The 57,671-nt window shown below is 44.8% G+C and carries 49 protein-coding genes, 1 pseudogene and 2 other annotated features (1 of these 52 running past the window's edge); of the genes and pseudogenes, 11 read left to right on the top strand and 39 right to left on the bottom strand.

The window, feature by feature from the left end; translation table 11 throughout:
- The 3 genes in view from BBA02S_RS10765 to BBA02S_RS10755 are tightly spaced (at most 25 nt apart) and all read left to right on the top strand, a layout consistent with a single transcriptional unit that may run on beyond the window.
- A protein-coding gene (locus tag BBA02S_RS10765; RefSeq protein ID WP_041114232.1) for a TetR/AcrR family transcriptional regulator crosses the window boundary here: on the top strand, nucleotides 1–435 show its 3' portion. It extends 162 nt beyond the left edge of the window; 435 of the gene's 597 nt are visible here — the last part of the coding sequence; the start codon falls outside the window, past its left edge; it ends in the stop codon at nucleotides 433–435.
- A gap of 3 nt (nucleotides 436–438) precedes the next feature.
- Nucleotides 439–645: a hypothetical protein gene (locus tag BBA02S_RS10760; protein WP_041114233.1), complete on the top strand. Its 207-nt coding sequence runs from the start codon at nucleotides 439–441 to the stop codon at nucleotides 643–645.
- A 25-nt stretch (nucleotides 646–670) separates the two neighbouring features.
- Nucleotides 671–904: a hypothetical protein gene (locus tag BBA02S_RS10755; RefSeq protein ID WP_041114234.1), complete on the top strand. Its 234-nt coding sequence runs from the start codon at nucleotides 671–673 to the stop codon at nucleotides 902–904.
- Between the two features lie 172 nt (nucleotides 905–1,076).
- Here BBA02S_RS10755 and BBA02S_RS10750 read toward each other — a convergent pair whose 3' ends face one another.
- On the bottom strand, nucleotides 1,077–1,925 hold the full coding sequence (locus BBA02S_RS10750) for a PhzF family phenazine biosynthesis protein (protein ID WP_041114235.1): 849 nt from the start codon (nucleotides 1,923–1,925) through the stop codon (nucleotides 1,077–1,079).
- Nucleotides 1,926–2,213: 288 nt separating this feature from the next.
- Entirely contained in the window at nucleotides 2,214–2,504 is a 291-nt protein-coding gene (locus BBA02S_RS10745) for a hypothetical protein (RefSeq protein WP_041114236.1), read from the bottom strand.
- Between the two features lie 537 nt (nucleotides 2,505–3,041).
- Here BBA02S_RS10745 and BBA02S_RS20650 point away from each other — a divergent pair.
- The gene (locus tag BBA02S_RS20650) at nucleotides 3,042–3,341 is read left to right on the top strand and encodes a hypothetical protein (RefSeq protein WP_125474328.1); all 300 of its coding nucleotides are present in this window, start codon (nucleotides 3,042–3,044) and stop codon (nucleotides 3,339–3,341) included.
- Between the two features lie 86 nt (nucleotides 3,342–3,427).
- Here the strand turns inward: BBA02S_RS20650 and BBA02S_RS10735 are convergent, their stop codons facing one another.
- The 4 genes from BBA02S_RS10735 to BBA02S_RS10720 are packed head-to-tail and all read right to left on the bottom strand — an operon-like array spanning nucleotide 3,428 to nucleotide 6,961.
- Nucleotides 3,428–4,867: a PH domain-containing protein gene (locus tag BBA02S_RS10735; RefSeq protein WP_041114238.1), complete on the bottom strand. Its 1,440-nt coding sequence runs from the start codon at nucleotides 4,865–4,867 to the stop codon at nucleotides 3,428–3,430.
- A gap of 1 nt (nucleotide 4,868) precedes the next feature.
- Nucleotides 4,869–5,354, bottom strand: coding sequence for a PH domain-containing protein (locus tag BBA02S_RS10730; RefSeq protein WP_041114239.1), 486 nt, complete (start codon nucleotides 5,352–5,354; stop codon nucleotides 4,869–4,871).
- 12 nt (nucleotides 5,355–5,366) lie between these two features.
- Nucleotides 5,367–6,272 (bottom strand): ABC transporter ATP-binding protein, encoded by a 906-nt coding sequence (locus tag BBA02S_RS10725; RefSeq protein ID WP_041114240.1) that lies wholly within the window; start codon nucleotides 6,270–6,272, stop codon nucleotides 5,367–5,369.
- Nucleotides 6,272–6,961 carry an ABC transporter permease gene (locus tag BBA02S_RS10720; RefSeq protein ID WP_041114241.1) on the bottom strand — a complete coding sequence of 230 codons (690 nt, stop codon included), beginning with the start codon at nucleotides 6,959–6,961 and terminating at the stop codon, nucleotides 6,272–6,274. Before BBA02S_RS10720 ends, BBA02S_RS10725 begins: the two co-directional genes overlap by 1 nt.
- Nucleotides 6,962–7,121: 160 nt before the next feature.
- Here BBA02S_RS10720 and BBA02S_RS10715 point away from each other — a divergent pair, with 160 nt between their 5' ends.
- Complete coding sequence (locus BBA02S_RS10715) at nucleotides 7,122–7,820, top strand: response regulator transcription factor (RefSeq protein ID WP_041098455.1); 699 nt, start codon at nucleotides 7,122–7,124, stop codon at nucleotides 7,818–7,820.
- Nucleotides 7,820–9,568: a sensor histidine kinase gene (locus BBA02S_RS10710; RefSeq protein WP_041114242.1), complete on the top strand. Its 1,749-nt coding sequence runs from the start codon at nucleotides 7,820–7,822 to the stop codon at nucleotides 9,566–9,568. Before BBA02S_RS10715 ends, BBA02S_RS10710 begins: the two co-directional genes overlap by 1 nt.
- A gap of 92 nt (nucleotides 9,569–9,660) precedes the next feature.
- Here BBA02S_RS10710 and pyc read toward each other — a convergent pair whose 3' ends face one another.
- The 7 genes from pyc to BBA02S_RS10670 all read right to left on the bottom strand — a co-directional run bounded on the left by pyc (nucleotide 9,661) and on the right by BBA02S_RS10670 (nucleotide 21,384).
- Nucleotides 9,661–13,119: a pyruvate carboxylase gene (gene pyc / locus BBA02S_RS10705; protein WP_162301618.1), complete on the bottom strand. Its 3,459-nt coding sequence runs from the start codon at nucleotides 13,117–13,119 to the stop codon at nucleotides 9,661–9,663.
- A gap of 379 nt (nucleotides 13,120–13,498) precedes the next feature.
- Nucleotides 13,499–14,215: a LutC/YkgG family protein gene (locus BBA02S_RS10700; protein WP_041114267.1), complete on the bottom strand. Its 717-nt coding sequence runs from the start codon at nucleotides 14,213–14,215 to the stop codon at nucleotides 13,499–13,501.
- The gene (locus tag BBA02S_RS10695; RefSeq protein WP_041098451.1) at nucleotides 14,215–15,642 is read right to left on the bottom strand and encodes a LutB/LldF family L-lactate oxidation iron-sulfur protein; all 1,428 of its coding nucleotides are present in this window, start codon (nucleotides 15,640–15,642) and stop codon (nucleotides 14,215–14,217) included. The genes BBA02S_RS10700 and BBA02S_RS10695 overlap by 1 nt, the downstream gene beginning before the upstream one ends.
- A 17-nt stretch (nucleotides 15,643–15,659) precedes the next feature.
- Nucleotides 15,660–16,376 (bottom strand): (Fe-S)-binding protein, encoded by a 717-nt coding sequence (locus tag BBA02S_RS10690; RefSeq protein WP_041098449.1) that lies wholly within the window; start codon nucleotides 16,374–16,376, stop codon nucleotides 15,660–15,662.
- Nucleotides 16,377–16,544: 168 nt separating this feature from the next.
- On the bottom strand, nucleotides 16,545–18,329 hold the full coding sequence (locus BBA02S_RS10685) for an L-lactate permease (protein ID WP_041114243.1): 1,785 nt from the start codon (nucleotides 18,327–18,329) through the stop codon (nucleotides 16,545–16,547).
- A gap of 181 nt (nucleotides 18,330–18,510) precedes the next feature.
- Nucleotides 18,511–19,230 (bottom strand): FadR/GntR family transcriptional regulator, encoded by a 720-nt coding sequence (locus BBA02S_RS10680; RefSeq protein WP_041098445.1) that lies wholly within the window; start codon nucleotides 19,228–19,230, stop codon nucleotides 18,511–18,513.
- Nucleotides 19,231–19,626: 396 nt separating this feature from the next.
- Entirely contained in the window at nucleotides 19,627–21,384 is a 1,758-nt protein-coding gene (locus BBA02S_RS10670) for a phospho-sugar mutase (protein ID WP_041114245.1), read from the bottom strand.
- A gap of 149 nt (nucleotides 21,385–21,533) precedes the next feature.
- Here BBA02S_RS10670 and BBA02S_RS10665 point away from each other — a divergent pair, with 149 nt between their 5' ends.
- The gene (locus BBA02S_RS10665; RefSeq protein WP_041114246.1) at nucleotides 21,534–21,860 is read left to right on the top strand and encodes a helix-turn-helix domain-containing protein; all 327 of its coding nucleotides are present in this window, start codon (nucleotides 21,534–21,536) and stop codon (nucleotides 21,858–21,860) included.
- A 209-nt stretch (nucleotides 21,861–22,069) separates the two neighbouring features.
- Here the strand turns inward: BBA02S_RS10665 and BBA02S_RS10660 are convergent, their stop codons facing one another.
- The 10 genes from BBA02S_RS10660 to BBA02S_RS10615 are packed head-to-tail and all read right to left on the bottom strand — an operon-like array spanning nucleotide 22,070 to nucleotide 33,129.
- Nucleotides 22,070–23,047 (bottom strand): hypothetical protein, encoded by a 978-nt coding sequence (locus tag BBA02S_RS10660; protein WP_052477372.1) that lies wholly within the window; start codon nucleotides 23,045–23,047, stop codon nucleotides 22,070–22,072.
- Nucleotides 23,047–24,423: a sugar phosphate nucleotidyltransferase gene (locus tag BBA02S_RS10655; RefSeq protein WP_041114247.1), complete on the bottom strand. Its 1,377-nt coding sequence runs from the start codon at nucleotides 24,421–24,423 to the stop codon at nucleotides 23,047–23,049. The genes BBA02S_RS10660 and BBA02S_RS10655 overlap by 1 nt, the downstream gene beginning before the upstream one ends.
- Entirely contained in the window at nucleotides 24,423–25,643 is a 1,221-nt protein-coding gene (locus BBA02S_RS10650; RefSeq protein WP_052477373.1) for a glycosyltransferase family 4 protein, read from the bottom strand. The genes BBA02S_RS10655 and BBA02S_RS10650 overlap by 1 nt, the downstream gene beginning before the upstream one ends.
- An 11-nt stretch (nucleotides 25,644–25,654) precedes the next feature.
- A complete protein-coding gene (locus BBA02S_RS10645) occupies nucleotides 25,655–27,043 on the bottom strand; it encodes a sugar transferase (protein WP_041114248.1) in 1,389 nt (462 codons plus the stop codon).
- A 60-nt stretch (nucleotides 27,044–27,103) separates the two neighbouring features.
- On the bottom strand, nucleotides 27,104–28,156 hold the full coding sequence (locus tag BBA02S_RS10640) for a glycosyltransferase family 4 protein (protein ID WP_041114249.1): 1,053 nt from the start codon (nucleotides 28,154–28,156) through the stop codon (nucleotides 27,104–27,106).
- Nucleotides 28,153–29,406 carry an O-antigen ligase family protein gene (locus BBA02S_RS10635; protein ID WP_052477374.1) on the bottom strand — a complete coding sequence of 418 codons (1,254 nt, stop codon included), beginning with the start codon at nucleotides 29,404–29,406 and terminating at the stop codon, nucleotides 28,153–28,155. Before BBA02S_RS10635 ends, BBA02S_RS10640 begins: the two co-directional genes overlap by 4 nt.
- On the bottom strand, nucleotides 29,390–30,838 hold the full coding sequence (locus BBA02S_RS10630) for an oligosaccharide flippase family protein (protein WP_041098431.1): 1,449 nt from the start codon (nucleotides 30,836–30,838) through the stop codon (nucleotides 29,390–29,392). Before BBA02S_RS10630 ends, BBA02S_RS10635 begins: the two co-directional genes overlap by 17 nt.
- Nucleotides 30,839–30,858: 20 nt before the next feature.
- Nucleotides 30,859–31,473: a CpsD/CapB family tyrosine-protein kinase gene (locus BBA02S_RS10625; RefSeq protein WP_041114250.1), complete on the bottom strand. Its 615-nt coding sequence runs from the start codon at nucleotides 31,471–31,473 to the stop codon at nucleotides 30,859–30,861.
- Complete coding sequence (locus tag BBA02S_RS10620; protein ID WP_041114251.1) at nucleotides 31,430–32,194, bottom strand: YveK family protein; 765 nt, start codon at nucleotides 32,192–32,194, stop codon at nucleotides 31,430–31,432. Before BBA02S_RS10620 ends, BBA02S_RS10625 begins: the two co-directional genes overlap by 44 nt.
- An 11-nt stretch (nucleotides 32,195–32,205) precedes the next feature.
- On the bottom strand, nucleotides 32,206–33,129 hold the full coding sequence (locus tag BBA02S_RS10615; protein ID WP_041098425.1) for an NAD-dependent epimerase/dehydratase family protein: 924 nt from the start codon (nucleotides 33,127–33,129) through the stop codon (nucleotides 32,206–32,208).
- Nucleotides 33,130–33,361: 232 nt separating this feature from the next.
- Here BBA02S_RS10615 and BBA02S_RS10610 point away from each other — a divergent pair, with 232 nt between their 5' ends.
- Nucleotides 33,362–33,601, top strand: coding sequence for a helix-turn-helix domain-containing protein (locus BBA02S_RS10610; protein WP_041098896.1), 240 nt, complete (start codon nucleotides 33,362–33,364; stop codon nucleotides 33,599–33,601).
- A 249-nt stretch (nucleotides 33,602–33,850) separates the two neighbouring features.
- A complete protein-coding gene (locus BBA02S_RS10605; RefSeq protein WP_041098423.1) occupies nucleotides 33,851–34,561 on the top strand; it encodes a response regulator transcription factor in 711 nt (236 codons plus the stop codon).
- On the opposite strand, the gene sinI is transcribed toward BBA02S_RS10605, so the two are convergent.
- On the bottom strand, nucleotides 34,551–34,703 hold the full coding sequence (gene sinI, locus BBA02S_RS20645) for a DNA-binding anti-repressor SinI (protein ID WP_223664207.1): 153 nt from the start codon (nucleotides 34,701–34,703) through the stop codon (nucleotides 34,551–34,553). The genes BBA02S_RS10605 and sinI overlap by 11 nt on opposite strands.
- A 108-nt stretch (nucleotides 34,704–34,811) precedes the next feature.
- On the opposite strand from sinI, the gene BBA02S_RS10600 reads away from it, so the two are divergent.
- Entirely contained in the window at nucleotides 34,812–40,001 is a 5,190-nt protein-coding gene (locus BBA02S_RS10600; RefSeq protein WP_041114252.1) for an ATP-binding sensor histidine kinase, read from the top strand.
- Nucleotides 40,002–40,070: 69 nt separating this feature from the next.
- Here BBA02S_RS10600 and BBA02S_RS10595 read toward each other — a convergent pair whose 3' ends face one another.
- The 6 genes from BBA02S_RS10595 to BBA02S_RS10570 form a co-directional block, all read right to left on the bottom strand.
- Nucleotides 40,071–40,274: a hypothetical protein gene (locus tag BBA02S_RS10595; protein WP_041114253.1), complete on the bottom strand. Its 204-nt coding sequence runs from the start codon at nucleotides 40,272–40,274 to the stop codon at nucleotides 40,071–40,073.
- 117 nt (nucleotides 40,275–40,391) lie between these two features.
- Complete coding sequence (locus BBA02S_RS10590) at nucleotides 40,392–40,814, bottom strand: DUF5391 family protein (protein WP_041114254.1); 423 nt, start codon at nucleotides 40,812–40,814, stop codon at nucleotides 40,392–40,394.
- A 195-nt stretch (nucleotides 40,815–41,009) separates the two neighbouring features.
- On the bottom strand, nucleotides 41,010–41,228 hold the full coding sequence (locus tag BBA02S_RS21310) for a GNAT family N-acetyltransferase (protein ID WP_231557212.1): 219 nt from the start codon (nucleotides 41,226–41,228) through the stop codon (nucleotides 41,010–41,012).
- Nucleotides 41,229–41,714: 486 nt separating this feature from the next.
- On the bottom strand, nucleotides 41,715–43,589 hold the full coding sequence (locus BBA02S_RS10580) for an acyltransferase family protein (RefSeq protein ID WP_041114255.1): 1,875 nt from the start codon (nucleotides 43,587–43,589) through the stop codon (nucleotides 41,715–41,717).
- A 523-nt stretch (nucleotides 43,590–44,112) separates the two neighbouring features.
- On the bottom strand, nucleotides 44,113–44,964 hold the full coding sequence (rsiV, locus tag BBA02S_RS10575) for an anti-sigma-V factor RsiV (protein ID WP_041098413.1): 852 nt from the start codon (nucleotides 44,962–44,964) through the stop codon (nucleotides 44,113–44,115).
- Nucleotides 44,964–45,461, bottom strand: coding sequence for an RNA polymerase sigma factor (locus BBA02S_RS10570; RefSeq protein ID WP_041098411.1), 498 nt, complete (start codon nucleotides 45,459–45,461; stop codon nucleotides 44,964–44,966). The genes rsiV and BBA02S_RS10570 overlap by 1 nt, the downstream gene beginning before the upstream one ends.
- Before the next feature lie 287 nt (nucleotides 45,462–45,748).
- Nucleotides 45,749–45,971, top strand: a binding site (T-box leader).
- A gap of 38 nt (nucleotides 45,972–46,009) precedes the next feature.
- Nucleotides 46,010–46,232 (top strand) — a binding site (T-box leader).
- A gap of 56 nt (nucleotides 46,233–46,288) precedes the next feature.
- On the opposite strand from BBA02S_RS10570, the gene thrS reads away from it, so the two are divergent.
- Nucleotides 46,289–48,220 (top strand): threonine--tRNA ligase, encoded by a 1,932-nt coding sequence (gene thrS / locus BBA02S_RS10560; RefSeq protein ID WP_041114257.1) that lies wholly within the window; start codon nucleotides 46,289–46,291, stop codon nucleotides 48,218–48,220.
- Nucleotides 48,221–48,298: 78 nt separating this feature from the next.
- On the opposite strand, the gene BBA02S_RS10555 is transcribed toward thrS, so the two are convergent.
- The 9 genes and pseudogenes from BBA02S_RS10555 to BBA02S_RS10515 all read right to left on the bottom strand — a co-directional run bounded on the left by BBA02S_RS10555 (nucleotide 48,299) and on the right by BBA02S_RS10515 (nucleotide 57,396).
- A complete protein-coding gene (locus BBA02S_RS10555) occupies nucleotides 48,299–50,431 on the bottom strand; it encodes a heavy metal translocating P-type ATPase (protein WP_041114258.1) in 2,133 nt (710 codons plus the stop codon).
- Complete coding sequence (locus BBA02S_RS10550; protein ID WP_041098404.1) at nucleotides 50,424–50,792, bottom strand: ArsR/SmtB family transcription factor; 369 nt, start codon at nucleotides 50,790–50,792, stop codon at nucleotides 50,424–50,426. Before BBA02S_RS10550 ends, BBA02S_RS10555 begins: the two co-directional genes overlap by 8 nt.
- A gap of 213 nt (nucleotides 50,793–51,005) precedes the next feature.
- Nucleotides 51,006–52,109 (bottom strand): M14 family zinc carboxypeptidase, encoded by a 1,104-nt coding sequence (locus BBA02S_RS10545; RefSeq protein ID WP_231557213.1) that lies wholly within the window; start codon nucleotides 52,107–52,109, stop codon nucleotides 51,006–51,008.
- 244 nt (nucleotides 52,110–52,353) lie between these two features.
- The gene (pdxR, locus tag BBA02S_RS10540; protein ID WP_041114259.1) at nucleotides 52,354–53,796 is read right to left on the bottom strand and encodes a MocR-like pyridoxine biosynthesis transcription factor PdxR; all 1,443 of its coding nucleotides are present in this window, start codon (nucleotides 53,794–53,796) and stop codon (nucleotides 52,354–52,356) included.
- A gap of 166 nt (nucleotides 53,797–53,962) precedes the next feature.
- On the bottom strand, nucleotides 53,963–54,157 hold the full coding sequence (locus tag BBA02S_RS10535; protein WP_041098399.1) for a hypothetical protein: 195 nt from the start codon (nucleotides 54,155–54,157) through the stop codon (nucleotides 53,963–53,965).
- Nucleotides 54,158–54,659: 502 nt separating this feature from the next.
- A pseudogene (locus tag BBA02S_RS10530) lies at nucleotides 54,660–55,388 on the bottom strand (SDR family NAD(P)-dependent oxidoreductase).
- Nucleotides 55,389–55,550: 162 nt separating this feature from the next.
- Complete coding sequence (locus BBA02S_RS10525; protein ID WP_156141498.1) at nucleotides 55,551–56,156, bottom strand: hypothetical protein; 606 nt, start codon at nucleotides 56,154–56,156, stop codon at nucleotides 55,551–55,553.
- 97 nt (nucleotides 56,157–56,253) lie between these two features.
- The gene (locus BBA02S_RS10520; protein ID WP_041114260.1) at nucleotides 56,254–56,433 is read right to left on the bottom strand and encodes a hypothetical protein; all 180 of its coding nucleotides are present in this window, start codon (nucleotides 56,431–56,433) and stop codon (nucleotides 56,254–56,256) included.
- A 114-nt stretch (nucleotides 56,434–56,547) separates the two neighbouring features.
- Entirely contained in the window at nucleotides 56,548–57,396 is an 849-nt protein-coding gene (locus tag BBA02S_RS10515) for a hypothetical protein (protein WP_156141500.1), read from the bottom strand.
- Nucleotides 57,397–57,671: the final 275 nt, after the last annotated feature.

Raw genomic sequence — 57,671 nt, 5'->3', positions numbered from 1 at the left:
ACAAAAGAAGAACTTTTCCTAGAAGTACTATTGATGATTCAAGAACAATTGAAGGAACAGTGGAATTCCATTATGCAGACTAATCCAGGCATTGAAGGGTTCAAAATAGCCATGAGATGGCTTTTCGATGAATATGCCAACTATCCGAAGCTGTATAGCTTTAACAGCCCAGACTATCTATTATTTTTAAATAAGTTGCCGCAAGAGAAAATTGAAAGCTTCAGAGAAAATGATGAAAATTTTCTTCATCATGTTTTAGAGAATTCCCATTTAAAGCTGAAAATTCCAAAAGAAAAAGCATATGGAATCTTTAGTACATTATTATTTACGGCTACGATGGAAAAGAAATTTGCTTACAACAAGAAAGAAATATTCGGTTTTTTGCTTGATAGTTCGGTCTCTCAAATTTTTGAAGTGGATGAGAAGGGAGAATAACCAGTGGATAAACAATTATCAGATATCTTGTTTGTCAATTATTTGCAAAACACTTCCGCCGCAACCTTTAACTCTATCTCATTAGCTCTTGCGTTTGTCGTGTTTGTAGTTGGTTTATATTGCATTGAGAAAAAACACAAGTATGGGATGTATATTTTAGCTTCTAGTTCATTGTTGCTGATTAATCCAGCTATTAGTATTTTCTTATAAATTCATTCAAACGGGGGAAATAAAAATGATTAAACAATTAGATGCAGCATTGACAAAAGTAAATAAGTTAGCTGGAGTGAACATGACGATTCCAAAAGCAACGAAAGCTAAGCTGAAGCGCAGCAGATATTTTACAACTGCTATAGGAGCAGGAGGACTAACAGTAGGAATAATTGGTTCGTCTGCCCCTTTATTCGTTTTAGGAGCCATTAGTATGTTAAGTTCTATCGTAACCACCGTTGAAATAAAAAAGCTTTAGCCTCCCTTTAAACAATTAAACCAGGAGATGTCGATTAGCTATAAGAATATAAATGGCCTCCTCTTTCAAAGAGATGAACAGCCCCGTAAATGTTAGACACAAATTAACATTTACGGAGCTGTTTTCATGGATAAATTTGGTTAATCAACACGCGTGTAATGGTTTAAAGGTCTTATATATTTATTTTGCCCGATGCAAAAAAGGCAACATGCCCTTGAATCACAACTTCATTTTCTTCTGTCATCCAACCCTCGATTACGCTTGGCCGCCCAACAAACTTCCCTTGATAAAGTTGTATTTTTTCATTCACCGCTTTTTTATCATTATGTACTAGAGAAGCAATTAATGGTCCTGCTGCACTGCCGGTTGCGATATCTTCTACTGCCCCCTGATTATCAAAACTTCTGCATTCTAGGGCAGGTGTTTCATAAATATAAGCAAATTTCGCTCGCCATTTACCAATGAAGTCTTCAAAATCATGTCGTTTAATTTGTACGTCTTGAATGTGTCGACGAACAGGTATTAATAGGTATGGCAAGCCTGTTGAAACAACTTCTAGTGGATAGTTTCGATCTAAATCCTCTTCATTCAAACATAAGGCCTCACAAATCTCCAGGTAGTCTTTTTCTTCAATTGTATCTATAAATTGCGGATTTCCTTGATTCATCACGACACAGTGCGACCCGTCTTCTTTTGAAGAAACTAGATGAATACGTCTTCCCGATAAATCAAATGAAATTTCTTGCTTCTGTTGCTCTTTAAAAAAACGATGATGAATAACTGCACCAGCACCGATAACAGGATGACCCGCAAAAGGCAATTCTTCTTCTATCGTGAAAATCCTGCACGGAAAAACGCCCTTTTCTGTTTGCGGAAAAATAAAAATGGTCTCAAACTGTTTTAACTCTTGTGCAATCGACAACAGCACATCATCTGGCAGCATTTCTTCTGGGAATACAACAGTCAAACCATTCCCTTTTAATGGATCTTTAGAAAATACATCAACGTGTTCGTAATACATTATTTTTCACCTCATTTGCTACACTATAATATAGAAAGTTGATTATTGCCTTTTTTATTGGAATAAAAATAAGCAAAATCAACTTTCTATAAATCTACTACTCTCATATTTTTGAGGATAGTCTTTCATAAGACCAGAGCATACAAGCAGCTGCCATCCCTTCAAGATTTATAAAAAACATCAAATACTTTCTCATTTATTAATCAATCATTATGTTTTGCCGCATATTCAGCAATTTCCAACACTCCATTGCTATCATTTAAGTCATTCTCTTTTGTATCTGTAGGATCAAAACAATAAACTATTTTTTTTTAACAAAACAACATACGTAGCAGAACATAGAAAGAGAACTACGCCGACTGCAAGCGAAATACTTAAAAAGTTACGCGGCATAAATCCTATAGAGAAAATCAAAAACAATATAGATGCTACAAAAAAGCGATCTCCCCTTGTTTCATTATCTAACCGACTCCAATTTAAAAAGATAATAATATAAGCTAATGGTGCAAAACAAAAGGCAATTATCAAAAAAGGTGTTCTTTTTAAATACCAGGGAAATTCATTTTCAACATTTTTCACCAAATCACTCCTTACTATTATTTTAATATATACCATATATTCATTTCGAATATTATATAGTTATATCCTACAAATGGAAATTATTAAAAATAGAAGAGTGGGTGTAAGATGAAAAGAAGCCAAAAAACTCTTGCAGGGTTATTGTCAGGAGTACTATTAAGTACAACATTAATTAAGAAAAGCTTAAATCAATATAATTTTAGTTTCTTATTTAGCTATTTTAATTAAGATGATTATGCTTGGGAATATAAAACTAAATGAAACATTTGTTTATTACATGCATGATGAAAATCAATTATCTATCTAGCATGAGTCCAGAGCTTGATCGAATGGTTTATTTTCACTATCCTACAGGTTTATTATACAAAAAATGGTATAATCTGTTTGATGTATATGCAAATCATGGATAAAAAGGCGGATGGGTATGAACATCAAAAAATATGTATGGCCAGGGGTCTTTTTATTCTCCGGATAGGCATTCTCGGATATTTCTCCAGCATATCGATGTCGGGGGTCTCAGACATTAGGATGTGGAAAGTGACATTCAAACAAAATGTGAACGCTAGTGAGTCTGCCGGCTGGGTGGGCAAGCTGCAGCAAAGGGGGACGCAGAAGGTGGATGTTCAATCTGTGGTTCTGATGGAAAACGGAAAAGCGGTGATGAGGAAGGACAAGTTTTTTGAAGGAAGAGCTGAAGATAGATCGTGGACGGCTCTTCATCCTTTTTCAAGCGAGTTTTATTTAGGAGACGCGCCAAAGAAAGGCCGTGTTTATCAGGCAGCCGTTACCTGGAAAGAAAATGAAACGTCGTATACAGACACCTTCCGGCTTGATTGAACGAAAGCCTAAAGGGCGGCAGTGCCATGAAGCCGCCCCGGCCGCTGAACTGATGGGGGCATTCCTTTTCATAGGCTCCCCCTGTTTCAGCTATCAAATCCCTTTGGGCCTTGAACGTACCATCTGCGGCACGTTTCAGCAAATTCAGCCGGAAGGCCGCTGATTGACCTTACTCGCACTGGATTCAGCCGATGGGCAAATTCAACGGTCGCCATTCCCATTATTCGCTGCACAAGCCCTTGCTTTTTCTTCATTTCTACAATTTTACTGCGCTTGACAATGCATAGTGTGGTTGTGAGTACCCCTCGCTGCCATTGTATTTGATCGCCGGATAGGGCAAATCGCGTATGCCGATGGCCCAGAAAAGCGAAGCAGCTGGTACTGCCGAACACAGCGATTGCCAATAGCCACCAGGGAGCAGGCAAATGTTCTTTCAGCGCATACAACGCAATGGCCGCCCCGCCGCAGAACCAGCTTGACATCAGGAGTTTGATCCAGAGTGCTTTTTTAGGCAACGGGTGCATCCTCCCATGGAGTTCATAATGGGGAAGCAGCTCTGACACTAAATCCCAAGCGCGCTCGACAGGAAAAAACGGATATAACTCATGCACTTTGCGCTCATCCTCTCCATTCTCTCCGCTGACCGCTATGAGATTTATCTGCGCCAAGCCAAGCAGGCGCTTCACTAGGCTCTGCTTTACTTCAATCGTCTGCACGTTCCGCTTTTGAATCGATAATTGCGTCTCCTTCCATGCACCCTTTCTCACGTAAATTCGCTCTTGATCAGACGTGATTTGATCGCTGCTATACTGGACAAACGTATAGATCATTCCTCCAAGAGTCCCGCAAACGAGGAGTACGGCCGCACAGGCAATCAAATAAGCCGGCTGCTGCTGAACGAATAGCTCGATGCTTAGATGCCTCTTTTCTAATGGAAGGACGTCATCTATCTTGAAATAGATAGAAACAAAGAATGGAATAAATACTAAAAAGCGAAGGGATGTAAAAGACGCCTTTAACAATTCCCTTTTGTCGGCTTCAAAATGGACAGTGATATCCGGCTTTGTCCCTTTCTCCGCCTGCCATTCGCCGCTATTTCCTTCTGCATAAGCCTCCATTCGCCGGGCTTCCGCCTCAGATAGGACGTCAAATGCGGCAGCTGCCTCTTCTTCCCCTGTTCCGGTTTCAAAGCGAATGGCTGTCACTCCAAACAACCGGTGGAACCATGAACGGTGCCGCACCGTTTGTTGCACCTTCCTATATGGAATCGTTGTTATCGCATGATGCCATATCCCGCTTCGAAGCTGAAAAGCATGCTCATCCAGGCGATAAACCGCTGTCAGCCATTTATAGATGAGCTGGGCGATGCTGAAGGGAAGCGCGATATAAAAAACTATTCGGCCATAGTGAATAAAGGCAGAAGTTGAGTCTGCCTTGATCACACATAAAAACAGCCAGAAGAAGAAAGCGTTTCGCAGAACGCCTCCCAGCTTATACAGCATATAAAGCGGGTGCTGCCTTTTCATATTACTCATCATCCTTTACCTTCGCGTACACAGCAATAGCATTCCGCAATTGCTCTGCCCTTTCCTTTGGCAAGGCGGGAATAACATGCTCCCCGCCGATCGTCTGCACACTGACAGACATAAGATTATACTTTCTCATGAATATCCCTTGCTTTGTTGCTACAGATTGAATTTTCGTCATGGGCACAAGGACATCCACTTGCTGCAGCGCCCCATTTTTCATATGCAAGAACTCTTGATCCGCATCATAGCGCCAATTTTTATAGAGAAGAAACGGCTGAATGTACGACCAGATAATGCCGATTGCTACTAACGCCGCTATCGCTGCTATGAGCCAAAAAACCCACTCCTTCCAGCCAAACCGGATATACAGAACATAAATGATACCAACGATCATGCCCCCTATCAGGTTAGCAATGGTGTCACTCCATAGCCATACTTTGATCGCCTCCTTTGATATACGCTCCTTTGGTTCATGCACCTTCATGCCAGCCATCCCCTATTCCTCAAGAAAGATTTCTTCTAACGTCGGCTCATCGACCTCTACTCTGAGAATGTCGACCTTGCACTGGTTAAATGCTCGAATCACTTGTGCAATTTTTTCTTCGGCATCGATCGTTACGCGCGTAGACGTCTCTTGCGCTTCAACCTCTGTGCCAAAGCCTTCAAGCCAGTCATAAAGCATCGCTGTTTGCATCTTTGGAACCGGCAAATGCTTCAGGCTCACGGTTATCGTGGAGCGGCAGTGGGCGCGAAGCTGTTCCATCGTGCCGGCTTTCACAATTCTGCCTTCCTTCATAATCGCAATACGGTGGCAAAGCTTCTCTACCTCGTGCAAGTTATGAGAGGTCATAAAGATCGTTTTGCCTTGCTTATGAAGGTCTTGGATCAATTGCTGAATATGAAGAACAGACTCCGCATCGAGCCCGGATGTCGGCTCATCTAAAAAAAGCAGCTCCGGGTTATGGATCATGGCTGCGGCAATGCCCAGCTTTTTTTTCATCCCAAATGAAAATTTTCCGGCTTTTTTACGGGCATCTCCATCTAAACCTACTAATGCCAAAACTCTCAAGCACTGATTCGTTGACTTCTTTTTCCCGGATACCTCAGAAAAATACTGTAAATGTTCAAGAGCTGTCATTGAACTGTAAAGTGTGGAGTAATCCGGCATCACGCCAATTCTTTTCTTCACTTGATCGCTCAGTCCGCGGCAGCCAAGAATGGAAAACGAGCCGCCAGTAGGCCGGATAATACCAGTCAGTATATTAATAAAGGCGGATTTTCCCGCTCCGTTTCTCCCGAGAAAACCGAGAATCTCGCCTTGTTTGACTGTTAAATCCACTCCTTGAATAACGGCCGTCTCTCCATAAGATTTTCGCAAATTCTTCACTTCAATCGCATTCATTAACACTCTCTCCTTTTAAATAATTCATTTGCTGCGAGGAGCATGGCTGCCGAGCCGATGAAAACAACGAGAAATGTATAATCATCGCGGATTAAGTACGTATATGGGCTAAGAAACCGCAGCGCACTGTACCAGCTGTCCTGAAGAAACGCTGCCCAAAAGCCAAAGAACGGAAAAGCAATACCTGCCATCACACCAATAAACATGGAAAACGCCGGTTTTGGAATGATCACCGATAAAAGCACGGCCAGAGCCACTTGAAATGTAAACAAACTGATTGTTTGCGCAAGCAAGAATAGATTAAAGTGCTTAGAAAATACGATGGTGACAAGAAAAGCAGCCGTTACGCAGCTAAACCAAAACAGCCATACCCCCAAAAATTTCCCGGCAATGATCGAGGTTCTCGAGGTTCTTGTCACCAAAAAACGCATCGTGCGCTCATATATCTCCCTATTCATCACATCATGCGATAAAGCCATTACAAACAGCTGTCCGAACAGCAGCATGAAAAAAAGCAGCCCGGCGGTATGAGCATCCTTCGCCTCCTCGCTGGACAGCTCGGCTATGGCAATAATTACATCCGCAAATTTCGCTGCATAGTACGTAGTCAGCAGCAATAAGGCAATGATCAAGATGGATTTAATGCTTTTAAATAACTGAAAAAATTCTCTCTTAGCAATTGAATACATAAATTCTTCCTCCTGCGTGATCCTTTATTAGGTTTTATCATACTGCCTGTTTCTTACCATTGATGGAATATCACCTTAATTTTTGCTTAATTTTACAAATAGCAGCCTATGACAATGATAAAATAGCTATATCGCCTAACAAAGAATTGGAGAGAATACGATGCAAAGTGCACGACTGCTCATCGTGGATGATGAACAAGCTATTTTACATATGCTTACTATGATTTTAAATAAAGAAGGGTTTGCGGCGATTGATACCGCCACGACTGCCGAACAAGCATTGTCGCTGTGTCAATCGAGGGAATATGATTTAATTTTGCTCGATGTCATGCTGCCGAACCAGAGCGGCTTTGACATTTGCCCGTTCATCCGCGCCAGAACGGACGCACCGATTTTCTTTTTAACAGCCCGCTCGTCTGATTTGGATAAGCTGTCCGGGTTCGCGGTCGGGGCAGATGACTATATTACCAAGCCGTTTAACCCTCTTGAGGTAGTGGCCCGCATCAAGGCGCATCTTCGCAGACAGACGATCAAGCCGGCGGCAAAAACGATCTACCAATTCGGCACGCTTGCCGTCAATACGAATACAGGTGAGGTATCCGTTAACCAGCAGTTGACGGAACTGCCTGCCCAAGTATACCAGCTGCTCGTCTTCTTCTGTCAGCATCCAAATCAGCTGTTCAGCAAAAGCCAATTATATGAACAAGTTTGGGGAGAGCCTTGCCTGAACGAAGATAATACAGTAATGGTGCATATTCGCAAGCTCCGGGAAAAAATTGAGGACAATCCGAGCCAGCCGCAGCGGATTGTCACCGTGAGAGGGCTTGGCTATAAATTCGTACCGGCTGGTGAGGCCTAATGACCATTCACCGCCGCTTTATCATTCAATTTTTCACACAGCTGATATTGCTGTTTTTGCTGCTGGTTTTAACAAGCCTGATCGTGTTAATGATCATTGGATTCTATCTATCAAACGATGAAGCCAAAAACGATTTAACCGCGGCCGATTCCCTCTACCTAGGCAGCCATATGATAAAGAAAAACGGGAAACCAGCCTTTGACGCCGAATTAAAAAAAAGGGCGGATGAACAAAATGGCTGGCTGCTGGCCTTATCAAAGAAAGGAAAGGTATTAGCAGCCTATCATGCGCCCGAGTCCCTCGCCTCAGCTATACAAACGAAGGAAAGCACCGCTCTTCTTCTGGAAAAAGACGCTGCCTTGTCGCAGTTTAAAATATGGGAGCTTCATCCTATGGATACACAGCCGGTCATCTTGCTCTTCGGGAAAACCAATGCCGCACAGCTGTTATTGAAGCATTTAGCGGCTGACATCGACTGGGCGCATCAGCAATTGGACTTATCAACAGCCACACTTGAAGCACTGGACAAACAGAAGGCGCGGATACAGCTGATTGACGCAAACAAAAAAGTTCTCGATTCGGCCGGATCATTGCCAGAACGTTCTTCGCTTGAAACATTGAGCGATTTATCCGAAAACGAACAGTACTCCGTTGCCGTGTATAAACATGAGCCATCCGGCTTGACCGTAACGGTGGAAGCTGAGCATCACGTCCAGTCATCAGCGGGCAGCTCAATAGAGAAAAAGCTGAGCAGTCCCCTTTTAGTCATTCTCGTGCTTCTTTTCATTTTGCTGCTGGCCGTTAGCATTTGGTATGCCAACAAATTTGGCACTCCAGTCGTTGTGTTAATGAAATGGATCGAAAACCTCGGCAACGGGATTTATGAGCAGCCGCGTGATTTGCACGAACGGCCACTGCTTCTGACAAGAAAAGGGAAATTAAAAAGAAAGTTTCGCTTATATAAGGAACTGATTGACACACTAGAAGAGCTGACCCGTACGCTGCATGACAACGAACGCCAGCGGAAGAAGATGTCCCAAACACGCGAAGAATGGACGAGCGGATTATCCCATGATTTAAAAACCCCCCTCTCCTCCATTGCGGGCTACACGAACATGCTGCAGTCCGACCAATATGATTGGACGGAGGAAGAAAAAAAATCGTTCATTCAAACGATTAGCGAGAAATCAAACTATATGATGAAGTTAATTGAAGATTTGACCTTAACCTATCGTTTGCGAAATGATAGCTTGCCAATCGTCAAACAGCCGGTGGACCTTAATGAATTTATTCGCAGAACAGTTATCCACTATATTAATATGGCGGAATATGAGCCGTTCATTTTTCAATTTGAACCGTATCCGGAACAGCTACTCGCGCCGATTGATCCGAAATGGTTCCAGCGCGTGCTCGATAATCTCATCATGAATGCCCTTAAGTATAATCCGGCAGGCACCACCATTCAGCTATCTGTAACAATGATTGAACAAGAGCTCGTGATGATCACTATTAACGATGACGGAATTGGCATGGATCATGAAACACTCGATAAATTGTTCCAGCGTTACTATCGCGGTACAAACACGACCGATCCAAGTAGTGGCACCGGTCTTGGCATGGCCATTACCAAACAGCTGATTAAGCTGCACGGGGGCTCAATTAATGTAAAAAGCGCTCCAAGCGAAGGAACCTCGATCCGGATTTTACTTCCTGCCAAGGAAAAAGAAGAACAGCATTCGGCAGGTTAACCAAGTCCAGCCCCCTTCCTGTTCCATTCCAACATCAAAACAAGCCATCAGCTGTCCATTCGGCAGCTGATGGCTTGAGTAAACACCGCTCCTTATTTTTCTAATTCAATCAATAAATCGCCCGCTGAAATAGCTTCTCCATTGCTCACATAGATGTTCTTTACCGTGCCGGCAAACGGTGCCTGGACGGTAGTCTCCATTTTCATGGCTTCCGTAATCATTAAGTGATCGCCCTGGGCGACTTTTTCGCCTTTTTCTGCAAGTATCTTCAGAACCGTTCCCGGCATGCTTGCCGCAATATGGGTTTCATTTCTTGGATCTGCTTTGATTTTAGAAGCAATTGACGACTTTACGCTTTCATCTTTAATTATCACTTCACGCGGCTGTCCGTTCAGTTCAAAGTAAACCGTCCGTGTGCCATCCGTCTGTACTTCCCCGATAGACAACAGCTTCACAATTAATGTTTTTCCTGTTTCAATTTCAATTTCGATCTCCTCGCCCAATCTCATTCCATACAGGAACGTCGGGGTATCAAGCACTGAGATATCGCCGAATTGGTCAACTGTTTTGGCGTAATCAAGAAATACTTTCGGATACAGCGCATAAGCGATAACATCTTGAGCGGTCCAATCGGCTGCTGGGCGGCCGAGCTCCTCGGAAAGCTCTTCCCGGAGCGCCTGAAAATCGACGTCATCCAGCAATTCACCAGGACGGACAGTAATAGGCTGCCTGTCTTTGAGAATCACTTTCTGCAGCTCTTCCGGAAACCCTCCTGCCGGCTGTCCCAAATAGCCTTCAAATAACTCGATCACAGAATCAGGAAAGTCTAATTTTTCCCCTTTCGCCAATACTTCTTCTTCTGTTAAATCGTTTTGGACCATAAAGAGAGCCATATCGCCGACGACTTTAGAGGAGGGTGTGACCTTAACGATGTCGCCGAAGAGCAGATTAACCCGGCTGTACATCTCTTTGACTTCTTCCCAGCGTTCACCAAGTCCTACCGCTTTGGCCTGCTGCTGCAGGTTGCTGTACTGGCCGCCTGGCATTTCATGCTGATACACTTCCGGATGCGGCGCATTCATTCCGCTTTCAAAGTCCTGGTAATAGTGTCTGACACCTTCCCAATATTTTGATAGCTTATGGAAATCATCGACAGACACAGCTGGTTCATGCTCTGTTCCGGCGAGCGCATAGCACAGCGTATCGGCACTAGGCTGCGATGTCATGCCGGCCATCGAGCTGACGGCGACATCCACAATGTCCACGCCGGCTTCGATTGCTTTGGCATACGTGTAAATGCCGTTGCCGCTCGTATCATGCGTATGAAGATGAATCGGAAGATCCACCGTCTCTTTCAGTTCGGCAATGAAGCGGTAAGCAGCCTGGGGCTTTAGCAGACCGGCCATATCTTTGATACAAAGAATATGGGCGCCCTGATTCTGCAGCTCCTTCGCCATGTCTTTATAATAGTGCATATTGTATTTGGCACGGGACGGATCCTCGATATCCCCTGTATAGCAGATAGCCGCCTCCGCGATTTTTCCCGTTTGGCGGACAGCGTCAATCGCTGTTTCCATTCCTCTTATCCAGTTCAAGCTGTCAAATATGCGGAAAACATCAATGCCGGCTTCGGCAGACTGCTGCACAAATTCATAAATAACGTTGTCCGGATAGTTTTTGTATCCGACAGCATTAGATGCCCGCAGAAGCATTTGAAACAGCACATTCGGCATGTCCGCTCTTAATGCGGCTAATCGCTTCCAAGGATCTTCTTTCAGGAAACGATAAGACACATCAAACGTCGCTCCTCCCCACATCTCTACAGAGAAAAGCTCCGGCAGCAGCCTTGCCGTCTGCTTGGCTATGCGTGTTAAATCATAAGTCCGCACGCGGGTGGCAAGCAAGGATTGATGAGCATCACGGAAAGTCGTGTCCGTCAGCAAGACTTCTTTTCGCGACTTGACCCATTCAGCCACCCCTTCTGCCCCTCGTTCTTCTAAAATTTGTTTGGTTCCTGAAGAAACGGCTGCTGATGCCTGCGCTTCAGGGAGGAATGGGCGGTCAAAAAGCGGCTTTTTCTTTTTTTCGATTCCGGGAAAGCCATTAATCGTCACATTGCCGATATAATTCAGCATTTTCGTCCCACGGTCTTTTCGCTCCGGAAAAAGGAATAGCTCCGGTGTAGTGTCAATAAATGAGGTATCGTAATTTCCCGTAAGAAACTTTTCATGCTGCATGACATTTTCTAAAAACGGAATGTTCGTCTTGATTCCCCGAATCCGAAACTCCCTTAGATTCCGCAGCATTTTAGAAGCCGCCTGCTCAAACGTCATCGCATGTGTCGATACCTTTACGAGAAGAGAATCATAATGAGGGGTAATGACCGCTCCCTGGAAGCTGTTTCCCGCATCCAGACGGACGCCAAAACCGCCGCCTGAGCGGTAAGCCATAATCTTTCCTGTATCCGGCATAAAGTCATTTAACGGGTCCTCTGTTGTCACGCGCGATTGAATGGCATAGCCGTGAACGGAAATATCCGGCTGCTTAGGAATGCCTATCCTCTCGCTATGTAAAGAATGGCCTTCTGCAATTAAAATCTGCGACTGGACAATATCAATACCCGTAACCATCTCAGTAATGGTATGTTCCACTTGCACACGCGGGTTGACCTCAATAAAGTAAAACGCCTCTCCTGAAACGAGGAATTCAACTGTTCCCGCATTGATATAATCTACATTTCTCATTAATTGAACGGCTGCTTCACAAATCTTCTCTCTTAATCTCTCAGACACAGACACACTTGGCGCTACTTCTACTACTTTCTGATGACGGCGCTGCACGGAACAATCCCGTTCATACAAGTGAACAAGGTTGCCTTCCCTGTCTCCAAGAATCTGTACTTCAATATGCTTAGGATTTTGAACAAATTTTTCCACATATACTTCATCGCTTCCAAAGGCTGCTTTCGCCTCTGACTTCGCCCGTTCATAGGCCTCCCTTACTTCCCCCAGACTGTTCACGATCCGCATGCCGCGGCCGCCGCCGCCGAGAGCGGCCTTGATGATAATTGGAAAACCGTGCTGCTTTCCGAAAGCTGCCACCTCTTCCAGACTGGATACCGGTCCGTTTGTACCGGGAATGACAGGGATATTCGCCTTCATCGCTTGCTCCCTTGCCTTTACCTTATCGCCAAACATATCTAAATGCCGAGAATTCGGGCCAATAAAGAGAATGCCCTCTTCTTCACACCTTCTGGCAAAGTCAATGTTTTCTGATAAAAAACCATATCCTGGATGAATGGCATCTACTTCCGCCCGCTTGGCTACTCGAATAATATCTTCAATATCAAGATAAGCATCGATCGGCTTCTTTCCCTTTCCGATTAAATAGGCCTCATCTGCCTTGTAACGATGATAGGAGCCGGAATCTTCTTTCGAGTAAACCGCTACTGTCCGAATATGAAGCTCTGTACAAGCACGAAACACGCGAATGGCAATTTCCCCGCGGTTAGCCACCAATACTTTATGAATGGTGTGTTTATTATTTTTCACCTTGATTTCCCCCCATGTCAGCACGCTGATTCAATAGTTTAAATGATAGCTCTTTTGACTGTCATCCTTTGTTGCATAGCTCTCCGAAAATAGTCTATCTATACGCAATCTTCTGTTAAATCTGGACAAACTTTCGCTTTTCTTACTTCTCATGTAACTAAGGAGCCCATCCCGCCCTTTTCTTACTTGCAAAACACACCTATTCATCAGGTCATCAGATAATTGCTTAAAGGCTGGAGTTTGACCCAAAAGGCGATGAAAATACCTTTTAGGTCCGTTCCCTTTCTCTTCTCCAAAGCAGGCGGATGTTCGTTCCGGCGGACGCTTTCCGTGAGAGTCTCCGCCTGCTTTGATTTCAGAGACTGATTAGACCAGCTTTTTATTTGTCATCCACGAGAATATAGGCCGCCTTCACAGGTCCATGAACGCCCACAATTAAATTCATTTCAATGTCGGCACTGTTGCTTGGACCGGAAATAAAATTAACACAGGAAGGAACAAGCTCGCCTGCCTCTATTTTTAAATGCAGCTGCTTAGCTACCTGGGTCATCCTTGGCACAATGACGCTTTTAGGAATAATGGCAAAGTAAATAGCCGGAAGCAGACTAACAGCGCGGCCTTTTTCTTTGCCGTTGTATAAAACAACCGTCCCTGATTCAGCCAAGGCCGCATCACTGAAAGTAATGCCGATATCGGCAGTTGAGGAAAAGGAAAGATTTTCTTCCCTTTTCCCGCTGTCCCAGATATGCACAGCCACCTGTTCCTTAGTTAACTCGTCCGGAAGGCTGGACAGTCCGAATTCGTCCATGCGCGGGTCGTCCCACATAACTACAGATTGGCCGCCATACTGCTGCACTAAATCTTTCACGAGCCCGCCAAGCTCTGAAGCAGCCGTTTCGTACACATCCGTATGAATGAGGGAGCATTGCTTTTTTAATGCCTCTGCCAGCTCATCCTGTGAGGCTCCCTTCAGCACGTCCCACTGAGGGCGATACGTCCATTCCGGCTTTTTCACTTGGCGGCGCCGCTCTCTCCCGAAGCTTTTTGCCAGATCATTTAAAAAAGAATCACGATTATGCATTTGGCCCGCTGCCATCATTCTTCTCCCCCTTTCTGTCTCTTTTTATACAGATCTCTAAACCGGTTTTTCTTAGGCGCCGGAAAATCGCGAATATCTGTCCAATTCTTTAATGGTCCAGGACCTTTAGAAATTTTATCGTCGGCAGAAAAGAAGCCAAGTGCTGTCGGTGCAAGCTTCGATCCGATATTATACATAGCGGGCGAGGCTGTGCCTAAACTGAAAGCCTTCATCGAGAGGTTTTCAAACACAGGAGCCTTCCCTTCTTTTTCAACAATCTCCTGGCGATGGCGAAGCAAATGTTCATGCAAAGGTATTTTTACAGGACATGCTTCGGTGCAAGCTGCACATAAAGTCGAAGCGTACGGCAGTTCCTTATATTCGTCATATCCGCCAAGAAGCGGCGTTAGCACGGCACCAACAGGTCCTGGATAAATCGATCCGTAGGAATGGCCGCCAACGTGGCGATAGACCGGGCAGACGTTGATACACGCGGCGCAGCGAATGCAGTGAAGAATGGATTGAAAAGCCGTGCCTAGTATGTTGGAGCGCCCATTATCGACGATCACAAGATGAAATTCTTCCGGTCCGTCTGCCTCCCCTTCTTGTCTTGGCCCAGTTAATGCGGTAATGTAACTGGTCAGCTTTTGTCCTACCGCTGCCCGGGTAAGCAAACTGACAAGAACCTCCATTTCTTCCCATGTCGGCACAATCCGCTCCATTCCCATCACTGTAATTTGCGTTTTCGGAATCGTCGTTACCATTCGGGCGTTTCCTTCGTTCGTTACAAGCGAAATCGTTCCGGACTCGGCGATAGCAAAATTACAGCCGGTAATCCCGATATCGGCCTGCAAAAATTCCTCTCTCAGCTTTTCCCTGGCAAATAAAGCCAATTCCTCCGGTTTTTCAGTTTTGTCGTACCCCAGCTTTTCCTTGAAAACATCGCGAATTTGCTCTTTATTTTTATGAAGGGCCGGCGTCACAATGTGCGATGGAGGATCATGGTCATCGACTTGCAAAATCCATTCTCCCAGGTCGCTTTCGATCACTTCGCATCCCGCCCGCTCAAGCGCCTCATTCATATTGATTTCTTCTGTCACCATAGACTTTGATTTCACGACTTTTTTGCCGTTTTTCTCTTTTACTACTTTAGTAATATATTCATTGGCTTCCTCTGCCGTTTTGGCGAAAAAAACATGGCCGCCGCGCTTGATGACATTCTCGCTTAAAAGCTCAAGGTAGTAGTCCAGGTTCTCAATTGTATGAGAACGGATTTCTTCACCAAGCTTGCGCCATTCCTCCCAATTCCCCAACTCTTCAGCGGCATTTAACCGGCCGCTTCGGAAACGGCCCTGGGCCGAAGCAACAGCTCCGCGCATAAAAGCGTCATTAATTCCATCCGATACGCGCTCCTTAAACGGCTTGTCACCGATCTTCATAGCCATCTACTGTTCCTCCCTTCCTATCTGCTGTTTAATACCGAAGCAATATGCATGACTTTGATCGGCTTCCCTTTCCGGTCAATCCGGCCGCCTATATTCATCAAACAGCCGCAATCCGCTCCAATTAAAATGTCCGCTCCTGCCTCTTCTACACTTTGAACCTTTTCATCTACCATTTGTTCAGAGATCGGAGTCATTTTCACGGAAAACGTTCCGCCAAACCCGCAGCAATTATAATTATGTGGAAGCGGCTTCATTTCCAGCCCCTCTACATGGCTTAATAATTTCAGCGGCGCTTCCTTTACACCCAACAATCTCGTCATATGGCATGACGTATGGTAAGTCGCTGTGCCCTTCAGCTTTGCCCCGACATCTTCTATTCCCAGAACCTCTACAATAAACTGGGTCAGCTCATATGTTTTGTTGGCGAGCGCTTGAGCGCGCGCCTCCCACTCAGTCTCATCTTTTAAAATGTGCGGATATTCTTTCAACATCGTTGCGCATGAACCTGAAGGCGTGACCACATAATCCGCCTGCTCAAACACGCGAATCATATGTTTCATTGAATCCTTTGCTTTATCTACATATCCGCTATTATATGCCGGCTGTCCGCAGCACGTTTGCTTTTCCGGAAACTCGACCTCGCACCCCAGTCTTTCAAGCAATTCTACTGTGTCCATTCCTACATCTGTTTGGAAAATATCTATTAAACAGGTTACAAACAGCGATACTTTCATAAGCTTCACCTTCTCTTCCCCGAAAAGAATCAGAATAGACCAACCATTTGGACTCTTTCGGACATTATTAGTTCTAGTGTAAATCTTTCCTTTCTTCTAGTCAACAGGTCATCAGATGACTTTAAAGAAATAAAGCAAGCTCCTGTACAGGAGCCCGCTGATGTCGGGTCAAACTATTTTCTTTAACTGTTTTGTATCTAATTTATTTTGCATTTGCCCCTTGGCGATAACAGCTATAAGGAAGCATGCTATAGCAGCCAGTATCACTGTGCCGATATTCAACCCCAGCCCATAAATGGCGACATATCCGATGCTTCCGGCAAAAACAACGTAGAAGGTCATCGGGATCAGCGTCTTTCTGATCAAATTTCCTTCTTTGCCAATCAGCCCTGCAGACGAAGAAGCAGCGACTACATTATGCACGCAAATCATATTTCCAGCCGCGCCGCCGACCGCCTGTAAAGCCACAATGGTCGCCGGGTTTGCAAGAATATTATCTGCTACGCCAAATTGGAAAAGAGAAAACATCATGTTGCTGACGGTATTGCTTCCTGCTGCAAAGGCGCCAATAGCTCCGATCGTGGGTGCCACCAATGGCCAGGAGCTGCCAAATATATTGGAAATTCCCTCGGCCATGGCAAGGGGCATGCCGGCATAATCTGCCGCATTCACACCTGAATTGATAAACACTTGCACCATAGGAACAGCAAACACTAAAGCTGCCATTGCGCTGACAACTGTTTTGAAAGAATTTTTCACTGCGCGTCCATACTCTTTCATATTCATCTTAAAAATAAAGATGGATAACAGCGAAACAAGGATGAAAATCACTCCCGGAATATTGAGCGGTTTGGATTCAACAGTGATCAACGTGCCGAAGACATTTTCAAACCGGATCACCTGCGACTGAATCCAGCCGGCAAACGGCAAATAGGCAACACGAGTGACAATCAGCAAAACAGCGACTAACAAGTAAGGAAGCCAAGCCGCCATAAAAGAAATGTTTTTCTTCGGCTCCTCAGAATGATCCACCTGAAGTGAGCCGGTCCACGCCGGGTCCCACTTCGATGCTTCTGCAAAATCCCATGTTTTCTCAGGAATAAACCATCCTTTTTTCGCAGCGGGAACAACAATGGCCAAGCCGATTAAACCGCCGAGCAAAGACGGAAATTCCGGTCCAAGCAGGTTAGCCACCAGAGCGTACGGTACTGTAAAAGCCAAGCCGGCAAAGATGGCAAATTTCCAAATGGCCAAGCCTTCTACAATCGATTTGTTTTTGCCGAAGAAATAGGTCAGCATGGTCACCATAAACAATGGGATAAAGATGCCGATGATTCCATGGATGAGAGCAACTTGTCCCCCAATTCCATTAATATACGCTTCGATAGTCGTTCCTTGTTCGGCTACATAGCTTTGAACAAGGGGCGAATCCTTCAGTCCTGTATTCACACCTACCAAAATCGGCGTTCCTACGGCTCCATAAGAAACTGGCGTGGACTGCAAAATGAGAGCGACCATAACCGCTCCCATAGCCGGAAAGCCCAGCGCAACGAGCAGCGGTCCGACGATGGTAGCGGGAGCTCCCCAACCGGCTGCCCCCTCAAGAAACGACCCGAATAACCAGCATACAATAATCGTCTGCACACGGCGGTCTGGAGAAATACTAGTAAACCCTTTGCGGATCGTAAAAATGGCTCCGCTTTCTTTCAGTGTATTCAATAAAAGGAGAGCGCCAAAAACGATGACTCCCACTTCAAGGGCTGTGACAATGCCTTTGAAACTGGCAGCCGCCACCTGATTTCCAGGTACCTTCCATATAAACATAGCGACTAGAATGGTAACCGCGAGTGATACAGGCATGGCTCGTTTGGCTGGCCATCTCAATATGACTAAAAATAAAAATACAGAAACGATAGGCAAGGTAGCTATTAAAGCCAATAGACGGATACTCAATTTCTTTTCCCCCTCTGTAACAAAAATTCCTCTTATCTCATTAACTCTGATTAGCAGGTCATCAGATGACCTTATTACACTAATCAGTATAATTAAAACGCTTTCATAAAACAATATTTATTTTCTAAATATTTAATAAAAATGGCCTAATCGTTCAAAAACGATTAGACCTCCCCTCTGTTTATGCTTCTATCTCATGAAAATATTTCATTAATACTTCTTCTACGCTCTGAAGATGATCCAGCATCAAACGCCGCGCTTCCGCTTCATCCCTATTCGCTATAGCTTCGTAAATGCTGGAGTGCTCCTGAGTCAGACGCTCGAGCGTGGATTTCTTAGAATAAAGCCACAGCCGGCGCGTTTCTCTCATTGTAGTGACCATCATTTCGGACACATTGTTCATCAAACTGATTAGCAAGTCGTTTTGAGACGCTTTAGCGATCGCCATATGAAAGAGAAAATCTGCCTCTTCGCCCAGTTCCTCGTCATTGGCGCCTTTCATCTGGTCTAACGCTTCCTTGATTTCGTCCAGCTGATCGTCCGTCCATCTTGAAGCTGCAGCTTCAACGGCCCCCATTTCCAATATGCGGCGGACTTCCAGAAGGTTTTTTACATCCTCTTTTTTCATTAAGAGCGCTGTATGCACGGGCAAAGACAGCATCTTAGAATCGAAGGCGCGGACGTATGTCCCCTCCCCCTGATGCATTTCGATTAGCCCCATAGCTCTTAATGCACTTAACGCTTCCCGAACTGCTGAACGGCCCACTTGAAAGCTCTCGGCAATCTGCTGAACGGAGTCCAGCTTATCCCCAGGCTTTAACTGGCCGGATTTAATCATGCTCAAAATGGCCTCAGCTACTTCTTCATATATTTTGCGCGGCCTAATTCGTTTGTAATCCACTCACAGTCACCTCAATCTATATATGTACGATGCCACGAAATTGTTGTTAAGCTAACCATAACATACAATACATGAACGTTTGTCAAACTGTTCCAATCTCCATCTTAATTATAGAGCCTATCTGGGGACCGTCAATCCTTTTATCTAAATGGCGAACCTCCTTTCCAGGCTGCCCGATCCCGTACAGACACTGGCCCGCAATCGCTGCCTCACACGCTAAAGAAATACCATTTATTTCAATCCCTATACACAAATCTGCGAGCCAAATAAAAACCACGCGTGCGAACGCGTGGTCCAAACTGCAGACAAACTCAATGAAAATAGGAGTTTGTCTGCAGCCTTTTTTAGTTTGCTCGTGGATAATGGAACGGACATTCACCCACTATATAAGCCGCTTTAGGCATGTTCTATTTGCTTTAGCGCTGACAGTATGTTCCTTTCACCGACCATTTCCAGGACTTTTTTTTCTAAACGAGCCAGTTTTTTTTGGCTGGTGCTCCACGTTGCTTCCTTTACTGCAAAATAAAATTTCACTTTCGGCTCTGTACCGGAAGGACGGATGCATACCCATGAGCCGTCCGCTAATTTGAATTTCAGCACATTCGCTTTTGGCAAATGGATAGGCGTTCTATCTCCTGTAGATAAATAGAGCCGCTGCCCTGACGCATAGTCTTCCATTTCTGTTACCTGCACCTCGTTAAGCCATTTAGGCGGAGCAGAGCGGAGCGTATTGAACAGCGCCAGCATGCTTTCTTCCCCGTCCCGACCCTTTATGGATAAGGAATAGGTGGATTCTTGATAAAATCCGTATGTCTCAAAAAGGACGAGCAATTGATCATATAAGGATTGTCCCTGCTTCTTATAATAAGCAGCCATTTCCGCTGCCAGCAAGGCTGATTGTATGGCATCTTTATCACGAACAAACGCATCGGCTAAATACCCGTAGCTCTCTTCATATCCAAATAAGAATGTTTGCTTGCCCGCTTGCTCTAGCTGCTTAATCCTCTCCCCAATGAACTTAAAGCCCGTCAGCGTATCGATCGTCGTGACGCCATAATGATCAGCTATCGCCCGGCCCAGCTCAGACGTCACAATCGTTTTAATGAGAACGCCATTACTGGACAACGTGCCTTGCTGCTTCTTTTTTTCAAGCAAGTAATGCAACATTAAGGCGCCTGTCTGATTGCCGGTGAGCACCACGTACTCATTTTGATGATTGCGAACGGCTAATCCAAGCCGATCCGCATCCGGGTCCGTTGCTATTAACAAATCTGCGCCTGCTTTTCCTCCATAACGGATGGCCAGCTTAAACGCCTCATGCTCTTCAGGGTTAGGCGACTGGACAGTGGAAAAGTCCGGATCAGCGGCTTCCTGCTCTTTGACGACAGTTACCTTTTCAAACCCAAAGGCTGTTAATCCTCTCTGAATCAGCTTATTTCCTGTACCATGCAAGGGAGTGAAAACAATCGCCAAGTCTTTATTGTTCTGCTGCTGAAGCTGAATCGTCTTTAACACATGAATGTAAGCTTGATTGATTTCTTCTCCTATATAAATGAGCCGTCCCTGCTTCAACAGCTGCTGCGCCTCCTCCGTTTCAATCAGCAATTCATTGCCGCTTCTCTGAATATATTCCGTGAGAATACCAGCTGCTAGCGGAGGAAGCTGGCCGCCGTCTTCTCCGTATAGTTTCAACCCATTATATTCGGGAGGATTGTGGCTGGCAGTGATCATCACCCCAGCATACGCATGCAAATGCCTTACAGCAAAGGACAGCACAGGGGTTGGGCACAGCTCATCAAAGAGATAAACTTGAATGCCGCACTTCCCCAGCGTTTTTGCCGCCTCCAAGGCAAACTGTGAAGACAGGTGACGAGAATCGAAAGCAATCACTACCCCGCGTTTCATTGCTTTTCTTCCCTGATCCTCCATATATCGAGCCAGCCCTTGCGCCGCTCTTCGAACCGTATAAATATTTATGCGATTGGTGCCTGGCCCCATCTCTCCGCGCATGCCGCCCGTTCCAAATTGAAGATCTTTGTAAAAATGATCCTCCAGCAGCTGTTCGTCTTTTTCAATGGCCCGCAGCTGTTCCTTTAAGGTGTCCTCCAACTCCTCAAAGGCTAACCACCTATCAGCCTTGTTTCTCCAGCGCATACTCTTCCTCCTTAACGAATAATGATTCACTGACTGATCTTGCTTGCGATTTCTTGATCCGGCTTCCTTTGGCGCCAACGCTTTGTATTTTTGCAGCCTCCATGTTAAAATAAAAACGTTAAATTGAGTCTGTTCTAAGGGTGGTCATGATGTCGATAGGAGAGCGCATTCGTGAAATGAGAATAAAGAAGGGATTATCGTTGACTGAGCTGGCTAATCGCGCAGGAGTAGCCAAATCATATATTTCTTCAGTTGAACGGCAGCTGCAATTAAATCCCTCCATTCAATTTCTTAATAAAATATCTGCTGTATTAGGCGTCAGTGTTCAACAATTAATTGGCGAAGAAAATGCCCAGACGGAAAAGCTGGACACCGAATGGCTTGAGCTCGCCAAAGAAGCCATGGAATCCGGCGTTACCCCAGAACAATTTAAAGAATTTCTTGAATTTCATAAATGGCAGAAGTCCAGGGAATAACTTGGCATTCGGCTGCCGCTTTGGACGTATGCCTGTTCCAGCTTCATGTTTGTATCAGCCATAAACAGGAGGGCTTCCATAATTTAATGTCTCTGAATGGACTGATCCCCGCCTATCCTCCTCTTTTCTTCTTGATAAATTTACATTTATACCTCAGCAAAAGCTGCTTTGTATGAGCCAGGTTCCTTATTTTTGCGGGACTGGTCCTCTTAGTATTCATTGCGTGTTCCCTTATCGTGAATATATTGGGAGTCGATGTTGATCTCTGCTTTATTTTTCTCTGTTTGTGATGTAAAAACGATCAGCGGCTGCTGATGCTGAACTCTTTGCTGGTCCCATGCCATGCCTTCAAACCGGTTATATGAGCCATCTGCCTCCAGCAGCCGCTTCGTATTCTCCGTCAGCTGTATTTGCAGCCCTGTAAAGAAATTCCCCGAACATTCATTAGGAATGCTGATAGAACCGATTAAACGAATACCGAGCACACAGTCCTCCAGAGCAACATTGTCAAAACGGTTGGCGTTGACCCAGCTGTAAGTCCCTCCGCCGGGATCTTCCGCCTTTAATTGAATGCCTGTTTCAAAGCCGATAACCGTGATATTAGTAAAGTTGACAAAGCTGATATTGTGCCACGGCCCTTTTGCATAAAGAGAGAGACCGATCCCTTTGTGGCTTCCGCTCTTATTTATAATGGTCATATTCTCCAGACGGGTTTTATTTGCTGCGTCGAAGCGGTCGGTTCCCTCTAAAGCGATCACCTCGGATTGAAACGAAGGGTCCGTAATTTGAATCGTTCCGTTTATAACGGCCGCATCTTTTTCTACCTTCATCACCTGGGCATTCCCTCTAACGGCTAAAACAGCCTGTTGCCCAAATTCAAGTTTGACTCCTTCTTTTACTGTAAAACCAGATTGAACCCTGTATGTTTTGCTCGCCTGCAGCGTTACTTTTTCTTTCTTATGCGCAGCGCAAAAGTCAATCGCCCGTTGTATGGCCTTGGCATCATCTCTGTCTGCTCCTTGAGTATCATCTAAAAAATCCTCTACCGCTACCTCGCCTGTTTGTGACAGCTCGGCCGGCCGCTCGGAAAAACCTTTTGTTTGAAAGGCCATATATGAAATAAAAGCGCCGATGAACAAAGCGAGAAGCAGTCCGCTTATATAGCACTTTGGCTTCCTGCTTTGCATTAGCTCACAACTTTATTGCAGGCTTGAACCACATCATTCCAATTTGTGTAGATGCGGTGAATATCTTCTTCTACAAGTTTTGTGCCGGACTGCACTTCGATTATTTCTAACTCAGATACGGCTTTAATTCCGTGTTCTGCCCCTGTCGGAATATGAAGAATATCTCCTGCTTTGACGGAGTATATACAGCCGTTCAAAGCAAACTCGCCTTCTCCCTTAATAATTGTCCAAGCTTCGCTGCGGCATCCATGTGTTTGGTAGCTCAAATTTTTTGTGGCTTTTATGCCAATCCGTTTCGTCAGCACTTCCGTTCCATCTCCCAATTTTGTATAATCGAGCACTCGATACCAGCCCCAGCGCCGCTCTTCATACATCGGCCGCCGCTCGATCCCTTCCATCATCGTTTTTATTCGCGGGCTTGCTTTTTTGTCTGCGACAAGAATACCGTCCGGACTTGCTGCTATAATCAAATCGTTCGCTCCGATCACAGTCACTGGAATGCCCAATTCATTCACGAGGTGAGTATTGCTGGAATCGCTGCTGACGAGACCGTCTCCAATTTGTGCTGCTCCCATTTCTTCTGTCAATGTGTTCCACGTGCCGAGGTCTTTCCAGCTTCCGCTGTATGGAATCGCCACGATCTTTTCCGCTTTTTCTACCACTTCATAATCAAAAGAATGGCTTGGCAGGCGGGAATAGTGCTTCTGCAGTTCCTCATAATGAATGGGCAGTCCTCTGCTTTCAAGCAAGGACAGGATGTACTCCAGCTTAAAGGCAAACACACCTGCATTCCATAGAGCGCCTTCCTTTATTAAACAAGCAGCCTCCGATTCGGATGGCTTTTCTTTAAAGCGGCCGGCCGTTAGATAATCCTGTTGGCTGTTTTCAGCAGCTGGAACGATGTACCCGTATTTAGACGACGGGATGGTCGGCTCTATGCCGATCAACGCTAATTCCGCCTGTGAAGCAATCAATGCGCCTTCCAGGTCTCTGACTCTTTGGAAAAAACGGTCTTCCACAAAGGGATCGACTGGAAGGATGCCGATCACCTCCTGCAAGCCGACTCCTTTGATGCAGTATAAATAAACCGCCGCAAGAGCAATCGCTGCAAAAGTATCTCTTCTCTCAGGCTCGATAATCAGGGGCGCAGGCCAGCCAATTTGGCTTTGAATCATGTCTACTTGAGCTGTGCTTGCAGCGATGGTTGTTGACTGCTGCAAGCCAGCACGGTCAAGCTGCTTCCATACCCGCTGAAGCATAGACTCCATCTCCCCATGCTCATTAGCTAGCACTTTTAAGAACTGTTTGGATCTGGCATCATTGGATAAGGGCCAGAGACGTTTTCCCGATCCGCCGGATAATAAGATAAGCTCCATTATTTGCAGGCCTCCACTTCTTTATTTTTCAACTGATAAACGCTATCTGCGTAGGCAGCTATTAGCTGATTGGCTACTTTTTCTTCTGAAAAGCGCGCCGCCACAAACTGTCTCGCCCCTCCGCCCAAAGCTTCTCTTAAATGCTGATCTGCTAACAGCTTTTCAGTTTGTGCGATAAACTCCTGGTCCTGTTCACAGATCATCGCTTCTTCTTGATCGGCAAAGCCGATGCCCAGATTGGTTATGCGGCTCATCACAATCGGGCAGCCGAGCGCCGCAGCTTCCAGTATTTTATTTTGCTGGCCAGCTCCAAACCGCAGCGGGCAAACATAAACCGCAGCTCTCCATTGCCACTCTCTAATGTCTTCTACAAATCCAGTCACCGTCACGCCGCTTATGTTGCTAAGCCTCTTTACAGCTGATGACGGATTCGTCCCAACGATCCAGCATTCTAAATCCGGCAACTTCTTTTTTAGAGGCTGGTAAATATCTTTCACCAGCCTTACAGCGGCATCCACATTAGGTGCATAGCTCATAGTGCCAGTGAACACCAGCGCTGTCTTTTTGCTTTTTATCAGCCGATTCAAATGGAAATAAGACAAATCAATATAATTTGGCACGACATCCGCTTGGCTGGCTCTTCCGAAATGAAGAAACTCTTTATCAGCAGGGGATGTAATAATCGCCTTGGCCTCTTGGTTTTTCAAAAAAGTCTCATACTTTTTCATTCTGACGAGCTCTCCCTTAACGGCAAGCTTTTCAATCGGGTTTTTCACCCGCTTGTATCGCCTTTCCAGGTGAAGGCTGATCGCATCAATATAATCAATGACGACCATTGAACGCGGCGGTTGAACCGTTGTAAAGTTATGAACCAGCTTTGACTGAATATGGATCACATCGTAATCAGTGCAGCTGAGAAGCTGCTGCAGCAAGGATGTTAAAGCCGGAAAAGAATGCAAAGATACACTTAACGGGTAGCCCTTTAAGAAAAAACTTTTCAGGAGCGGCAAATAGCCAACGTTTCCTTTCAACCGATATTGCTCTTCCATGTCTCCCTTTGCAGACGAAAGCGAATAGCAATAAGCTTCATTCTTTTCTTGGAACAAACAGTGAACACGGTGTCCCCTTTTCAACAAGCTGACCATTTGCTGAAAAGCTCTCACTTGATCCCCTTTTCCTGGAATTTTCGGTCTTCTGTGAGTGATGAATAGAATATCCATGCAAATCCCCCTTATTGGCCGGCAGCCTCATCTTGTCTCAGCAGCTGCAATAGCTGTTGTTCTTTTTGATGATTGTTCTTTTGTATTCCGTTCGCCTGTTTTCTTTGAAGCATGACCAGGACGGTTTGCAGCAAAATTTTTATATCCGCTGTAAATGAGTAATGGCGAATGTACATCAAATCAAATCGCCATTTATCCTCTGCACTCGTTGAATACTTTGCCATGACTTGTGCAAGACCTGTTACTCCCGGCTTGACAGCCATCCGATAAGAATAGTCAGGCAACTGCTGCTGAAACTGATCAATAAAAAATTTCCTTTCAGGCCTTGGCCCGACCAAGCTCATGTCCCCTTTTATAACGTTGTACAATTGCGGCAATTCATCTAAGCGTGTGGCCCGGATCCAGCGGCCAAGAAAAGTGATGCGCGGATCAAACTCTGTGGCCATGACCGGTCCTGTCTGCTGTTCAGCATGCTGCACCATGCTTCGGAACTTATAAATTTGATACGGCTTCCCCTCTCTCCCGATCCGCTCTTGTTTAAAGAGAGCAGGCCCTTTGGAAGTGAGCGGTATAAACACCATAAGACCAATAATAAAAGGGCTGGCCGCAACGGCAATCACGAGGGATGCGACTAAATCAAACAATCTTTTCACTGCGCGCTGGCATCGGCTCATTTTAAAAGGAGGAATCGACAGCACCAACGTATCATCCACTTGCTGATGGACGGATCGGCCAATAGTTATTTCAAACAACTGAGGCACGACCAGCATCTCTTTTTCAAGCTTTATGCATAAGCGAACAATCTCCCTTTTTTGCTGTTCATTGATGGATGGACTAATAAGTACAGCGTCCGTTGCCTGCAAACCCTCCTTTAGCTGGCGCTCATCTTTCCAAGGCAGCCATCCGCCAATGGCAAACCACCTGCCAGAGCAGGAAAGAAGCTTATCTGCCAAAGCCAAGCTGCTCGATTCATCTTCTGCAATAATCAATACCTTTTTCCTGCCATAAAGGAGCCTCAGCCCTTGCCACATCACAAAGCGGCTGGAGAGCAGTAAAATCATGTGGCCGATAAAGGCGACGATAATGAGCGGCAATGAAAAAAACGTGACAGAGAAAAAACTAACCGTGGCACTTATAAAAACAGCGGCTGCCCCAAGTGAAACAACGATCGTACCGGCTAGCTGCTGAAAACTCCTTCTTTGCCAGCTGGTGTACAAGCCGAATAGATACAAAACGACGCACACTGCCGCTGAAACCCCTAACTCTATGTAAGTGGCATGGGAGGGAAGGCTCTCTCCATTCAGCAGCCAATAAGCTGTTACATACCCTAGATGAATGCAAACCATATCTACTAAGAAAAGGAATAATTGACCCGCACGTTGCTCGCTATTCCTACTCATTTTCCATCCTCTCCTCACTGTTTGTTCTTAATAAAGAACAAACGCGCAATAAATCTCCCGCTAATGTGTGTCCAAGTATTCATTCATAGTGAGATGGACCATCTTTTCTAAAGAAAAGCTTTTGGTCACCCGATCATAGGCACAATCTGCCACTTTATGTCTCCATCGTTCATTTTCCTTCCAGGCCAAAATTTGCCGGCAAAAACGTTCAGCTGAATAGTCCGGTATCAAGCAGCCAACCTCATCGCTGATAATGGCCTCTTTAATTCCGCCGGTATCTATTGAAATAACAGGGGTGCCAACAGCCATCGCCTCCAGAATGACCATTGGAAATACTTCCCGGTGAGAGGTCAGAAGAAGAATATCCATCTCTTGAATAAAACGTTCAGGAGCGGCTACCGCCCCTATCATTTCAACACAATGAGTAAGCTGCAGCGCTTCAATCTGCTGGCGAATTTTTTGATATTGCGGTCCGTCTCCGCCGATATAAAACCGGAGGCCGCTCTCGGCTTTTAACTGCTTAGCAATCTCCAGAAATAATTCGTGATTCTTCTCCGGAGACAACCTCGCTAGAATACCGACCTTGCAGACGCCCTCGCTTTCCTTTTGGCGATAGGCAAATTGTTTTAAATCAACGCCGTTGTAAATGGTGGTTACTTTATCAGGGTGAACACCGAGCCGGATGAGATTTTTTTCTTCATAGCCGCTCACTGTGATTACCTTCATGACAGAGCTGTTTAACAGCCGCACAAAAGCCGGGCGCAGCTTTTTTTCCATCATCGTCACATTATGCTTCGTATAAATAATTTTCAGTTGCTTACGGATCAATTTCTGGACCCAGGCAGCATACAACACCATTCTTAAGCTGTTTGCATGAATCACGTCAATATCATGTTCCATCACCTTCCGTTTGATCATCGAAAGGTTAGCCGCATGATTCCTGCGGGACATCGGCATAAACCGGTTCTTGTGATAAATATTTTTATAAAGCTCCCCGCCGCTGGCTGCTGTGTAAAAAACAAGCTCAGGATGATTTAATTCATTTTCTAATTTGCAAAAATAATGCTCGGCTCCGCCTGTCGTCAGTTTATCCGTCATTAATAATATATTCATTGTGCAGGCACCCCTTTGGTGACTAATGGATGGTTCGCCAGCTTTTCTTTGCCGGAAAGCCGGCTCGTTTTTTCTTTCTGCAAGATAACCGATACGATCGCTAAATAGAGGAGAAACAATTCATTAATGATGAGCGATAAAGACAGCATCTGCAGCAAGAAAGCCATAAACGTTAAAAGCAAATAAAGATGCTTCTTGGCCAGGCACCGGCTCAAGAGCTGCTTGAAAACCAGCAAAAGGAACGCGGCATATAAGGAGAAGCCCAGAAAGCCGGATTCTGATAAAATTTGCAGCAGCGTATTATGGGTGTATAAGCTTTTTCCATAATAAGCCGTGTTATATTCGATAAAGTTATCTGCGCCTATGCCCATCACTGGATGATCAAGAAAATACTCCCACGCACGCCCCCACAGCTCAAAGCGTCCGCTCCCGCCATCACTTGAAAAATCCTCCATTCTGCTCTCAAGCAGCTTCCCAATAGGGATCTTCATGGCCGCTGCAGCCAGATAGCTGATTGCTGACAAAGTAACTCCCATCGCGAGCAGTAGCCGCCAGCTTTTCACGGAATGGCTGATTGCCATATAGAGCAAGATCATAAGAAGCATAGCCAGTATGCCGCCTCTTGAAAAAGTTAAGATCGTCGTTAACAGACACAGGGCAAAGCCAGCTTTATGGCTCCAGCTTTTCATGTGCGTTAAAAAGTAAGCAAAAAAGAGCGTATTGTAAAAGACATATAAATTCGGATCTTCCAATAAACCGATTAGCCGCGGATACCCCCTGTCTAACAGCACGCCGTAGCTGGCAGCCATTTCTTCTCCATGAAACCCAACGCTCTTCAAGCCGACGATATACAGCAGGAGACTCACTGCATTGAACAATAACCCTGCTCTCGCAATCGCCGCTTGTATCGCCTGGATGGAGCAGGTGCTCAAAATAAACTTTACAATCAAATAACAGCCCACCAATAAGATGATTCCTAACATTAGACGCAGGCTGGCCAGGGGATACAGCGAGAAAGCCCCGGTAAATCCGTAAAATGCATAAAAGCAAAGCAGGACCAGTTCAAAGGCATACATTTTTTGAAAAGAAAAAGCAGAAAGATGGAACAGCAAAAACACACATAAAAAAATCATATAAGGTTTTAGCGCAAAGCCGATGGACAGGTGATATTTACTTAATAGGAAGAAGCACAGCAGAAAAAATAAGGTGCGGCCATGCTCCCTGTGCGTCAGTTCAGTAGAAAGTTTCATCTTTTCCCTCCCGGACTGCTGGCTGTTTGGTCCGATTCATTAGCCGGCCGATGACGTCTGGATCAACTGCTGCCATGATCAACAGACACAGCAGGTGAAGGCTGGCAGCCACTATCGGCGAGCCGGAGAAGAAATGAGCCAGAACAGCGAATAAGAAAAAAAAGCAAACGAGATAAGGAAGCAACCCCTTAACAGCCAGCGTCTTTCTGGACGGGTTGAACAGCCAAAGACCCGCAAGCGATACGATCTCCACAGCAATTCCTGCAAAAGCAGCTCCCTCTACTCCGTACTGGCGGCTAAAGCCAATATAAAAACCGATTCCTCCAATAAGCGCAAGCGCTTGAACAGCCGTTCGGCGGGACTGTAAATCTTTTGTGGTCAACCCATCAGCTAACGCGACATTTACGCTTTGCAGCACCAGCAGAAAAGATAATATTTGCAAAGCACCGGAAGCGAATAGCCATTCTGAACCAAAGAGCGAACGAATGATCATGTCAGGGAGATAATACAGAGGAACGGTCATCGCCATTCCGGCTAATGCCATCAGCTTCAGCTGCAGAATATTCAACCGCAAATGCCCTGCAAGCCCGTGGTTGTGATAGCTTTTGAACAACGCCGGGTAAAAAGCGCCTGCGAGCACCCCCGGCACTTGATACAAAGCTGAAGGGATACGGTAAGCCACCGCAAAAAACCCCACCTGTTTGAATGTCAGCGTTTTTTCCAGTACGATCGGCCCGAGTTGAGGAAGGACAACTATTAGCAAACCGCTAACCGTAAAAGAGAGAAGATTCTTCAGCAGCCCTTTATGAAAGGAACTGCGCAGCCGGATAGCCGTCCGCTTTGCCGCTAAATAGAAGCCGATCCCCCCGGCAAGCAAGTAGGCACTGCCATAAAGCAGGCAAATAAACAGAGGAGACAGAGAAAAAAGCAGGCCAATGAACACCGCCGCAATTAGAAAGACGGCTGAACAAATGCGAATGATCCCCAGATAGTGCATCTCTTCAATTAACTGAAAATAAGTGATGCTGATGCTTTGTAAAGCCAGCCCTGTCACCATGGGAAACATTAAATAATAGATCGTTTCCATTAACTCCGGCTGGCCCTCATAAAGCCATTGAACAAGGCAAAAGCCGCCGATAAAGGTAATGATTAATAACACAAGTCTTACTTTCACAAAGGAAGACATAATAGCCGGCAGATGAGCCCCTGCTTTTGCCCCTTCACGAAGCACAACGACATTGATGCCGGCATCGGTAAGATACCCCATAATCAGCGCATAAGCTAACGCGACACTGAACAGGCCATAGCTGCGGGAATCAAGGTAATTGGCTAAAATCACCAGTGTGATGGCATTTAGCCCGCTCGAAAAAACCGTGCTGTAAAATAAATGAAAGGCATTTTTGCTAATGGAATTCTTCCTTTGACTACTCACCTGCAATCACCCGCACAGCGCTAACTCGTTTGATAAACAGCTCCCACAATCGTGCTGTTTATCCTTTCAAGTGTTTTCTTTACATCCAAAAGATCTTGTTTCGTTGTCTTATTTTCCTGAATCATCAGAATAATGTTCCTGCAAGCAGCAGCAAGAATTTGCGCATCGGCCGTTTCTAAGAAGGAAGGGGCGTGTAAAAGAATGAGATCGTAGCGATCCTGCCATTCCAGCAGCCATTGTTCCATCTCCTCCATATCTTCAAGACAGACAGAAAGCGAACCAGCGGGCAGTATATAAAGATTTTCGATAAACCCTTTATAAACCGTTCCCTCTTCGCCCGTCAGCATATTGCTGAGGCCTGCCGGAAGATGAAGGCGAAGCAGCTGATGGAGCATCGGCTGGCGGAAGTCCATGTCAACAAGCAGAACCTTTTTTCCAGCTTCGGCAAAGGAGCTGGCCAGTTTGGCAGAAAAGAATGGCTGCCATTTATTTTCCTTTGGAGAGGTAATCAGCACAATGGGGTGCCGATCGTCCATCATGTGATAAATATTCGTTCGAATCATTCGGATTTGCTCTGTATGGCCCCACCTTTCAGGAGAGCGAAGTTGCTTTATCCACTTGTTTTTCATCCGCATGAGGCTCCCTCCTTTCTTCGGTACGCCCTCGTTGGAAACGCTGCTCCTGCCGGTTAGGGAGAAGCTCCGCTTTGCGATTAAACGTTCCTAAAACGGCTGCTCCAAGCAATTCTTCCGCCACATGCTCCCTTTTGATGGAATCATCCAGCTGCTCACAAATGACAGCGAGGGCTATGCCGAATCCGATCCCCGCCATAAGAGCAATAACCAGGACCGCCCCCATATTGTTCTTTTCATTGATTCCATTATGTTTTTCCAGGATTTTCACTTGATTAAATTTAAGAAGCGCATTCATTTTTTCAATTGAAATCATAGCTGTTGTCTTGGCAATTTTTTTGGCCAGCTTTTGGTCTTGGGCTTTAATCGTGATCGTAATGATCTGGGAATCTTTATTATTTTCAATGAATAACTTCTCCTTCAAGGAGCTTGCTTTTAAATCAAGCTTTTCTTCTACAGCATCCAAAACAATCGGACTTTTGATAAAATCTACTGAAGAAGCCAGCATCTGTGGAATTTTTTGTGTTTCTTCATAGGAGGCTTCCATATTGGTATGTTGCAAATTGCCTATCAATAAATATTCGCTGGCTTCATACATCGGTTTCATAATATACAAGTTGGCAACAGCCGTAATGATGACCGCCAACATGGCTGTCATACTCACTAAAAGGGCCCGTTTCCTCATTAATTGCAAGAAATCTTTTATGGTCATATCTCTTTGCATAACGGCCTCCCCTAGACAACCGCTTTTTGTTGATAGTAGTGAATCGTTGCTCTCAGCCCCTCTGCAAGCGAATAAGCCGGAACCCAATCCAGGAGCTCTTTTGCTTTGGCATTGGACAAACAGCTATGTCTGATGTCCCCTCGCCGCTCATGGCCAAAAGCAGGTGATACCTCTTCGCTAGTAATCATCCGCAGTTCATTTATAATAGTTAAAAGAGAAGTTTGCTGGCCCGTACTAATATTGATGGTTTCATTTTCTCCCCTCGTTAATGCCGCTACATTCGCTTTCGCCACATCCTTAACAAACACAAAATCTCTTGTTTGTGCCCCGTCTCCAAAAATGTGAAGCGGCTGGCTGGACAATAGCTGCTCAATGAAAATAGCGATAACACCGGCTTCCCCGTAAGCGTCCTGCCTCATTCCGTATACGTTGGCATAACGCAAAATGGTGTATGTGAGTCCATGATATTCAGCAAACATCTTAATATAGGATTCTGCAATTTTTTTGGACAGCCCATAAAAAGAGGTAGGATTCATGCCATGCTGCTCATCAATAGGCAAATATTGAGGATCTCCATATAAAGCCGCCGTAGAAGCAAACACCAGCTTTTTCACGTGATGCTTGACACAAGATTCAAGCACATTAATCGTTGCTAAGATGTTTTCTTCACAATCATGAAAAGGCTGTTGGATCGACTTAGATACAGACACTTGCGCAGCCAGGTGAATCACATAATCTGGCCGGAACTCATCAAACACTTCACCCAGGTCTTTTTGTCTAATATCCTTTTGGTAGAAGCTGGCTTCCAGTGGCACCTGGCTTTTCTTTCCCGACGAAAGATTATCCACTACAGCTACTTGATGATTTTGCAAAAGCAATTCCTCTGTAATATGCGAACCGATAAACCCAGCTCCCCCTGTAATTAATACGCGCATTTTTTCCTCCTCCTAAATCAAACCTGTTTATACGTACGTGTGAAGGTTCTATCTGCTTGTATATTGTTCTTTAAAAAGAACAACTTAGAGAGATTATACCATGCATCCCCCATATTAATAATAGGTCTTTCGTCTCTTTTTGTTCTTTATAAAGAACAATATATTTTATTTGTGCCTTAAAACGAACAAAATGCGTTATAATGAACAAAATATGCAAAAGGAGCCTGGTGCTATGGTGGGACAGCGCATTAAACAATTACGCGAACAAAAAGGTTATTCTCTGACAAGATTGGCCAAAGAAGCTTCGATCTCTAAATCCTATCTATCAACTTTAGAAAGAAAAGCTGGCAGTAATCCCTCGCTGCGCACGCTTTCTAAAATCGCACTTGCTCTTGGAGTCCCTATAGATGCTTTGATTCATCCGCTGTCATTTGAACCCAACTCCTTCAATACAGATGAGTACAGCAAGTAATTCCAGAAAAGAAGACGTTACTTGGTTCCACTCTCAATCATAAGCAGGCTCAATCTTTCATACGGGGCAGCACACCCTTTAATTAAGAAACGATGAAGCCTGCCGCTGTTCTCTGTTCGTTTCAGGTAAAAAGCCCGTAGGTTCATCCACTTAGGCGAAAATAAGGACTTATCTTCCAATTGTTTGTATAATAGTAAAAGAGTAAACTTTTTATTCTGAAAATACTCTTATGAGGAAAGGAGAGAGGAGATGGCTGCTGAAACGATCTTAATTGTTGATGATGATGAAGACATACAAGAAATTCAAAAGATTTATTTGAAAAAAGAAGGATTTCATCTCTTATTTGCGCGTGATGGACAAACTGCCATTACATTGGTCAAAAACAAGAATCCCCACCTTATTATATTGGATGTTGGCCTGCCCGATATAGACGGCTTTGAAGTATGCCAGCATTTACGCCGGATCACGAAGGTTCCGATTCTTTTTTTGAGCGGCAGGGAAAATGATGTCGATCAAATTCTTGGCCATCGAATTGGCGGAGATGACTATATGATCAAACCGTTTCGTCCTGGCATTTTAATCGCTAAAGTCAAAGCGCATTTACGGCGTTACCGTGAATTATCTAGTCAGAACGAATCACTAGCCGCTCCTTCAGAGCAAACGATCATCCATTTTGGAGACATTGTTATCGAGAAGGAAAACTGTGTCGTCAAAAAGAAGGGAGTCCCTCTTGCCTTGTCGACAAAAGAATTTTTATTGCTGTGCTTGTTGGCGGATCATCCGAATCGGGTATTCAGCCTGGAAGAAATTTTCGACCGTGTATGGGGAGAACAGAGTCTTGGCGATTATCGAACGGTGATGGTTCATATCAGTAACCTGCGCAAAAAGATTGAGGAAAACCCGGCCAAGCCGGCTTGGATACTGACCGTCAGAGGACTAGGCTACAAATTTAGTCTTTAACAGCTTTCAGATCTTGTTTGAGAAAGCAGCGAACCTCCTCTGTTGTGAGCCCTAACTTTTTTGCCTCCATAAGCAGCAGCAGCCAGTCTTCTAACGGTTTCGCTGATTCCATTTGCCCTATGCCTCTGCAAATTTTTTTCATATTTACCTCCGCCCCATTATTTTACAACACAACTAAATTATAGAGGGAAAAGTTAAAGTTTAGTTAAAGTTCGACTAAAGCTTTCTTTAAGTAAAGAGGGGAGTAAACATGAAAAATCCACTTCAGATACCTGGATTTCAATTGATCGATGTTGAAACGGAAAACGCCAGCAGCTTATTTTATAAAGCGTACGCCGTTGACACCGGTAAACATGTGTTAATCAAAGTAATGAAAACGAACGCTTCTTCTGTTGAAGAAAGGGCTTCAGCCATTCACGAATTCCATATGAGCCGCCAATTGACTGGCGACAGTACGCTTCGTCCCCTTCAGACCGTTCATTATTTGAACAAGGACTATTTTGTCTATGAGTATTTTTCAAGCATCACCTTAGAAGAACTTCTGCAGCAGCCGGTCTCTATTTACGATGGGCTGAAAATTGCCAAAAACATAGCCACTGCGCTGTTCACTCTTCATCAGCAGCAGCTCATTCATCAAAGCATAAGCCCGGAAAACTTGTTGTTATCAAGACGTTCGCATGCTGTGAAAATCACAGGGCTCAACCATTCAACCGTTTTAAAACAGGAGCACTATGAAGCGGTGACACGCCTGGATCGGGCAACTAGCCGCCATTGGCCGTATATGTCCCCTGAACAAACCGGCCGAATGAACCGTTCCGTTGATTACCGAACGGATTTTTACTCGCTCGGCATCACCTTTTACCAATTATTCACTGGAACAGTTCCGTTTCAGCACCAAGAACCTATGCAGCTGGTTCATGCTCATTTAGCGAAAACACCCAAGCAGCCTTCAGCCCTTAGAAAAGACCTGCCTTCGCAGATTTCGGCTATTATCATGAAGCTGCTGGCCAAATCCCCAGAGGCCCGATATAAGAGCGCTTGGGGTGTTCGGGAAGACTTAAGTGCCTGTCTCAGCCAATATTATGTAGTAGGCCGCATCGAAGAATTTCCCCTCGGACTGCACGATGATCTGAGCGTTTTTACCACCGCCCACAAAATTTATGGGCGGGAACATGAAGCGAAACAAATGGAAGAAATTTTCTCTCATGTGAGCAGCGGAAGTCCCGGCATTGTATTCATACCTGGACAAGCTGGCATTGGCAAGACGGCCCTCGTCCATGAAATCCATAAGCCGCTCATCAAAGAGAAAGGCTATTTCATATCAGGAAAATTCGATCCAATGCAAAGACAAGTTCCTTTTTCCTCAATTATATCGGCTTTTCAGTCATTAATTAGACAAATCACAGCGGAAACGCCTCAGCAAATTCAAACATGGAAGGAGAAGCTCGAAAAGGAGCTTTCTGTCCATGCCGCTGTTCTAGTTTCGATCCTCCCGGAGCTTAAATGGCTGCTTGGTGAACGTCAGACGATAAAGGAACAGGAGCATATAGATATTCAGAAAAATTTTCCATTAGTGATGAAGAAATTCATTGAGATCTTCGCTGCAAAGGAGCATCCGCTCGTCATGTTTCTTGATGACCTGCAGTGGGCGGACATCGCCTCATTGGAACTGCTGGAATATCTGCTCACCCGGGTAAATATTCCGTATTTTATGGTAATAGGAGCTTTCCGTGATAACGAGGTGAATGAGCCTCATCCTCTGCAGAAAACGATTCGGACATTACAAAAAGAAGCCGTTCACTATGTTGAAATTCCCTTGACCACCCTTCCTAGACAGACGATTTATGAATGGCTGATGGAATCGTTCATGGATGAGGGCCCGCACATAAAGGAATTATCGATATTTATGCATCGGATCACGCAAGGAAACCCTTTTTACACAAAGCAGCTGCTGCAATCGTATTACGAGGATGGCTATATTATGCTGCAGCCTGAAAAACGAAAGTGGACGATCGCATACGAAGCGATTACTGAAAATCCGGTGAAAGGCGGCATTATTAGCTTTCTTGTTAACAGAATCCACCTGCTTCCTGAAGCGACTCAGCATATTTTAAAGCTGGCGGCTTGTATTGGAAACTTCTTCGATCTAGAAACATTAGCGATGATTTCAAAAAAAACAAAGAAGGAAGCCGCAAGTGACTTATGGATGGCACTGGAAGCCGGGCTAATTCTGCCGAATGATCAATGGTACAAATGGGGGTACTTGAAGGAGGAGAAGTCCCCTGCCTACACCTTTCTTCACGACCGTGTCCAGCAAGCTGTTTATTCAACGATGACCAGAGAAGAGCAAGAAAAAGCACATGTAACAATTGGGAATTTCCTTGTGCACTGTTCCAAAGGGATCGAAGACCATTTGTTTACGGTTGTTCACCACTTGAATAGAAGCATCAGGCATTTAACTGGGGAAGAAATGATTCAGCTGGCCAACTGGAATGTCCAGGCTGGAGAAAAAGCCAAGGCTTCAGCGGCGTTTGCCGAAGCCTTGAAATATTTTCAAACAGCCGGCAGCTTAACAGGGCCCCTTTGGTCTGAAGAATACGAGCTTACCTTTCGAATGTTGAAAGGGCTCGGTGAATGCCAGTATGTCATGAGCCAATTCGCAGAAGCGGAAAGCACATTTGATCAGATTTTGCGGCATTCTCGTTCGCCGGCTGACAAGCTCGCGATTTACAATATGAAAATGAGGCTTTATACACATATGCATCGAGTGGAGGAAGCTGTTCAAGCCGGCATTGAAGGGCTTAAATTATTTGACATTGACCTTTCAAAGAAAATAACAAAATGGGATATTATCTGTGAGTTTTTGCTTGTGAAGCAAACTCTCTCCAAGAACGCCAAAGAAAAAATCCTTACACTTCCAAAGCTCACAGATAAAGATCGAATTAATGTTCTAGATACAATGATCACGATGAATTCCTCTAGCTATCATATCGATCAGCACTTAGCGACCTTGCTTATGCTGAAAGCTCTAAGATACACATTAAAGTATGGGCTGACGGATATCAGTGCTTTAGTTGTCAATAACTATGCCTTGATACTTAGCGCCGGCTTCAGCGATTTTAAAGGAAGTCATGAATTTGGACAGCTGGCGCTCGAGCTTTCTGAACGGTTTAACCATTTAGGAATCAAAGGCCGTGTTCAGTTCGTGTACGGAAGCTTTGTGCAGCATTGGCTGGGTCCAATCAGTGACAATCTCCTGTACCTTGAAAGATCTCAGCGGTATTGCCTTGATGCCGGCAATATCCACCTTGCCGGGGCAAACAGCTCGTTTATCGTGATTACCTTATTAATTAAAGGGACATCCCTGGATGAAGCCTTGGCCGGGGTGCAAAACCAAATCCAATTTATAGACCAAATTCAATATAAAGTATCTCGGGCTTTTTTATATGAAATCCGCGATTGGATTGAGTTTCTGAAAGGCCGTCAAACCAAGCCGCTTTGGGAGCTGGAAACCATCGTAGATGACGATTCAGCAAAGATTATTCATTACACGATTCGTCTGCAAATGGCCTATTTATTTGATAAGCGCGAATATGCCAGACAGCTGCTGGCTCTGCTTGTTCCGATGATTAATAAGCGGCTGACGCTTGTCATTGTTCCTGAATATTATTTTTATAACGCGCTCTGGCAGGCGCGCTTTTATGAAGAAGCAGAAGGGGTTTCTGAGAAAAAGAGAATATACAGGACATTACAAAAGCATGCCCGCAAGTTAAAAAAGTGGGCGGATCTCTCCCCCAGCAATTATCGGCACAAATATTTGCTGTTAAAAGCTGAGATGCAGCGTTTAACATCTAAAAGAAGCCATCATGAGACCATTGCTTTGTATACGGATAGCATCCATTACGCCGAACAAAACGGCTTTATTCAGGACGCAGCGATTGCCTACGAATGTGCAGGCAATTATTTTGCCGGTGCCGGATTATCCGTCCTTGCCCACCCCTTTTTAAAAAATGCCTCTGAAGCATTCCAGAAATGGGGGGCTGCCGCGAAAGCAAAGCAAATGGCAGAAGCCTGGGAAAAGCTGTCAGAGGAGAATTCGGCCGCCTCTCTGCCGCAGCACTCCTCGTTTGATGCCCACGCTGCGCTGGAGGTGACTCAAAGCATTTCAAAGGAAATCGTGCTGGAGAAACTATCAGCTAAGTTAATGCAGATTGCAATGGAGTATGGCGGTGCTGACCGCGGCATGCTGCTGTACAGGCAGGAAGATGAATTTATACTTAGCGAGTATAAAAGCTTAGATGAACCACAAGGCAACTGGAACAAGCAGCAGCCAATAACCGGGACAGGCATTCTGCCTGATAAAATTGTCCAGTTTGCTTATGTAAGCAAAGAGCCCGTCGTGCTTGATCACGCGGCAGCGCTGGGGATGTTTACCGATGATCCTTATGTCCTTCGCCAAAAAACAAAGTCGCTTCTATGCCTGCCTATTTTAAATAAAGGAAAAGTCACAGGCATGCTCTACTTGGAAAATAATAAAGCCACTCATGCATTTACCCAAGAGAAAATTCAATTTCTTGCTTTCATTTCAACCCAAGCAGCGATCTCCATTGAAAATGCTGACCTTTATGAACAAATGGAAGCGACGGTGGAAAAACGGACAGCTGAACTGCATGAAGCAAACATTGATTTGGAAAAGCTGAATCAACAATTGGCGCAAGCCGAGGAATCAAGAAGGCACTTTATCGAAAACATCTCCCACGACCTGCGCGCTCCGCTGAGTTCGATTCGAGGATATATGGAAGCTATATCAGATGGGATGGTCTTAACAGAAGCGGAAAAAACCCGCTACTTACAAAAAGGGCTTGAGCGGGTAGATGAGCTGCACTCATTGATTCACAATCTATTCACGCTCTCACGATTAGAGTCCGGCCAGATGCCATTTAACATGGACTTTGTTTCTCTTCAGCAGTTCGCCGAGCGCCTCTATCGCAAATTTGAATATGAAATCAAGCAACAGGGGCTTTCTTTTACAGTAGTGAACCAATTTCAAAGTGAGGAAGAAGCCGATCCTCTCATTGAAATGGATGTGGAAAAGATGGAACAGGTATTCACCAACCTGCTGACTAATGCCCGCAACCATACAAAGTCCGGGGAAATTCGCCTTCTTTTTGAAAAAGTAAACGAAGGCAACGAAGTAATGATTCATATCCAAGATACAGGGAGCGGCATTCCTTCATCCGACCTCCCTTATATCTTTGATCGAAACTATACGAAGACAAGCTCTCGCTTAAACAAAAAAGGATATGGGCTCGGCCTGTCCATCTGCCAAGAAATTGTTACCTTTCATAAGGGACAAATCTGGGTGGAAAGTACAAAAGACAAGGGGACAACTTTTTTCATTACGCTGCCCCTCTTTCAATACGCCGCAGAATATAGCTAACCCCAGCTATCCTGCCGGCAGCTAATCCATGAATAAAGCACAGGTTAACTTCTGTGCTTTATTCATCTTCTAAGAGCAGCGGACAGGCTTTGCTGTTATGGAAACTTGCGGCCTTTTTTCCCCTCCCCTTTTAATGAGGAGCGCAAAGAGAGCCGCGCCAGCTAAAGAACCGGCTGTAAATGACCAAGAAAAATAGTCAAAGGCCAAATAAACAAGCAACAGGCAAATCATATAGCCTGCCAAAAACCCCGTTAAATATTTGTTTATATTCATCCTATCTACCTCCAGGCAAGCTCGCATAAGAGGGGCGAAATTGGCCCATTATTGCAAGGGCCGGACAGCTGACTGATTCTCCGCCCTTTCCATGACGAAGCCGCATTCGACGGCCAGCTACATGTTGATCACTGAAGCTGACCGCTTTTCTTTAGAGCCGAGCGCGATAAAGAACCAGCTGATGTTGACAGCCATCGCCAAGCTGCACACCCCTAATACGCCTATAAACTGTAAAGTTGTTCCGCTAACCATACCGGCTACTATCGCAACGACCAAAGTAAATAGAAAGCTAAGCAAGCCGAGCGCGCAACAAACGGCCATTACGTATTTCATCCATGCGAAGCCAGCCATATACATTGATAAAGGGACTATATAAAGAATGAATACTATCGCCATGGCCAGCCACATGCCCGGAGAGTTAAATTGATTGGCATTTCTCCCCCACTCTGATAACGGACTCAGCGAGCTGGCTGCTATCAACGCACAAAACAATGCAGCGGAAAGCAAAGTAGCTGCTGCTGTTTTCTTTTTATTTTCCATCGTTCTCCTCCCTCAGCTTCCTTCCTTTCATGCGAAAAGAAGGAACTATCTCTTGTAAATATACGGATAATCAACCAAAAAGTTTCAAAATGTTGGGGAGTCCTTTGAAGCGGGGCAGGTTCTTCTTGTTTGTATGTGCAGCAGCCCTTTATACAAGAAAGAGAGAACGAGCTGCAGACTCGTTCTCTCCATTGATCATTCAGGTGTTTTTTTCTTTAAAAATAAAACCATGTGCTCCTCATCCCAATATTGCCCATTCCATTTTAATGCTTGTTCCTCTAAGCCATATCGGCGGAATCCGAAAGAAGCATATAATGCCTTCGCAGCACGGTTGGCAGATACCACAGTTAAGTGCAGCTGCTCCAGATCCAGTGACCGGGCTTGTTGAATCAGCTGCTGCAGCAGCTGATTCAACAAGCCCCCCGCCTCTTTCCCCTTGTGCTACATACATTGCAAAAACATTGCCCTTATGCCTTACTTTTAAAGGTTTTTCTGCTTGCAGCGTTCCTATGCCGACGAGTTCAGCTCCTTTAAAGATGCCGTATGTATAGCTGCTTTCCCGCTGCAGTTTTTCTCTGTATTGCTGAAGGGAATCTGTTTGGCTGGCTTCCTCCTCATACGTCATTAAAAAAGCTTCCGGACTGTGCTGCAAGGCTTGAAGCCGTAAGTTTCGATACCTTTCTGCATCAGCAGCAGTTAATAATCTGATCTCCATGTTCTCTTTCCCCCTTGAGTTTCTGATTCTTCGCTCATCTGAATAACAAAAACCTCCCCTTGCTGCAGACAGCTTCTATGAGTATATCGTATATATACCCATAGAAGCTGTCTGCTTTGTCTGACACTTAGCTAAACATCCCCTTGGCGAACCAAGGGGATGGCGTTATTTTATACAACAAGTCTTTATCCAGCAGCATGGGTATCTCCGGCAATCGATTGATCAATCAAGGCGGTTAAGGCAGCAATTCCTTTTGGCAACAGATGCACACCGTCCGCCGCAAAGTATTCCGGATGGTCAACCGCGGCGGAATACCAATCTACTAGCGTGACATTTTCATATTCTTGCGCTTTCTTTGCTAACGTTCGGTTGACTTTTCCTTCCCATGGCCGCGGAACGCGTGTGTTGACTAAGTAAATATGGGCTTTTGAAAAACTGCTCAGCAATGTATCAATTTGATGATCGGTGAAGTAGCCATTCGTCCCCAGCTGAATAATCACAGCCTTATCCGGACGGTTAAACGAGGCATACCCGGATGCCAGTTTCGCTGCTTGCGAGACTTGCCGGCCAATCTTCGCATCAATGGTCATATCAGAATAGCGTTCTTGCAAACTAGAGGCGATATCGATTGTAACAGAATCGCCAATCGCCAGTATTTCGGTATAGGAGGCATCAGCCGGTGCGTCACCTTCCTCCTGCGGCGCTTCTATCTCTTCATCTTCAGGTGTCTGTTCTTCTTTGCTATGAGATGCGTCCCCCTGTGCCGGCAGACTTTCCTGTTTGCCGCCGTCGATTTTGACCTCCGTTGGATGGGACTGTTTTGTTTCCTGCTGCTCGTCATCTGCGACTGCGCCAGCGATACCGGCAGCAAATATTAGAACAGCCAGAGGAATAAGAATCGTCGATACCTTGCCAATCGGGGGAGAGTTTCTCCACTTTAAGGCACTGATCGCCAGATGCTTTTGGAAAAATGGCCGGAATCCATGCTTGCGAATCGGCATTTCAATCAAGCGATAGGAAAATTCAGCTATGATTAATATCAGGATAAGCTGCAAGCCTATTCGCCAGTACACCGGATTTCCGATTTCATGCACCGGCGTTCCTAACACAATCACCGGATAATGCCAAAGATAAATGCCGTAGGATCTTGAGCCGATCCATCGAAGAGGCTTCCAGGACAGCCATTTCCCCAGCAAGCTGGCCGGGTGGCAAATGCAAGCAACCAGAACGGCGGCGTTAAGCCCGATCAGCAGCATGCCCCCTCTATATAAGAACGTTTGATATTCATCTATGAAAACGACACAAAGCAGAAAAATGCCAAAAGCAATCAAACTAGTCATATTGAGTGTCTTCACAAGTTCAGGGGACAGCCGGTTGGACGAGAGCCGGTTCATAGGCCAAACGAGAGCCAGCCAGGCGCCAATCAACAATTCAAAGGAACGCGTGTCGGTGCCATAATAGACGCGGCTAGGATCAGCTCCCGGCTGATACAGCACCCCCATTAAAACGGCTGAGCATAGGGCTCCGAGAAAAACGAATAGCGAAAACCTTTGCCGCCCTTTAAATATGTACAAGCCGGCGGCCAGCACCAGCGGCCAAACAATATAAAACTGCTCCTCAATCGCCAGCGACCATAAATTTTTTAAAGGCGATGGAGAGCCAAAGCTGTCAAAGTAGGAAACTTCATGAAAAATAAACCACCAATTACTTGCATAAAAAATAGAGGCAACGGCATCTCCGCGCACCGTGTCCAAAAGCTCCTGATGAAACAGCATCACCCAAATGAACGTAAGGATAATCATGAAATAAGCAGCTGGAAGCAAGCGGCGAATCCGGCCCATCCAAAATTTCCGCAAATCGAATGTCCATTCTTCTCCCTTTGCCGGTAAAATGGTGGATGTGATTAAATAGCCGGACAAAACGAAAAAGATATCCACTCCGAGAAAGCCGCCCTTTGCCCAGCTGAAGTTAAGGTGGTACGCAATAACAGCTAGCACAGCTAATGCTCGAAGGCCGTCTAACCCGGGGACGTACCGGTGTTTTTGTGTCTTGCCTAACATAAAAAATTCCTCCAATTGCCACTTCTTTAAGATGATACTTGAAATTTCCCCTGCAGGTACAGTTATAATCTTGCTCTATTAAACTTTCCATCAATATCCGTCTAAGGGGCGAACGCCCCTCTCGTTAATAGACGTATCTAGCCTATCATTTAGTTTCATGAAAGAAAAAAATTTTCATCTTTTGGGGTCTCTGTTAAAGAGTATGTACATTTTGCTGCAGGCAGACGCTTTCCTCAGGAAGCAGCCTTTCGTTCCCTTGAGACGCCAGCATGAACTAACAGCGGCGCTTTTTTAAAAAAAGAAACAAACTCTTCTGTGCCTTCAGCCGTCTATTTTTTGAAGAGCCTAACCTGCATGTATAGCTGTGATAGGTCCACGGAAAGGAGGGAAGGCTCTTTTTCTTTTTGTTCTGTTCCCGTTCCATCGAATCGGTACAATATCAAACGCCCTTTCCTCTAGCTGACAAGAAGAAAGGGCCACTTATTTTGGTCTGATGCAAAGCTATTTTGTGAATGCCGTTGTTTTAGCGGATATACCGCTCACCGACAAGCAGATCGGAAATGACAGCCGTCGGGATAATAAATTCTACAGGCCCCATGTATCCAGGGGCTGCCTCATATTCATCGAAGGAGATGACGAGCTTGTGATCTTGATTAATATAGAATGGCTGATCCGGGCTGATTTGTGTAAAAGGCTCTATCTCATTCTCACTCACCCAGTAGATCTTATTAGGATCGGCGGCCATTTGCTGTTTCATTTGCTCTTTAATATTTTCGCTAATGACCGGCACATATTGGCCATTTTTGAATAAGCCCTTTAACGTGATCAACACTTCATTTTCTTTGTCGATCGTCACATACCGGTTTTGAATATAGCCGGAAGCTTGAGTTCTTTGGATCGTCCGGCGAACGGACAAAATCTCCGGTGACTCTGTTACCTTTTCATACTCGCTGTTCATTGAAAAATGTCCGTTTTCAGCGGCAGCTGACTTCGCAAACTCTTCATAAAGCTTTTGGCTTTCTTCCACGTATTTTTGATTTAAGTTGTCTTCGAGCGCTTGATTATCGAGACCGGTAATCGCCGGGGTTTTGACATCAATGCTGGCATTGCCCTTCTCTTCTTTAAATTCATTAAAGGTAACTACTTCTACCAGTTCTTTGACTAAAGGGATTTTGGACATAGCCTGAGCCGCTTCCGGACTGAAATTGACAGTAGCTGTAAATAGCAAGGCAGCAGCAGCAACACTTGCCGGCCATACCGGACGCGTTTTCTTCTTCGGCTTTTCCTGAAGAGCTTGGGCAACAATCCTATCCAATTCTTTTGGAATCGGTATATCTTTATAGTCTTTTCTTAACATTTCTAATCGCTTATCCATTATAATAGGTCCTCCTTGGCGATTTCAATTCTCAGCAACTTTAATCCCCGATACAGGCGCGTTTTGACGGTGCTAATGTTTTCTTCTTCGATTTCTGCAATTTCTTCTAGTTTCAAATCTTCGAAAAAACGGAGAATAAGGATCGTTTTATATTGGATCGGCAAGGCGTCCAGGGCATTCTGAAGATCCAGATCTTCATAGTCATCCTCTTTTCCGCTGCTCAAAAAATCGATGGTTTGATGGTCGGCCACTGTTAACCTCTTCTGCTTCCTTAGAAAATCAATCGCCGTGCGCACAACAATTTTATAAAACCAGCTCTTTATGGACTGAAGCTCCTTCACTCCCTCCATAGATACAAGAGCTTTTTTTATCGATTCCTGCACAATATCCAGTGCGTCTTGTTGATTTTTCACATAACTAAACGCTAAGCGATAAAAATCTTCTTTGTGATCGGTCATACAAGTAACAAATAATTCATGTGCCTCTCTTTTATTCATTGCTTCAAAGAGCTCCTTTTCAAAAATACAATTTATCTGCCGTTACATAGGATAGACGGGCTAGCCTGAAGAAAAGTTTGCTTCACCGAAAAATTTATATAGAGGATTTACAAATGTCTGCTCCAAAAGCTGCGAATCCTTCACTGCATTGCTAGTTTTCATTCGGATTGCCCGCACGCGTTCCCTATTAAAGAAAGCTCCGGCATAAGCGCAGCCTGTAAATACCGGGTTGTCATTTCTAATGATTTACTGTACTATGTAAAATAATTGAAAATACTGCTTACATGGTAAAAGCCTTGACAAGGACATGAGTTATTTTTACGGCTTTCAGAGAGGGAAGGATCAGCTGCAACCTTCCTAGCTTAGGAAAATAATTTACCGCCTTTGAGCTGCATTGGGGAACTAAAGTATCCAATGCCGTTTGCTGCGTTACAGCACCAGAGCCATAAGCGTATTGTTTGCTTATGGAAACTTGGGTGGAACCACGGGTTAAACACACTCGTCCCTTCTTTAGGGATGAGTGTGTTTTTATTTTTTCACTGTAAATATTGATTGCGATGATAAGGACATGAATCATTTTTACGGCTTTCAGAGAGGGAAGGATCAGCTGCGACCTTCCTAGCTTAGGAAAATGATTTACCGCCTTTGAGCTGCATTGGGGAACTAAAGTATCCAATGCCGTTTGCTGCGTTACAGCACCAGAGCCATAAGTGTATTGTTTGCTTATGGAAACTTGGGTGGAACCACGGGTTAAGCGCACTCGTCCCTTCTTCAGGGATGAGTGCGCTTTTTTTATCTTTCTATTACTTTAAAGGAGTGTCAACGATATGGACAAAAAAAAGATCAATATTCAATTCCCGGATGGACAGATAAAGAGCTTCGCCCCAGGCACTACAGTCGAAGAGATTGCGGGGTCAATCAGCTCCAGCCTGAAGAAAGAAGCTGTTGCCGGAAAGCTAAATGAACAACTGGTGGATTTAAGCTGCAAGGTTGAAGCAGATGCCAGCCTTTCTATCTTAACTTTAAACTCGGAGGAAGGATTGCATATGTTAAGGCATTCGTCCGCTCATGTCTTGGCGCAAGCGCTCAAAAGAATTTACGGGAACGTGCAATTAGGGATAGGCCCGGTGATTGAAGATGGATTTTACTACGATGTCAAATTGGATCATCACCTCACTTCCAATGATTTGCTCGCTATTGAAAAAGAAATGAAAAAAATCGTCGGCGAGAATTTAAAGATTCAACGTATAGAAGTGTCTTATGAAGAAGCTGAAAAACTGTTTACAGAAAAGAACGAGCAGTTTAAATTGGAAATCCTTCAAGATCTCCCTCCAAGTGAAACGATTACCCTTTACCAGCAAGGAGAATTTATTGATTTGTGCCGTGGTCCTCACCTTCCATCAACAGGTTGGATCAAAGCTTTTAAATTAACGCGTGTATCAGGTGCTTATTGGCGAGGCGACAATCAAAATGAAGTTCTCCAGCGGGTATATGGAGTTTCCTTTAAAAAGCAAAAAGACCTGACTGACTATCTGCACTTCTTGGAAGAAGCAGCCAAAAGAGATCACCGAAAGTTAGGAAAACAGCTGGAGCTATTTATGTTTTCCGAGGAAGCTCCCGGCATGCCGTTTTACTTGCCAAAGGGGCAGACGATTCGAAATGAGTTAGAAAGGTTTTCCCGGGAGCTTCAAAGCCAGGCGGCTTATGAAGAGGTTCGCACGCCATTTATGATGAATCAGCAGCTATGGGAAGAATCCGGTCATTGGGATCATTACCATGAGAACATGTATTTTACTGAGGTGGAGCACAAAAAATTTGCATTAAAACCAATGAACTGTCCCGGCCATATGCTGATTTTTAAAAACAGCCTTTATTCCTACCGGGATTTGCCTGTTCGAATGGCAGAGTTTGGCCAAGTTCATCGCCATGAATACAGCGGCGCTTTAAATGGAATGCTCAGGGTCCGTACATTTTGCCAAGATGATGCCCATATCTTTGTTCGGGAGGATCAAATTGAAAGTGAAATCAAGAAAGTGTTTTATTTAATTGATCGCGTCTACCGTACGTTCGGATTTGATTATTCAGTGGAGCTTTCCACTCGCCCAGAGGATTCGTTAGGCAATGACGCCTTCTGGGAGGTTTCTGAAGGAGCGTTGAAAAACGTGCTAAGAGATTTAAACGTCGATTATTCCTTAAACGAAGGGGACGGGGCTTTTTACGGCCCTAAAATTGACTTTCATATTAAAGATGCGTTGAAACGGAGTCACCAATGCGCAACCATTCAGCTTGATTTTCAAATGCCGGAAAAGTTTGATTTGACATATATCAACGAAAGAAATGAAAAGGTCCGGCCCGTTGTGATTCACCGCGCCATTTTCGGGTCAATCGACCGCTTCTTCGGGATTTTAATCGAACATTTTGCCGGTGCGTTCCCTGTATGGCTTGCACCGATTCAAGCCCAAATTATTCCGGTTTCACAAGTCCACCTAGACTACTGTTTAAAAATCGAAGCCGAATTGAGGCAATTCGGTGTAAGGGTAAAAATAGATAAAAGCGATGAAAAAATGGGATATAAAATAAGAAAAGCACAGATGCAAAAAATCCCTTACATCCTAGTGCTGGGAGATAAAGAAATGGAAGAAGGAGCCGTTAACGTCAGAAGATACGGCGCTCAGCAATCAGAAAGTGTTTTATTTAAAGACTTTAAAGAGAAAGTGTGGCGCCAAATTACAGAGCGCAGTGATGAAGCAAGGCAATAGAGGCTCAAAGCATCGCAAAAGCCGATCGCTACTAAAAGAGATCGGCTTTTGCGCTCAGAATTTAATAAAGTGCTTTGGTTACTCCCTCACCCTCAACAGCCTCAGACTATTCAGGGTGACAATGAGCGTGGCCCCCATGTCAGCAAAGATAGCGATCCACAGTGTTAACCAGCCAGGCACTACCAGCAGCAAGGCGGCCAGCTTAATGGCTAGCGAGAAAGTGATATTTTGCTTAATAATGGCCAAAGCTTTGCGGCTCAGCTGGACTGTATACGGCAGCTTGCTTAAATCATCAGACATAAGGGCAATATCGGCGGTTTCCAAGGCGGTATCGGTTCCGGCTCCGCCCATGGCTACACCTACGGATGAGGCAGCAAGCGCTGGCGCATCGTTGACGCCATCGCCTACCATCGCTACATGCTGATGCTTTGCGCGCAGAGCTTTAATGAAATCCATTTTATCCTCAGGCAACAAATCCGCTTCTATCTCATCTACGCCTACCTGCCATCCGATCGCTGCGGCTGTTCTTTCATTATCACCTGTCAGCATGACGGTGCGGATGCCAAGGTCGTGGAGGCGGCGGATCACTTCTTTTGACGATTCTCTGATTTCATCTGCCACGGCTATGAGTAAAAGAATGGCTTGCTCTGTTCCCAAAACCATGACGGTCTTTCCTTCCGTTTGCCAGGCAGAGATATGCTTCTTAATCGTATCTTTCATAATCTGATGCTCTGCTTCAAACAGCTGGGGACTTCCTACGTAATAAGTTTGGCCGTTAACCTTCGCCCTCACCCCTTTGCCGGTGATTGATTGAAACTCCTCCACCGCAACGCTTTGAAAGTCCAGCCCCATCTCTTCTGCTTTCCGGATAATAGCGGAAGCAAGAGGATGCTGGGACCCCTTTTCAATGGCAGCGGCAATCGCCAGCCATTCTTTTTCATCTCCGCCATAGGTTGCCATATTGGTAACTGAAGGAATCCCTTCCGTCAATGTGCCGGTTTTATCAAAAGCAATGGCCTGAAGAGCTCCGGCGGTTTCTAAATAAACGCCGCCTTTAATTAACACGCCATTTCTTGCTGCGTTGCCGATAGCTGTCACGACAGCAACCGGCGTTGACACAACCAACGCGCACGGACAGCCAACAACCAAGGCTGCCAATCCTTGATAAACCCATTTGCTCCAGTCCCCGTCCAGCAGCAGCGGCGGCACCACGGCTATGAGAAAAGCAAGGAACACAATAGCCGGTGTATAATATTTGGCAAACTGATCGACGAACGCTTGGGATGGAGCACGTTCGGCCTGCGCTTCCTCTACTAAGTGAATGATCTTGGATAGAGTCGTGTCTTCTACCCGTTTAGTGACTTTGACTTCCAAAAGCCCTTCCTCATTTAACGTTCCTGCAAACACCTCATCACCGGCTGTCTTGGCGACCGGCACGCTCTCACCAGTGATCGCCGCCTGGTTCAATGCCGAAGTCCCGCGGATTACCACCCCGTCCATCGCCAATTTTTGTCCCGGCTTTACAATCATAATGTCGCCGATCTGGATGTCTTCTACATGCAGCATGAACTCGTTATTTCCACGCCGGATCAGCGTTTCTTTTGGCGCAATATCCATTAACGATTCAATGGATTGACGGGCTTTATCCATCGAATAGCGCTCTAAAGCCTCACTGATCGCAAAGAGAATCACCACTGTGGCCCCTTCGCCCCATTCACCGATGATTGCCGCTCCGATAATCGCAATGGTCATAAGGGTTTTCATATCGAACCTTAACCGGCTCAAATTTTTCAAGCCGTTAAAAAACAGCGAATACCCGCCAATTAAAATGGCCGCAGCATAACCGGCTGTGGCAAAGACTGAGTCTTCCCCATACTGCCGCCCTAAAAACCAGCTAACAATAAGCAACACTGCTGAAACATACACCTTTATATTTTCTTTTTGTTTCCAAAAAGGCGTATGCTCCACCTGCCGCTCTCTTTCATCTCGAATCTTTAGCTGTTCAAAGGCTCCAGCTTTTTCTAGCTCCTCAATCGTGACATGACCCTGCACATAAATTTTGGACGCTCCAAAGTTTACTTTGGCATCCTCCACTCCGGGTAATTCTTTTACATTTTTTTCGAAGAGGCCGGCACAATTGGCACAAGTAAACCCCTGGACCCGATAAGCTTGCATGTCTCGGCTCGACTGTTTGACTGACTGGTCAGACATGAGCTTTCACTTCTTTCCTATGTGCCAGCGCCATGGTGATTAACTGTTTGACCGGCTTGTCATCTAATGAGTAAAAAACTAATTTGCCCTCTTTTCGATAGTTCACAATCCCTTGCTTGTGAAGGGTCCGTAAATGGTGGGAAGCCGTGGCCACAGAAACGCCGATAATATTCGCCATGTCACACACACATAGCTCCCCCTCCTGGCAAAGGGAATAAGCAATTTTTGCCCTCTTTTCATCAGCCAGCACTTTAAATAACGGGGTCACGCCGGACCAATCCTCTAACTTGATTTTCTTCTGTATCCGATCTACTTTCTCCTCGTCATAACAATACACTTCGCAAATGTCTTTATCACTCACTCGGCTCACTCCTTAACATTCAAATATTCATTTGAATATAGTATATACCTTTTTTATTCAGATGTTGACTGAAAGGAAAAGGAAGGAGCTGCTTTTAGTTATATTCGACCTGTTTAGTGAGGAACAGCAGATCTTAAGAACCCCTCAGCAGTGCGCTTTATACAGCAGAAACCGCGAAAGGATCTCTCCAGTCGCGGCAAGTGAATAACGTTCTTATAGTCCCCCTGGTGTCCTGACACTTAACGGGATATTCTGATAGTCATCCGGATTTAATTGATGAACTGATCCGTCTGCTACTCCGTTAATAATCCCCATAAGGCCTGTTTCAACTGTCTTTACAAGCTGTCCTCTTTGTTTTTGCCCAAAGTTTTGCGTTTGACCGCTGACTTCAAACAGAACGGTTCCGCTCCCATTTAGCGCAAAAGAGCCGAGAGCCGTGCCAGGCAGATCAATGTTTTGGTCATATAGTGAAATGTTTGTAAACACGGAATTTCCTTTTGCTTGCAAGGCGTTATAGACAGCTACATTCAACTGGCGCGAAAAATCATAATTGTATTGGTCGGCATAAGCGGCATATTTTTCACCGCCTGGGCTGTTTGGATTGGTCACAAACTTTCCTGATATCGACATTGTTACTCTGTCATCAGTCCCTTCTACATAAGGGAACTCTTGATGATGGAGATCGACGAATACATCCACCTTTCCAAACTGTGCCTTTAAGTCCTTATACACATCTCTTACCGTCTGAGCTTCGGGGGTAATATACCAGCCGTAGGCATTCGATGTTCCTGGAAAATCTTCAGCCTTGGGCACGTAATTAAGATCCGGATGAAAATCGCGATTCACATCAAACCCGGGGTTCTTGTCATAATTCCAGCTTCCTGGAGAGGAATAATAATTCCAGGCTGGCTTTACATGAGCTAATTGAGGAAATTTAGCTGTCACCTCTGCCCAATCCATATCATTTGCCCGGCGGTTTAATTCCGATCCATCTGCATTCATCATTGGAATAGCTACAATAGTGAGTTCGTCTAAAATTTTCTTTGCTTCTTTAGACTGGCTGGAACCAAGACTTTGCAGCATGTTTAACAGGGCCACCGTGCCTGTTTTTTCATTCCCATGAATTTCACTCTGAATCAGCACTACCTTCTTGCCATGGCCCGTTGATACTTTGTAAATTTCTCTTCCTTGGTTCGTATAACCAGCTGTTTCCACCTTTACGTTTCCTTGGCTCGACTTTTGAATCTGCTGCAGTTTTTGCCCAAGCTCCTCATAATTAATGAAGCCGCTAATGCGGTTGAGCCTAACACTTTCCATGCCTTTTTCATCCTTCATCCCTCCACTCAATTCTCTGCTTCTAAGGAAAGGATTCGATCACTTTGTATCGTTTCCTTTGTTGCCAAAGGAAAATGAATAGAAGAGACTAAGAAGAGGGAAAAGAAAACAGGTCTTATTGTTTATTATTTTCTGAGTATTTCCATTTCTACAGAAGAAACGAGTTTTCACTCATTTTTATTAAAGCACGCTTTGACTATATTCCATTGAATTATTTCGAGGAAAATTAAAGCTTTTTATCCATGGCATAAAAAGCATCTGCAAACTTCTTTATTCCTTCATCTATTTTTTCTTCCGTTTCCCTGGCATAAGTAAAGCGGACATAGCCTGCCTCCGATCCCATAGTTGCTCCAGGCACATAAATAACCCCTCTCTTAATAGATGCCTCCAGTAATTGCAGTTCATTATATTCCTTTTTTAGTTTGCACCACAAATGGATGCCTCCTTGAGGGACTTGAAAATCGACATCGCCCCTCAAATAAGTCTCCATACTTGTAACAATTTGGTTCCGCCTTTGCTTCAGCTGCTTCACCAAGCTTTTGATGTGGATGCTGAAATAGCTAGACTTCAAAAATTCATTCGCCATCCATTGAGCAAAACTTCCATGCCCGAAGTCTACTTGCTGCTTGGCATCCGCCAACCTTTCAATTACCGGCTTTGGACCAATAACCCATCCAATGCGCAAGCCAGAAGCAACAACCTTTGATAAAGAACTGATATATAAAACATTCCCGTGCTGATCCATCGATTTCAGAGGAGAGGCATCTTCCCCTGTAAAAGCAGTTAAACTGTAAGGATCATCTTCAACCACTGGGATTCCATGTTGAGACGACAGCTCAAGTATTTGCTGACGGCGATTTTTATGCAGAAACACGCCTGTTGGATTTTGAAAGGCGGGATTTAAAAATATCATTTTAATCCGGTGCCGCTTGTGCAGAAAGAGCAAATCCTCAGGATTTATTCCATCCCTATTAACGGGTAAGAAAAACGTCTTCAACCCTGCAGATTTAAACACTGGAAGTCCATAGTGATAAGAAGGATCCTCCAAAACAATGGCATCCCCTGGTTTTAAGAGACATTGGACCACCAAATGCAACGCCTGCTGCGCCCCAGAGGTAATGAGAATGGAGGAAGGGCTTGCCTCAATTCCCCGATAAATTCCCACATGCTTACCAATTGTATCTCTTAAATTTTCATTTCCTTGAGGATGATCGTAACCGAGGTTTCCGTCAAACACCCTAGTTGAAATAATCTCCTGCAAAAAACGGGTTGGAAAAAGATCCTCCGACAGTTCTCCGCTGGCTAAATTAATCAGCTTTTGGACCGTCAGCTCCTTTTGTATTCTTTGCATTACAGGTACATTGGGAAGAAAAGAGCCTGCCTTAATATACTGGTTCCAGCTCGGCACACGCTTTTTGGTCACTCCCCAAATGTCTTTGCTTATTGTTGTCCCGCTCCCTCTTTTTCTTTCAATCAGTCCATTTGCTTCTAATTCATCATACGCCGACACGACCGTACTTCTATTCACATTTAACTCACTAGCCAACTTTCTTTCTGACGGCAATGGCTTGTCGGGAGGAAAAGTCCCATCTGCGATTCCATGTTCAATATATTCAGCAAGCTGTTTATAAATAGGCTTTTTAACTGCTCTGTCTAGTTTCCAATCCATATCGATCTCCTTTTTGCTGACTTGATAAACAGCATAGTTTGCTTCCTAATTATAGACAATAATAGCATATACTTTCTTTAATCGGCTCAAAGGACGTCTTTCTAAATAATAAAGGAACCTACCATCTGCAACAGATGCTAGGTTTAAAATGGTAAAGCATTCGGCTCTATGCAAACCACTTGATATATACCCCAACAGCAACAAATGACAGAATCATGACAACAAGATAAATCAAGCTTAAGTTCTTGGTGTTTCGTCCAGCATTGCTTCTATAATCCTCGTCACCTTTACCTGCTAATAAAAAGGTAGAGACACCTGCAATGATAGCAATCACAATAACTAATGCAATGGCAATACTCATATAGCACCTCTCACAATCATAATGTACATCATTTGAGAAATCTTTCTTGTAGACATATCCAGTATACCTGGAGATACAAAAGTATTAACCATCCAAATCCCTCAAAAATCTGCCATCCACTTATGAAGAGAGCGCCTATCCGTTGGTGAAACTACCTTGACTTCATTCAAGTAACGTATAACCCTATTTTTCATTTCTCGTTTTCTATCAGTACTAAAAAGGAGAATACCTACTTCTTCTGATAAATTTCTTGCTTTCCTCTTAGGCAGCCGTCTAAATTCATAAACATCCCTTCCCTATTATCTAAGGATACCTTTATCGGTTCTTTCCTTGGTTTATTACTTCCAATAAACGTTTCTTCCTTTTGTGTGATATCTAGTAACATAGCTGCTTAACAATGCATAAGGCGGACAATGAGAGGCTTCTTCTTATCCGCCTTACCTTTCCATCTGACTGTTGGTCCTGCTTCCCTGTTGTTTATCCCTTGTACTCTTGCTATAGCTTACTCCTCATAAATCATTTTCTTTGTCATGCCGCCATCAACAACTAAATTGTGGCCATTGATAAAATCATTTTGCTCATCTGCAAGAAACAAGCAAGCATTGACAATATCACGCGGGCGCCCGACACGTCCGGATGGATGCTGAGCATGGTCTCATGCCGATAATTCTCCGTATCCTTCTGTTTGTATCCACCCGGGACTCACGGCATTTACAGTAATAGGCCGGTCGCTAAGAGACACCGCCAATGTGCTGGTTAAGGACACCAGCCCGCCTTTGGAGGCTCCGTACGCCTCCCAATCAGCTTCATTTTGATTCCACCTCGTCGAAGCGATATTAATGATTCGGCCATAATCCTGGCCGCTGTTTGCTTCAATAAACTCTTTCGCACAAATAAAGCTGCCGCGCAAATTCACCGCAATGACCGCCTCAAATTCTTCAACGGAGATAGCAGAAACCGGTTTGGAGAACGCGGAAACCGCCGCGTTATTAATCAGCACATGCACCGCTCCATATCGGCCGGCAATCTGCCTAAACGCACGCTTAATGTCTTCTTGCCTGCTGACATCTGTTTTAATAAAGTCAATGCCGTCCGTTAAAGGCTGATGCTGCTCTTTATCTAAAGCAACAACTTTATACCCCGCCTCATCAAATCCTGCTGACAGATAATACCCGATGCCGCCTGTTCCGCCCGTAATCACGCATATTTTTTGGTTGATTGATGTTTCCATCCTGTCCGATCCTCCTGCTTTCATTCTCTTTCCCTTCCTTTGAAAAGCTGCTGTATGAATGCCGCTCGTTTAGCAGCGCGGAAACTGCCTGCGGTGCTTGTCCCGCATCGCACTCGTTTTCACCCGCCTCTTTTGACCTCAGTAGGAATAGCTTAGCCAGCGCTAATGACTTTCTTTAGCATGGATATGAGCTTTCTCCTGCTCTTTTAGCCTAGAAGCATGCTCATGCAAAAGGGCTGTCAATTTTTCTTTCATTTCAGCAGATGTCACAATACAGCTTGTAGAACATACTTTTCGCTTAATGATCAATTCGTATCCTTCATTCACTTCTTTATCAAAACCATAATACCGGTGATTGAGGTCAATCGGAACGAACTGAAACGACTTTATCTGATCCCAAGCAATAAAGCGATTGCCGCTAAGTAAACCACCTTCCACAACCGCAAACAAGTTCAACACATCATTCGAATAAGAAAAAGGCAGTAAGATGAAAAAGAAAAACGGCCAATCAAACTTATCGAAAAACAGCCCCATGAATAACACCACCATAAGAAACAGCAGCATAGAACATTCAATGATAAGACCTGTTCGCTGCTTAGAATACACAGGGGCATCCACTGGCTTCTGAGGATATTTTCTCAACACCGCTAACTCTTGGGCCGTAATGGGAGCCAGCTTTTCTTGTTTCATTTTCAGCAAAAGCTGGATCAACTTATAGGCTTGGCAGCTGATGACAAATAAACACAATACAACTGCAAATACGTTCAATTCAATCACCACTTTTCTTTGATGTTTCTTCCACTGCTTAGTGCTGGTATCTTATATACGGATAACAACGGAAAAAGTTCCGATGAGGCGGGGCCACCTATTGATTCTGTTTATACAAAACAACCATCATCAGCAATTGTTCAGGCTTATGCACGGCATCCAACCCGTTCTTCAGCTGCCGTTTCTTAATCTGAGGGATAAAATCAAACAAAAAAGAAGTGCTGGCCACACTTCCCTTTTTGCTGTCCATCTTCTTTGAGTGCCCATTGGTTTGCATGCTGCTGCTTCATTTCAGCATGTTCAGGACAAGCTCTTGTACTTCAGAGCTTCCTTATAGGTTTTCGCCGATAGCGCACAAAGCTAATTTGCTGCGTGTACGGCCATTGTCTCTTTACCTATGAAGATTGTTATTGGTGCCTTTATTGCTAATCCGATTGGATGGCACAGCTGGCATAATCAAGTCTGTCGAATCTGACGTGGCAGTCAAGTCTATCACAGGACCTGCCGGCGCTATAGAAGCTACGTCCCATACCATTCCTTCGAGTTTATTGTATTGTCCGGCAATTCTTGCGATCTTTCGGGTGGCCGCTGAAGGCTGTATTTGCAAATTCGTCCATTGATTGCCGCTACATTCATTCGGGACTGTTAATCCGCTTTCCATATAAATCATTGTGATACAATCATCTATTGAGGCGTTGGCAAACCGGTTGGCATTCACCCAGGCCATGCCGCTTGCCGGTTTTTGCGCCTTTAACTTGATCCCGATATCCATCCCTGCTATTTTCACATTTTCAAAATGAACATAAGAAATTTCGTGGCCGCTCCCGCCTGAGAATAAAGAAATTCCTGTTCCTTTATGGCTCCCTGACCAGTTAATAACGTTCAATTCTTCAATTTTGGTTCTATTCCAGACATTGTAATATTTGTGTTTACCATCTAGCCGAATGACTTCCGAAGTAAAGGCTGCATCATCAATCGCAATATAGGCTCCTTTCATAGCGGCGTTTCTTTCTAACTCTATTACTGGAAAGTTCCCATACACCGCAAAGATGGTGCCATGTCCAAACTCTAGACTGACCCCTTCTTTAATAACTAAAGGAGCCGTAATACTATACGTTTTGTCCGCAAGCAGCACTGTTTTTGTATTGTTCTTGCTGGCAAACTCAATCGCATTTTGTATCTGTAAAGCGTGATTGGCTCCGTTAAAATCCTCTGCATACACTTTTTCAATTTGCGCCAAGTCATTTCTCCCCTTTTCCACTTCTTAAAACGGTTTATTTATTCTATTTACTCAGATAGCCGGCTGCCACACGCTCTGCTGCTTTAGTTGACAACTCGATTGACGAAAAAAGAGGAATACCTGACCTGACGCACGTTACTGCATATTTTTTTAAAAAAATAAGCCGGTATCTTCCTAAAGGTGCTGGCTCATACTGTAGACAAACTCAATGAAAATTGAAGTTGTGGTCCGCAGCCTTTTTCTCTTGCTTGTAGATGGGGGCTGTTGCTTTCCAC

This window comes from Bacillus badius NBRC 15713, from assembly GCF_001591605.1.
Classification (GTDB): Bacteria; Bacillota; Bacilli; order Bacillales; family Domibacillaceae; genus Pseudobacillus; species Pseudobacillus badius.
This window is presented reverse-complemented; position numbering and strand designations above follow the sequence as displayed.

Excerpts from the sequence above, each read along its gene's own strand:
- BBA02S_RS10755 (WP_041114234.1), top strand. The coding sequence starts at position 671 with ATGATTAAACAATTAGATGCAGCATTGACAAAAGTAAATAAGTTAGCT.
- BBA02S_RS10750 (WP_041114235.1), bottom strand. The coding sequence starts at position 1,925 with ATGTATTACGAACACGTTGATGTATTTTCTAAAGATCCATTAAAAGGG.
- BBA02S_RS10735 (WP_041114238.1), bottom strand. The coding sequence starts at position 4,867 with ATGAAAAGGCAGCACCCGCTTTATATGCTGTATAAGCTGGGAGGCGTT.
- BBA02S_RS10730 (WP_041114239.1), bottom strand. The coding sequence starts at position 5,354 with ATGAAGGTGCATGAACCAAAGGAGCGTATATCAAAGGAGGCGATCAAA.
- BBA02S_RS10725 (WP_041114240.1), bottom strand. The coding sequence starts at position 6,272 with ATGAATGCGATTGAAGTGAAGAATTTGCGAAAATCTTATGGAGAGACG.
- BBA02S_RS10720 (WP_041114241.1), bottom strand. The coding sequence starts at position 6,961 with ATGTATTCAATTGCTAAGAGAGAATTTTTTCAGTTATTTAAAAGCATT.
- BBA02S_RS10715 (WP_041098455.1), top strand. The coding sequence starts at position 7,122 with ATGCAAAGTGCACGACTGCTCATCGTGGATGATGAACAAGCTATTTTA.
- BBA02S_RS10710 (WP_041114242.1), top strand. The coding sequence starts at position 7,820 with ATGACCATTCACCGCCGCTTTATCATTCAATTTTTCACACAGCTGATA.
- BBA02S_RS10700 (WP_041114267.1), bottom strand. The coding sequence starts at position 14,215 with ATGGCAGCGGGCCAAATGCATAATCGTGATTCTTTTTTAAATGATCTG.
- BBA02S_RS10695 (WP_041098451.1), bottom strand. The coding sequence starts at position 15,642 with ATGGCTATGAAGATCGGTGACAAGCCGTTTAAGGAGCGCGTATCGGAT.
- BBA02S_RS10690 (WP_041098449.1), bottom strand. The coding sequence starts at position 16,376 with ATGAAAGTATCGCTGTTTGTAACCTGTTTAATAGATATTTTCCAAACA.
- BBA02S_RS10670 (WP_041114245.1), bottom strand. The coding sequence starts at position 21,384 with ATGCGCTGGAGAAACAAGGCTGATAGGTGGTTAGCCTTTGAGGAGTTG.
- BBA02S_RS10665 (WP_041114246.1), top strand. The coding sequence starts at position 21,534 with ATGTCGATAGGAGAGCGCATTCGTGAAATGAGAATAAAGAAGGGATTA.
- BBA02S_RS10660 (WP_052477372.1), bottom strand. The coding sequence starts at position 23,047 with ATGCAAAGCAGGAAGCCAAAGTGCTATATAAGCGGACTGCTTCTCGCT.
- BBA02S_RS10655 (WP_041114247.1), bottom strand. The coding sequence starts at position 24,423 with ATGGAGCTTATCTTATTATCCGGCGGATCGGGAAAACGTCTCTGGCCC.
- BBA02S_RS10650 (WP_052477373.1), bottom strand. The coding sequence starts at position 25,643 with ATGGATATTCTATTCATCACTCACAGAAGACCGAAAATTCCAGGAAAA.
- BBA02S_RS10645 (WP_041114248.1), bottom strand. The coding sequence starts at position 27,043 with ATGAGTAGGAATAGCGAGCAACGTGCGGGTCAATTATTCCTTTTCTTA.
- BBA02S_RS10640 (WP_041114249.1), bottom strand. The coding sequence starts at position 28,156 with ATGAATATATTATTAATGACGGATAAACTGACGACAGGCGGAGCCGAG.
- BBA02S_RS10635 (WP_052477374.1), bottom strand. The coding sequence starts at position 29,406 with ATGAAACTTTCTACTGAACTGACGCACAGGGAGCATGGCCGCACCTTA.
- BBA02S_RS10625 (WP_041114250.1), bottom strand. The coding sequence starts at position 31,473 with ATGCGGATGAAAAACAAGTGGATAAAGCAACTTCGCTCTCCTGAAAGG.
- BBA02S_RS10620 (WP_041114251.1), bottom strand. The coding sequence starts at position 32,194 with ATGCAAAGAGATATGACCATAAAAGATTTCTTGCAATTAATGAGGAAA.
- BBA02S_RS10615 (WP_041098425.1), bottom strand. The coding sequence starts at position 33,129 with ATGCGCGTATTAATTACAGGGGGAGCTGGGTTTATCGGTTCGCATATT.
- BBA02S_RS10610 (WP_041098896.1), top strand. The coding sequence starts at position 33,362 with ATGGTGGGACAGCGCATTAAACAATTACGCGAACAAAAAGGTTATTCT.
- BBA02S_RS10605 (WP_041098423.1), top strand. The coding sequence starts at position 33,851 with ATGGCTGCTGAAACGATCTTAATTGTTGATGATGATGAAGACATACAA.
- sinI (WP_223664207.1), bottom strand. The coding sequence starts at position 34,703 with ATGAAAAAAATTTGCAGAGGCATAGGGCAAATGGAATCAGCGAAACCG.
- BBA02S_RS10600 (WP_041114252.1), top strand. The coding sequence starts at position 34,812 with ATGAAAAATCCACTTCAGATACCTGGATTTCAATTGATCGATGTTGAA.
- BBA02S_RS10595 (WP_041114253.1), bottom strand. The coding sequence starts at position 40,274 with ATGAATATAAACAAATATTTAACGGGGTTTTTGGCAGGCTATATGATT.
- BBA02S_RS10590 (WP_041114254.1), bottom strand. The coding sequence starts at position 40,814 with ATGGAAAATAAAAAGAAAACAGCAGCAGCTACTTTGCTTTCCGCTGCA.
- BBA02S_RS10580 (WP_041114255.1), bottom strand. The coding sequence starts at position 43,589 with ATGTTAGGCAAGACACAAAAACACCGGTACGTCCCCGGGTTAGACGGC.
- rsiV (WP_041098413.1), bottom strand. The coding sequence starts at position 44,964 with ATGGATAAGCGATTAGAAATGTTAAGAAAAGACTATAAAGATATACCG.
- BBA02S_RS10570 (WP_041098411.1), bottom strand. The coding sequence starts at position 45,461 with ATGAATAAAAGAGAGGCACATGAATTATTTGTTACTTGTATGACCGAT.
- thrS (WP_041114257.1), top strand. The coding sequence starts at position 46,289 with ATGGACAAAAAAAAGATCAATATTCAATTCCCGGATGGACAGATAAAG.
- BBA02S_RS10555 (WP_041114258.1), bottom strand. The coding sequence starts at position 50,431 with ATGTCTGACCAGTCAGTCAAACAGTCGAGCCGAGACATGCAAGCTTAT.
- BBA02S_RS10545 (WP_231557213.1), bottom strand. The coding sequence starts at position 52,109 with ATGGAAAGTGTTAGGCTCAACCGCATTAGCGGCTTCATTAATTATGAG.
- pdxR (WP_041114259.1), bottom strand. The coding sequence starts at position 53,796 with ATGGATTGGAAACTAGACAGAGCAGTTAAAAAGCCTATTTATAAACAG.
- BBA02S_RS10535 (WP_041098399.1), bottom strand. The coding sequence starts at position 54,157 with ATGAGTATTGCCATTGCATTAGTTATTGTGATTGCTATCATTGCAGGT.
- BBA02S_RS10520 (WP_041114260.1), bottom strand. The coding sequence starts at position 56,433 with ATGCAAACCAATGGGCACTCAAAGAAGATGGACAGCAAAAAGGGAAGT.